This is a genomic window from Streptomyces sp. NPDC002386 (genome assembly GCF_053593175.1).
This window is the reverse complement of record NZ_JBSFBX010000011.1, coordinates 55,892-113,203: the sequence shown is the minus strand read 5'-3', so window position 1 is coordinate 113,203 and position 57,312 is coordinate 55,892. Positions and strand designations below refer to the sequence as shown.

Annotated in this window: 43 protein-coding genes and 1 pseudogene; 31 read left to right on the top strand and 13 right to left on the bottom strand. The window is 74.4% G+C overall.

Annotated elements, in window-relative coordinates; all coding sequences use genetic code 11:
- The first annotated feature begins 337 nt into the window (after positions 1-337).
- From ACWCPN_RS22590 to ACWCPN_RS22570, 5 genes are all read left to right on the top strand, one after another.
- Positions 338-2,059 (top strand): fatty acyl-AMP ligase, encoded by a 1,722-nt coding sequence (locus ACWCPN_RS22590; RefSeq protein ID WP_451208939.1) that lies wholly within the window; start codon positions 338-340, stop codon positions 2,057-2,059.
- 170 nt (positions 2,060-2,229) lie between these two features.
- A complete protein-coding gene (locus tag ACWCPN_RS22585; protein WP_451208936.1) occupies positions 2,230-15,990 on the top strand; it encodes an SDR family NAD(P)-dependent oxidoreductase in 13,761 nt (4,586 codons plus the stop codon).
- Between the two features lie 33 nt (positions 15,991-16,023).
- Positions 16,024-18,528 carry a thioester reductase domain-containing protein gene (locus ACWCPN_RS22580; protein WP_451208933.1) on the top strand — a complete coding sequence of 835 codons (2,505 nt, stop codon included), beginning with the start codon at positions 16,024-16,026 and terminating at the stop codon, positions 18,526-18,528.
- On the top strand, positions 18,525-19,664 hold the full coding sequence (locus tag ACWCPN_RS22575; RefSeq protein WP_392293585.1) for an alpha/beta hydrolase: 1,140 nt from the start codon (positions 18,525-18,527) through the stop codon (positions 19,662-19,664). The genes ACWCPN_RS22580 and ACWCPN_RS22575 overlap by 4 nt, the downstream gene beginning before the upstream one ends.
- Before the next feature lie 97 nt (positions 19,665-19,761).
- Positions 19,762-20,610, top strand: coding sequence for an alpha/beta fold hydrolase (locus ACWCPN_RS22570; RefSeq protein ID WP_451208929.1), 849 nt, complete (start codon positions 19,762-19,764; stop codon positions 20,608-20,610).
- A gap of 37 nt (positions 20,611-20,647) precedes the next feature.
- On the opposite strand, the gene ACWCPN_RS22565 is transcribed toward ACWCPN_RS22570, so the two are convergent.
- Both ACWCPN_RS22565 and ACWCPN_RS22560 read right to left on the bottom strand, forming a co-directional pair.
- Positions 20,648-21,169 carry a DUF4232 domain-containing protein gene (locus ACWCPN_RS22565; protein WP_451208926.1) on the bottom strand — a complete coding sequence of 174 codons (522 nt, stop codon included), beginning with the start codon at positions 21,167-21,169 and terminating at the stop codon, positions 20,648-20,650.
- Between the two features lie 131 nt (positions 21,170-21,300).
- Positions 21,301-22,950 carry an alpha/beta hydrolase gene (locus tag ACWCPN_RS22560; RefSeq protein ID WP_451208923.1) on the bottom strand — a complete coding sequence of 550 codons (1,650 nt, stop codon included), beginning with the start codon at positions 22,948-22,950 and terminating at the stop codon, positions 21,301-21,303.
- A 283-nt stretch (positions 22,951-23,233) separates the two neighbouring features.
- On the opposite strand from ACWCPN_RS22560, the gene ACWCPN_RS22555 reads away from it, so the two are divergent.
- Positions 23,234-23,917 carry a chaplin gene (locus tag ACWCPN_RS22555; RefSeq protein ID WP_451208919.1) on the top strand — a complete coding sequence of 228 codons (684 nt, stop codon included), beginning with the start codon at positions 23,234-23,236 and terminating at the stop codon, positions 23,915-23,917.
- A gap of 212 nt (positions 23,918-24,129) precedes the next feature.
- Positions 24,130-24,984 (top strand): GNAT family N-acetyltransferase, encoded by an 855-nt coding sequence (locus ACWCPN_RS22550; RefSeq protein ID WP_451208916.1) that lies wholly within the window; start codon positions 24,130-24,132, stop codon positions 24,982-24,984.
- Positions 24,985-25,190: 206 nt separating this feature from the next.
- Here ACWCPN_RS22550 and ACWCPN_RS22545 read toward each other — a convergent pair whose 3' ends face one another.
- A complete protein-coding gene (locus tag ACWCPN_RS22545; RefSeq protein ID WP_451208914.1) occupies positions 25,191-25,673 on the bottom strand; it encodes a nucleoside deaminase in 483 nt (160 codons plus the stop codon).
- Between the two features lie 117 nt (positions 25,674-25,790).
- On the opposite strand from ACWCPN_RS22545, the gene ACWCPN_RS22540 reads away from it, so the two are divergent.
- The gene (locus ACWCPN_RS22540; protein ID WP_451208911.1) at positions 25,791-26,573 is read left to right on the top strand and encodes a GNAT family N-acetyltransferase; all 783 of its coding nucleotides are present in this window, start codon (positions 25,791-25,793) and stop codon (positions 26,571-26,573) included.
- A gap of 7 nt (positions 26,574-26,580) precedes the next feature.
- Here ACWCPN_RS22540 and ACWCPN_RS22535 read toward each other — a convergent pair whose 3' ends face one another.
- Positions 26,581-26,844: a GlsB/YeaQ/YmgE family stress response membrane protein gene (locus tag ACWCPN_RS22535; RefSeq protein ID WP_451208908.1), complete on the bottom strand. Its 264-nt coding sequence runs from the start codon at positions 26,842-26,844 to the stop codon at positions 26,581-26,583.
- A 213-nt stretch (positions 26,845-27,057) separates the two neighbouring features.
- Between ACWCPN_RS22535 and ACWCPN_RS22530 the strand changes: the two genes are divergently transcribed.
- The 9 genes and pseudogenes from ACWCPN_RS22530 to ACWCPN_RS22490 all read left to right on the top strand — a co-directional run bounded on the left by ACWCPN_RS22530 (position 27,058) and on the right by ACWCPN_RS22490 (position 32,460).
- Positions 27,058-28,506: a hydrolase gene (locus ACWCPN_RS22530; RefSeq protein WP_451208905.1), complete on the top strand. Its 1,449-nt coding sequence runs from the start codon at positions 27,058-27,060 to the stop codon at positions 28,504-28,506.
- A 111-nt stretch (positions 28,507-28,617) separates the two neighbouring features.
- Positions 28,618-28,938, top strand: coding sequence for a gas vesicle protein GvpO (locus ACWCPN_RS22525; protein WP_451208902.1), 321 nt, complete (start codon positions 28,618-28,620; stop codon positions 28,936-28,938).
- 36 nt (positions 28,939-28,974) lie between these two features.
- Positions 28,975-29,529, top strand: coding sequence for a gas vesicle protein GvpJ (gvpJ, locus tag ACWCPN_RS22520; protein WP_451208899.1), 555 nt, complete (start codon positions 28,975-28,977; stop codon positions 29,527-29,529).
- A gap of 2 nt (positions 29,530-29,531) precedes the next feature.
- Positions 29,532-30,278, top strand: coding sequence for a GvpL/GvpF family gas vesicle protein (locus tag ACWCPN_RS22515; RefSeq protein ID WP_451208896.1), 747 nt, complete (start codon positions 29,532-29,534; stop codon positions 30,276-30,278).
- Positions 30,279-30,282: 4 nt separating this feature from the next.
- Positions 30,283-30,525: pseudogene (locus ACWCPN_RS22510) on the top strand (gas vesicle protein GvpG); the annotation flags it as partial.
- 159 nt (positions 30,526-30,684) lie between these two features.
- Positions 30,685-31,041 (top strand): gas vesicle protein, encoded by a 357-nt coding sequence (locus tag ACWCPN_RS22505; protein WP_392293575.1) that lies wholly within the window; start codon positions 30,685-30,687, stop codon positions 31,039-31,041.
- Positions 31,038-31,925, top strand: a complete 888-nt coding sequence (locus ACWCPN_RS22500; RefSeq protein WP_451208892.1) for a GvpL/GvpF family gas vesicle protein — start codon at positions 31,038-31,040, stop codon at positions 31,923-31,925. The genes ACWCPN_RS22505 and ACWCPN_RS22500 overlap by 4 nt, the downstream gene beginning before the upstream one ends.
- The gene (locus ACWCPN_RS22495) at positions 31,922-32,170 is read left to right on the top strand and encodes a gas vesicle protein (protein WP_451208889.1); all 249 of its coding nucleotides are present in this window, start codon (positions 31,922-31,924) and stop codon (positions 32,168-32,170) included. The genes ACWCPN_RS22500 and ACWCPN_RS22495 overlap by 4 nt, the downstream gene beginning before the upstream one ends.
- Positions 32,167-32,460: a gas vesicle protein K gene (locus ACWCPN_RS22490; protein ID WP_199209417.1), complete on the top strand. Its 294-nt coding sequence runs from the start codon at positions 32,167-32,169 to the stop codon at positions 32,458-32,460. The genes ACWCPN_RS22495 and ACWCPN_RS22490 overlap by 4 nt, the downstream gene beginning before the upstream one ends.
- Before the next feature lie 30 nt (positions 32,461-32,490).
- Here the strand turns inward: ACWCPN_RS22490 and ACWCPN_RS22485 are convergent, their stop codons facing one another.
- Positions 32,491-35,217, bottom strand: coding sequence for a glycoside hydrolase family 2 protein (locus ACWCPN_RS22485; protein ID WP_451208886.1), 2,727 nt, complete (start codon positions 35,215-35,217; stop codon positions 32,491-32,493).
- A 251-nt stretch (positions 35,218-35,468) separates the two neighbouring features.
- Here ACWCPN_RS22485 and ACWCPN_RS22480 point away from each other — a divergent pair, with 251 nt between their 5' ends.
- Positions 35,469-36,914, top strand: coding sequence for an APC family permease (locus ACWCPN_RS22480; RefSeq protein ID WP_451208883.1), 1,446 nt, complete (start codon positions 35,469-35,471; stop codon positions 36,912-36,914).
- A gap of 166 nt (positions 36,915-37,080) precedes the next feature.
- Here ACWCPN_RS22480 and ACWCPN_RS22475 read toward each other — a convergent pair whose 3' ends face one another.
- The 3 genes from ACWCPN_RS22475 to ACWCPN_RS22465 form a co-directional block, all read right to left on the bottom strand.
- Positions 37,081-37,518 carry an SPW repeat protein gene (locus ACWCPN_RS22475; RefSeq protein ID WP_451208881.1) on the bottom strand — a complete coding sequence of 146 codons (438 nt, stop codon included), beginning with the start codon at positions 37,516-37,518 and terminating at the stop codon, positions 37,081-37,083.
- Between the two features lie 136 nt (positions 37,519-37,654).
- Positions 37,655-39,031 carry a cryptochrome/photolyase family protein gene (locus ACWCPN_RS22470; RefSeq protein WP_451208878.1) on the bottom strand — a complete coding sequence of 459 codons (1,377 nt, stop codon included), beginning with the start codon at positions 39,029-39,031 and terminating at the stop codon, positions 37,655-37,657.
- A gap of 84 nt (positions 39,032-39,115) precedes the next feature.
- Positions 39,116-40,648, bottom strand: coding sequence for an SDR family oxidoreductase (locus ACWCPN_RS22465; RefSeq protein ID WP_451208876.1), 1,533 nt, complete (start codon positions 40,646-40,648; stop codon positions 39,116-39,118).
- A 172-nt stretch (positions 40,649-40,820) separates the two neighbouring features.
- On the opposite strand from ACWCPN_RS22465, the gene ACWCPN_RS22460 reads away from it, so the two are divergent.
- From ACWCPN_RS22460 to ACWCPN_RS22435, 6 genes are all read left to right on the top strand, one after another.
- Positions 40,821-40,988, top strand: a complete 168-nt coding sequence (locus ACWCPN_RS22460; protein WP_199209412.1) for a hypothetical protein — start codon at positions 40,821-40,823, stop codon at positions 40,986-40,988.
- A 148-nt stretch (positions 40,989-41,136) separates the two neighbouring features.
- Positions 41,137-42,042, top strand: a complete 906-nt coding sequence (locus ACWCPN_RS22455) for an aldo/keto reductase (RefSeq protein ID WP_451208873.1) — start codon at positions 41,137-41,139, stop codon at positions 42,040-42,042.
- A 154-nt stretch (positions 42,043-42,196) separates the two neighbouring features.
- The gene (locus ACWCPN_RS22450) at positions 42,197-42,568 is read left to right on the top strand and encodes a BlaI/MecI/CopY family transcriptional regulator (protein ID WP_451208870.1); all 372 of its coding nucleotides are present in this window, start codon (positions 42,197-42,199) and stop codon (positions 42,566-42,568) included.
- Complete coding sequence (locus tag ACWCPN_RS22445) at positions 42,565-43,494, top strand: M48 family metalloprotease (protein ID WP_451208867.1); 930 nt, start codon at positions 42,565-42,567, stop codon at positions 43,492-43,494. The genes ACWCPN_RS22450 and ACWCPN_RS22445 overlap by 4 nt, the downstream gene beginning before the upstream one ends.
- A 198-nt stretch (positions 43,495-43,692) precedes the next feature.
- Complete coding sequence (locus tag ACWCPN_RS22440; protein ID WP_451208865.1) at positions 43,693-44,100, top strand: VOC family protein; 408 nt, start codon at positions 43,693-43,695, stop codon at positions 44,098-44,100.
- Between the two features lie 48 nt (positions 44,101-44,148).
- Positions 44,149-45,219: an adenosine deaminase gene (locus ACWCPN_RS22435; protein WP_451208862.1), complete on the top strand. Its 1,071-nt coding sequence runs from the start codon at positions 44,149-44,151 to the stop codon at positions 45,217-45,219.
- Here ACWCPN_RS22435 and ACWCPN_RS22430 read toward each other — a convergent pair.
- Together ACWCPN_RS22430 and ACWCPN_RS22425 are read right to left on the bottom strand one after the other, a co-directional pair.
- Positions 45,201-45,716 carry a mycothiol transferase gene (locus tag ACWCPN_RS22430; RefSeq protein ID WP_451208859.1) on the bottom strand — a complete coding sequence of 172 codons (516 nt, stop codon included), beginning with the start codon at positions 45,714-45,716 and terminating at the stop codon, positions 45,201-45,203. The two genes, ACWCPN_RS22435 and ACWCPN_RS22430, sit on opposite strands and share 19 nt — an antisense overlap.
- A gap of 100 nt (positions 45,717-45,816) precedes the next feature.
- Entirely contained in the window at positions 45,817-46,707 is an 891-nt protein-coding gene (locus ACWCPN_RS22425; RefSeq protein ID WP_451208856.1) for a LysR substrate-binding domain-containing protein, read from the bottom strand.
- Between the two features lie 111 nt (positions 46,708-46,818).
- On the opposite strand from ACWCPN_RS22425, the gene mgrA reads away from it, so the two are divergent.
- The gene (gene mgrA, locus ACWCPN_RS22420) at positions 46,819-47,811 is read left to right on the top strand and encodes an L-glyceraldehyde 3-phosphate reductase (RefSeq protein ID WP_451208854.1); all 993 of its coding nucleotides are present in this window, start codon (positions 46,819-46,821) and stop codon (positions 47,809-47,811) included.
- Positions 47,812-47,949: 138 nt separating this feature from the next.
- Here the strand turns inward: mgrA and ACWCPN_RS22415 are convergent, their stop codons facing one another.
- The gene (locus tag ACWCPN_RS22415) at positions 47,950-48,324 is read right to left on the bottom strand and encodes a nuclear transport factor 2 family protein (protein WP_392293564.1); all 375 of its coding nucleotides are present in this window, start codon (positions 48,322-48,324) and stop codon (positions 47,950-47,952) included.
- Between the two features lie 311 nt (positions 48,325-48,635).
- On the opposite strand from ACWCPN_RS22415, the gene ACWCPN_RS22410 reads away from it, so the two are divergent.
- The 4 genes from ACWCPN_RS22410 to ACWCPN_RS22395 all read left to right on the top strand — a co-directional run bounded on the left by ACWCPN_RS22410 (position 48,636) and on the right by ACWCPN_RS22395 (position 52,987).
- Positions 48,636-49,046 carry a hypothetical protein gene (locus tag ACWCPN_RS22410; protein ID WP_451208850.1) on the top strand — a complete coding sequence of 137 codons (411 nt, stop codon included), beginning with the start codon at positions 48,636-48,638 and terminating at the stop codon, positions 49,044-49,046.
- A gap of 76 nt (positions 49,047-49,122) precedes the next feature.
- Complete coding sequence (locus ACWCPN_RS22405; RefSeq protein ID WP_451208847.1) at positions 49,123-51,480, top strand: FHA domain-containing protein; 2,358 nt, start codon at positions 49,123-49,125, stop codon at positions 51,478-51,480.
- Complete coding sequence (locus ACWCPN_RS22400; protein WP_451208841.1) at positions 51,477-52,028, top strand: hypothetical protein; 552 nt, start codon at positions 51,477-51,479, stop codon at positions 52,026-52,028. Before ACWCPN_RS22405 ends, ACWCPN_RS22400 begins: the two co-directional genes overlap by 4 nt.
- Positions 52,028-52,987, top strand: a complete 960-nt coding sequence (locus ACWCPN_RS22395) for a serine/threonine-protein kinase (protein WP_451208838.1) — start codon at positions 52,028-52,030, stop codon at positions 52,985-52,987. Before ACWCPN_RS22400 ends, ACWCPN_RS22395 begins: the two co-directional genes overlap by 1 nt.
- Positions 52,988-53,011: 24 nt before the next feature.
- Here ACWCPN_RS22395 and ACWCPN_RS22390 read toward each other — a convergent pair whose 3' ends face one another.
- The gene (locus tag ACWCPN_RS22390; protein WP_451209344.1) at positions 53,012-54,289 is read right to left on the bottom strand and encodes a streptophobe family protein; all 1,278 of its coding nucleotides are present in this window, start codon (positions 54,287-54,289) and stop codon (positions 53,012-53,014) included.
- A 121-nt stretch (positions 54,290-54,410) separates the two neighbouring features.
- Here ACWCPN_RS22390 and ACWCPN_RS22385 point away from each other — a divergent pair, with 121 nt between their 5' ends.
- Together ACWCPN_RS22385 and ACWCPN_RS22380 are read left to right on the top strand one after the other, a co-directional pair.
- Complete coding sequence (locus tag ACWCPN_RS22385) at positions 54,411-55,715, top strand: DUF6777 domain-containing protein (RefSeq protein WP_451208835.1); 1,305 nt, start codon at positions 54,411-54,413, stop codon at positions 55,713-55,715.
- 124 nt (positions 55,716-55,839) lie between these two features.
- Positions 55,840-56,292 (top strand): ATP-binding protein, encoded by a 453-nt coding sequence (locus ACWCPN_RS22380; RefSeq protein WP_451208832.1) that lies wholly within the window; start codon positions 55,840-55,842, stop codon positions 56,290-56,292.
- A 105-nt stretch (positions 56,293-56,397) separates the two neighbouring features.
- On the opposite strand, the gene ACWCPN_RS22375 is transcribed toward ACWCPN_RS22380, so the two are convergent.
- Positions 56,398-57,285, bottom strand: coding sequence for a SigB/SigF/SigG family RNA polymerase sigma factor (locus ACWCPN_RS22375; RefSeq protein WP_199209399.1), 888 nt, complete (start codon positions 57,283-57,285; stop codon positions 56,398-56,400).
- Positions 57,286-57,312: the final 27 nt, after the last annotated feature.

The window sequence follows — 57,312 nt, the reverse complement described above, 5'->3', positions numbered from 1 at the left end:
GTCCCTGCGCGCCGCCGTCGGCGCGGTGGGAGAGACGTCCGGCGGCGTCCGTTCACGCCGTCGTCATCGACGCGGTTCGGACCGGTGTGCTTGGATACGAAGCGTTAACGCACGGTCAGTAATTCCGACCAAACAGACTTGCTATGGTGCTACTTGTCGGTAGCAACCGCTGCGGGGGGACCGCGAGGAGCCGTCGGACCACGGCACACTCGCGCGGAGGGTCGAGCTCGACGACCCGGCAACGAGGCCGGATCGCGGCGGGCTTTCGGGTGTGCGCGTGACGCCGCACCGAACTCCTCACTCCTCGCCTTCTCTTCAGACAGGTGAGACTCGTCCCATGGCACGATCCCTGGTCGAATTACTGACCACGCACGCCTCGAACCACCCCGAGCGCACCGCGTACCGTCACCTCGTCACCGGTGACTGCGACGGAGAGATCCAGGAACTCACCTACCACCGGCTGGCGGTGCGCTCCCGTGCCGTCGCCGCCTGGCTCCAGGACCGCGGGCTGGCCGGCTCGCGGGCCGTGCTGCTGTACCCGCCCGGTCTCGAGTTCATCTGCGCGTACCTGGGCTGCCTCGCCGCCGGCGTGATCGCCGTGCCGGGCGTGCCCCCGCAGGGCCGTGCGCAGAACCACCGCGCGCTGACCCGGATGAAGCGCCTGATGGCCGACGCGGACGCCAAGGCGGTGCTGGGCGACCGCGGCGTCCTCGCCGCGCTCGACGGCATGGCGGAGCAGCTGCCCGAACTCGACCGGATCGCCCGCGTCGCCACCGAGGACATCCCCGACGACGCGGCGGCCGGCTGGCGCGAACCCGAACTCACCCCGGACTCGGTGGCGTTCCTCCAGTACACGTCCGGTTCCACCTCCGCACCCCGCGGCGTCGCCGTCACCCACGGCAACCTGCTGGACAACGAGGCCGTCATCACCGAGCGCATGGGGCACACGCCCGAGGCGATGGCCGCCCACGACCACGAGATGTTCGTCAGCTGGCTTCCCGTGTACCACGACATGGGCCTCATCGGCCCGGTCCTCAACACGGTCTACCTCGGCGCCACCGCCACCCTGTTCTCGCCGCTGCACTTCCTGCAGCGGCCGGCCCGCTGGCTCGCCGCCGTCAGCCGCTACCGCCCGCACACCAGCGGCGGCCCCAACTTCGCCTACGAACTGGCCCTGAGGCACGCGGACCCGGAGCTCCTCGACAGCCTCGACCTCGGCTCGTGGAAGGTCGCCTTCAACGGCGCCGAACCGGTGCGCGCGGCCACCCTGCGCCGGTTCGCCGACACCTTCGGCGCGGCCGGCTTCCGCCGCGAGGCCCTGTACCCCTGCTACGGCCTGGCCGAGGCCACCCTGATGGTCACCGGCGGCACCGTGGGCGTCCCGCCGACCCTGCTCGCCGCGGCCGACGGGACGCCGAACGCGGGCGAGGCCGACGCGGCCGCCGTCGCCTGCGGCCGGCCCGGCCCCGGAGTCACCGTGGCGGTCGTCCACCCGGAGAGCGGGGAGGAGCTGCCCGAGGGCGAGGTCGGCGAGATCTGGGTCGGCGGCGCCAGTGTCGCCAAGGGCTACTGGCGCAACGCGCTGGCCACCCGCCAGACCTTCCGCGCCGAACTCGCCGGTCACGAAGGCCGGTTCCTGCGCACCGGCGACCTCGGCCTCCTGCGCGACGGCGAGCTGTTCGTCACCGGCCGGCTGAAGGACCTCATCGTCATCGACGGCCGCAACCACTACCCCCAGGATCTGGAGCTGACCGCCGAACTGACCCATCCGGCGCTGCGCCCCGGCTGCACCGCCGCGTTCTCCGTGGACGCCGGTGCGGACGGCGAACGGCCCGTGATCGTCGCCGAGATCGCACCGGACAGCGCCGGCGAGTCGGAGAAGATCACCGACGTGATCCGGGCCGCCGTCGGCGAGGCCCACGGCCTGTCGCTGCGCGACGTCGTGCTGGTCCGGCCCGGCACCATCCCCAAGACGTCCAGCGGGAAGATCCAGCGCCGTGCCACCCGGGGCGCCTACCTCGAGGGCACGCTCGCCGTGGTGACCGAGCCCGCCGTCTGACACCGCCCGCCGCCGGCGCGCCCGAACCGGCGCCGGCGGCCCGGCACGCCCCCGGCCGCCACCGCGCGGCCCCGGTCAGTGGCGCACACCCCCCTGCTTCGCCGTACCGCGCACCCGATGCCCGGTACGGAGCACCGCCTGAACCCGAGTTCACGAGGACAGCTGCCCAGATGCCTGCGAACGAGTCCCCGAAGCGGACCCCCGAGCCGTCCCTCACGACCTCCGAGGGCGTCCGGGCCTGGCTGGTGTCGGCCGTCGCCGAGGCCGCCGGGACCGACCCGGTCCACCTCGACCCGAACCGTCCACTCGCCGAACTCGGCCTCGGTTCGCGGCATCTGGTCACCCTGGCCGCCGAACTCGGCGTCCTGACCGGACGCTCCCTGGAGCCGTCCCTCGTCTTCAACCACCCCACGATCGACGCCGTCGCGGAGGCCGTCTTCGCACCGTCCCCGGCGCGGCCGTCCGCACCGGGGGCCGCCCCCGACGGCACCGGCCGGAATCACACCGGCGCCGGCGCCGGCGACGACGTGGCGATCATCTCCATGGCCTGCCGCTTCCCCGGCGGCGCCGACCACCCCGAGGCCCTGTGGCGGCTGCTGGACGCCGGACGGGACGCCATCGGCGAGGTCCCGGCGGGCCGTTGGGACACCAGCGGGCTCCACGACCCCGACCCGGAGGCCACCGGCAAGGCGTACACCCTGCGCGGCGGCTTCCTCGACGGCGGCATCGACCGCTTCGACGCGGCCTTCTTCGGCATCTCACCGCGCGAGGCCGCCGCCATGGACCCCCAGCAGCGGCTGCTCCTGCAGACCTCGTGGGAGACGTTCGAACGCGCCGGCATCCTCCCGGAGTCCCTGAACGGCAGCTCCACCGGTGTCTATGTCGGCCTGTACGACAGCGGCTACCTCGCCGCCGCCTCGCTGGACCAGCTCGACGGTCACGTCGGCACCGGCTCGGCGGCCAGCGTCGCCTCCGGGCGCATCGCCTACACCCTCGGCCTGCAGGGACCCGCGGTGACCGTGGACACCGCCTGCTCGTCCTCGCTGGTCGCCCTGCACCTGGCGGCGCGCGCCCTGGCCAGTGGGGAGTGCGACCTCGCCCTGGCCGGCGGCGCCACCCTGCTCGTCACCCCGCGCGGACACGTCGAGTTCAGCCGGCTGCGCGGGCTGTCCCCGTCCGGACGGTGCAGCCCCTTCTCCGCCGGCGCGGACGGGGTGGTGTGGGCCGAGGGCTGCGGTCTCGTCCTGCTCAAGCGGCTCACCGACGCACACCGCGACGGCGACCGGATCCTGGCCGTCGTGAAGGGTTCGGCGATCAACCAGGACGGCCGCAGTCAGGGCCTGTCCGCGCCCAACGGCCCGGCGCAGGAACGGGTGCTGCGGGCCGCCCTGCACGCGGCCGGGCTCGGCCCGCACGACCTGGACCAGGTGGAGGCCCACGGCACCGGCACCCGGCTCGGCGACCCCATCGAACTCCGGGCGCTGGCCGACGTGTTCGGCCCGGACCGCCCGGCCGGCCGGCCGCTCGTCGTCGGATCCCTGAAGTCCAACATCGGCCACACCCAGGCGGCCGCCGGCATCGGCGGCGTCATCAAGACCGTCCTCGCCCTGGCCAACGAGCACATACCGGCCTCCCTGCACGCCGAGCACCCCACCGACCACATCGACTGGTCCGGCACCGGACTGCGGGTGCCGGCCGAGGGGGTTCCCTGGCCGCGCCGCGCGGACCGGGTCCGCCGGGCGGGGGTCAGCGCCTTCGGGATCAGCGGCACCAACGCCCACGTGATCCTCGAGGAGGCGCCGCACACCCCCGCCGCCACCGCCACGCCGGCCGGCACCGCCCCGGCCGCCGCCGCCCCGGCCGCCGCCGCCCCCGCCGAGCGGCCCGGCCCCGTCCTCCTCCCCCTCTCCGCCCGCACTCTGCCCTCCCTCCGGGGACAGGCCGCCCGGCTGCTGGAAGCCGTCGAGGACCGCCCCGAGCTGCCCCTGGCGTCGGTCGCCGCGACCCTCGCCCACCACCGCACCCACTTCGAGCACCGCGCCGTGCTCCACGCGTCCGACCGCGCCGGACTCCTCGACGGCCTGCGCGCCCTCGCCGACGGCCGGACCGATCCCGACCGCGTCACCGGACCCGTACCGGCCGTCCCCGGCGGGAAGCTGGCCTTCGTCTTCCCCGGTCAGGGCAGCCAGTGGGCCGGGATGGCCCGCGACCTGCTGGACCGGGACCCCGTCTTCGCCGACGAACTCGACCGCTGCGACGCCGCCCTGCGTCCCTTCACCGACTGGTCGGTGGCGGCCGTGCTGCGGGGCGACGCGGGCGCCCCGTCACCCGACCGCGTGGACGTCGTCCAGCCCGCCCTGTTCGCGGTGATGGTGTCGCTGGCCGCCGTGTGGCGTGCCCGGGGCGTGCTCCCGGACGCCGTGATCGGGCACAGCCAGGGCGAGGTCGCCGCCGCCTGCGTCGCCGGCGCCCTCAGCCTCAACGACGCTGCCGCCGTGGTCGCCCTGCGCGGCCAGGCCCTGACCGGCCTCGCCGGCACCGGCTCGATGGCCGTCGTCGCGCTGCCCCACACCGAGGTGGAACCCCTGCTCGGCGACGGCGTCTCGGTCGCCGCCGTCAACAGCGCCCGGGCGACCGTGGTCGCGGGTGCCGTCGAACCGCTGGAGGCCCTGCTCACCGGTCTCGAGGCGCGCCAGGTGTTCGTCCGCCGGCTCGACGTCGACTACGCCTCGCACAGCGACCGGGTCGAGCCCGTCCGGGCGCGGATCCTCGACGAACTCGACGGCGTCGTCACCTGTCCCACGGACGTCGCCTGGTACTCCACGGTCACTGCCGAACCGGTCACCGGGGAACTCGAGGCCGACTACTGGTACACCAACCTGCGCGAGACGGTCCGCTTCGCACCCGCCGTCGAGCGCATGCTCGCCGACGGCTACCGCCACTTCGTCGAACTCAGCCCCCACCCCGCCCTGCTCACCGCGCTGCGCACCCTCGGCGAGGACACCGGCCACGACCTGTCGGCCGTCGGCTCACTGCGCCGCGACGAGGACGGTCCCGGCTGCCTGGACCGGGCCGCCGCGGAACTCCACGCCCACGGACGCCGGATCGACTGGCGCCGCCTGGTCCCCGCCGGGACCCCCGTCGAGCTGCCCACCTACGCCTGGGACCCGGCGCGCCACTGGACCGAGCCCGAGCCCGCCGGGGGTGGCCCGGCCCTCTTCGACCGGTCCGCGCACCCGCTGCTCGGCGTGCAGCTCCAGTCCGCCGACGAGACCCGCTGGACCTTCCGCAACGAGTGGTCCCCGGCCACCGCCGACTGGCTGCCCGACCACACCGTCTTCGGCCGCACCGTGGTCTCCGGCACCACCCTGCTGGAGCTGTGCCGGGCCGCGCTCGCCGTGGCCGGCCCGGACGACGCCGCCGACGTCACCGGCCTGCTGCTGGTGGCCCCGCTCGTCCTGCCCGCGTCCGGCACGGTCGAGGTCTCCGTCGAGGTCGTCACCGCCGGTCCCGTGCCCGAGGTCACCGTGCACAGCCGCCCGCGCGGCCAGGCCGGCTGGACCCTCAACGCCACCGCCTCCGCGGCCCCCGCCGCCCCGGACACGGCGGAACAGCCGCCCGCCTGGCCCGAGTCCCCCGAGGAGGCCTGGACCGACGGGACCTACGACCGGCTGGCCGGGGTCGGCCTCGGCTACGGGCCCGCCTTCCAGGGCGTCCGGTCCGTGGTCGGCACCGGCGACGGGGAACTCCTCGCCCGTCTCTCGCTGCCCGCCGACGCCCGCGACACCGCCGACCCGTACCCCGTGCACCCCGCCCTGCTGGACGCCGCCCTCCAGGTGACGGCCGCGCTCGGCCCGGCCGGCCAAGGGGCCCTGCTGCCCGTCGCCGTGGGCCGCTGCGTCCTCCCGGCCGCCACCGGGGGCGAGCTGACCGCGCGGGTGCGGCGCACCGGCGGCACCGGCACCGACCTCACCCTGGACGTCACCCTGTGGGACGCCGACGGCCTCCCCGCCGGCCGCCTGGAGGCCGTACGCCTGCGCGCCGCCGACCCCGCCGACCTCGACGCGGGCTCGGAGAACGCCCGGCACCTGTACGAGGTGGCGTGGACGGCCGCGGGCGGGGAGCCCGACGACGCGCCGGACCTCACCTGGGCCGTGGCCGGCGACCCCGCCGACCCGCGGGCCGCGGCCGCCCGGCACGCCCTGCCCGGCGCCGGGGACCGCGCCGACGTCGCCGTACGCCTCTGGCCGTCCCCGGCACCGGACGCCGATCCGGTGGCCGTCGCGCACGAGACGGCCACCGGCGCCCTCGAAGAACTGCGGCGGCTCGTCGCGCTCCCCGAGGACCAGGCACCCGCGCGGACCGTGTGGGTGACCGGCGGCGCGGTCGCCGCCGCAGACGGCGACCGGGTGCCCGCGTACGCCCAGTCGGTGCTGTGGGGCCTGGTGCGCAGCGCGCGCTCCGAACACCCGGACCTGGGACTGACCCTGCTCGACCTGGACGAGGCCGTCTCCGACCCCGTCCCCGCGCTCAGGGCCGCCGCCGGCCTCACCGCCGAGCCCGAACTGGCATGGCGTGGCGACGAGTTGCTCGTGCCCCGGCTGGTACGGACCCGCCCGGGGAAGGCCGGACGAGAGCCGGAGGCGGGCCCTGACCGGGCGGCGGCGGTACCCACCGACGGAACCGTCCTGATCACCGGCGGCCTGGGGGCCGTCGGCGGACACATCGCCCGGCTCCTCGCCGAACGCGGTGTGCCGAGGCTGCTGCTGACGGCACGCGGCGGCGCCGGGGACCCGCGTGCCGAGGAGGCCGTCGCCTCCCTGGCCGCGCTCGGCGCGCGGGCCGAGGTCGTCGCCTGCGACGTCACCGACCCGGCCGCGATCGCCGGCGTACTCACCGCGGTGGGCGAGGAGTTCCCGCTGCGCGGAGTCGTCCACTGCGCCGCGGTCCTCGACGACGGCGTGATCGGCGAACTGACCCCCGAACGGCTGGAGCGGGTGCTGCGCCCCAAGGCCGACGGCGCCGCCCATCTGCACCGGCTCACCGCCGGCACCCCGCTGGACCTGTTCCTGCTGGTGTCCTCGGCCGCCGGTGTCGTGGGCAGCCCCGGCCAGGGCAACTACGCGGCCGCCAACGTCCTCCTCGACCAACTGGCCCACCACCGGCGGGCCTCGGGCCTGCCCGGACTCTCCCTGTCCTTCGGCGCCTGGGCGGGCGAGGGGCTCGCCGCCGCCCACGCCGACCTCGACCGCATGGCCCGGCTCGGACACCGGGCCCTCACCCCCGAGCAGGGCCGCGACCTGGTGGCGCTGGCCCTGCGCGGTCACGCCCCGCACCTGGTCGGCTGGGTCCTGGACCTGCCCCGCCTGCGCACGACGGACGCCGCGGACACCGCCCTGTGGCGCACGCTGCTGCCCGCGCCCCGCACGGGCGGCGCGGCGGGCGGCGCCCTGGCCGGCCGGCTGGCCCGGCTGCCCGAACCCGAGCGCGGCGAACGCGTCCTGGCCCTGGTCCGCGAGGAGGCGGCCCGCGCGCTCGGTCTGCGCTCCGCCGCGTCCGTACCGGCCGGCCGGCCGCTGCGCGACCTCGGCATGGACTCCGTCACCGCCGTCGAACTGCGCAACCGCCTCGCGGCCCGGCTGGGCGTCCGGCTGCCCGCCACCCTGCTCTTCGACCACCCCACCGCCGGCCGGCTGGCCGAGCACCTGCTGGCCCACGCGCTCGGGGACCCGTCACCGGCGACGGCCCCGCCCCGGGCGCGCCGGAGCGGCCCGGCCACCGGCGAACCGATCGCCGTCGTCGCCATGGCCTGCCGCCTCCCCGGCTCGGTCGGCGACCCGGAGGACCTGTGGCGGCTGGTCGCGGAGGGCCGGGACGCGGTCGGCCCGTTCCCGGCGGGGCGCTGGGACGTCGACGCGCTGTACGACCCCGACCCGGACGCCCCCGGCAAGTCCTACGCCCGTGAGGGCGGCTTCCTCGACGACATCGAGTCCTTCGACGCGGGCTTCTTCGGCATCACCCCGAAGGAGGCCGCCGCCATGGACCCCCAGCAGCGGCTGCTGCTGGAGACGGCCTGGGAGGCGCTCGAACGGGCCGGCATCGTGCCCGCCCGGCTCGCGGGCAGCACCACCGGCGTGTACGTCGGCATGTTCGGCAGCGACTACCTCGCCGGCTCCCGCCTCGACCAGCTCGACGGGTACGTCGGCACCGGCTCGGCGCTCAGCGTCGCCTCCGGCCGTCTGGCGTACGCGCTCGGCCTGCACGGCCCCGCGCTGACCGTGGACACGGCCTGCTCCTCCTCACTGGTCGCCACCCATCTCGCCGCCCAGGCACTGCGCGCGGGCGAGTGCGACCTGGCGCTGGCCGGCGGGGTGACCCTGATGGTGACTCCGCAGACGTTCGTGGAGTTCAGCCGGCTGCGCGGGCTCTCCCCGACCGGACGCTGCCGCGCCTTCTCCGACGACGCCGACGGCGCCGTCTGGGCCGAGGGCGCGGGCATGCTCGTCCTCAAGCGGCTCGGCGACGCGCGACGGGACGGCGACGAGGTGCTGGCCGTGCTGCGGGGCACGGCGGTGGGCCAGGACGGCCGCAGCCAGGGTCTGTCCGCGCCCAACGGACCGGCCCAGGTACAGGTCGTCCGCCGCGCGCTGGAACAGTCCGGACTCGACCCCGCGGACATCGACTACGTCGAGGCCCACGGCACCGGGACCACCCTCGGCGACCCGATCGAGGCGAACGCCCTCGCCGAGGTCTTCGCCGGTTCCCGGCCGGAGGGCCGTCCGCTGTACCTGGGATCGCTGAAGTCCAACATCGGCCATGTGCAGGCCGCTTCGGGCGTCGCCGGACTCATCAAGGTCGTGCAGGCGATGCGGTACGGGACCCTGCCGCCCACCCTGCACGCCGGCACGCCGAGCCGGCACGTCGAGTGGGAGGGCAGCGGACTGCGGCTGCTCCAGGAACCGGTGGCCTGGCCGGTGACGGGGGAGCGGCCGCGGCGGGCCGGTGTCAGCGCCTTCGGGATCAGCGGCACCAACGCCCATGTCGTCGTGGAGGAGCCCCCCGCCCGCACCGCCGACGAGACCGAGGTCCCGGACGGCGGCGGGCTGTTCGTGCTCTCCGGGCGCAGCGAGGCCGGACTGCGCGGACAGGCCGCCCGGCTCGCCCGGCACATCACGGCGGACACCGCCCTGCCGGACGTCGCCCACACCCTGGCCCGGCACCGCAGCCACTTCGAGTGGCGGGCGGCGGTCGTCGCGGACGGCCGGGAGGAACTGCTGTCCTCGCTCCGGGCACTGGGCAGCGGCCGCAGGCCGGTACCCGCGCCCCGCGAGGAGCAGTCCGGGAAGGTCGCCTTCGTGTTCGCCGGGCACGGCGGCCAGTGGACCGGCATGGGACTGGGGCTGACGGACCGGTCCGAGGCCTTCCGGGCGGAGCTGAGCCGGATCGACGCCGCCGTCGAACGGCACGCCGGCTGGTCGGTGCTCAACGTGCTGCGCGCGCCGGAGGAGTTCTCCCCGCTCGACCGCACCGAATACCTCCAGCCGGTCCTGTTCGCCGTGAACGCGGCCCTCGCCGCCGCCTGGCGCGAACTCGGCGTCACCCCGGACGCCGTGGTGGGTCACAGCCTCGGCGAGATCGCCGCCGCCTACACCGCGGGCGCCCTCACCCTGGACGAGGCCGTCACCGCCGTCACCGGCCGGGCCCGGGCGGTGGTCCCGCTGGTCGGGCACGGCGGCATGATCGCGGTCGAGCTGCCGCCCGCCGACGTCGAGGAGCTGCTGCGGCCCCACGCCGGGAAGCTGTTCGTCGCGGCGGTCAACGGCCCCGTCGCCACCGCCGTCTCCGGCGAGTCGGAGGCGCTCACCGCGCTCCGCGCGGAACTGGCCGGACGCGGTGTCCCCACCCGGGTGCTGTCGACACCGTTCGCCTCCCACACGCCGCTCATGGAGCCCCTGCGCGCGGACCTCCTGGACCGCCTCTCCGGCATCCGCGGCACCCGCACACCGACCCCCCTCTACTCGTCCGTGCTCGCCGGGCCGGTCCCCGGCGACGAGCTGGACGCCGCCTACTGGTACGCCAACCTGAGCCGGCCGGTCCGCTTCGCGGACACGATCAGGCGGATGCTGGACGACGGCTACCGCTACTTCGTCGAACCCAGCCCGCACCCCTCGCTCCTTCCGGCGATCGAGGCGGTCGCCGGCGACGCGGGCGTCGACGCGGCCGGCGTCGGCTCGCTGCGCCGCGGCCGCGACGGGCACGACGTACTCCTCGGCAGGCTGGGGGAGTTGTACACGGCCGGGCACACGCCCGACTGGACCGCGCTGTACCCGCGCGGCCGCCGCACCGCCCTTCCGACCTACGCCTTCGCCCGGGAACGGCACTGGCTGGCCCCGGTCCGGTCCGGCGCCGCCGGAGGCTCGCCGCTCCTCGGCACCCACGTCCAGGCCGGCGACGAGCCCGGCCGCGACCTCTTCCAGACCGAGATCGACCTCGAGGACGGCCGCTTCGCCTACCTGAGCGACCATCGCGTCACCGGCGAGGTGTGGCTGCCGGGCGCGGCCCTCCTCGACATGGTGCTGGAGGCGGCGGCCCTCCTGGCCCCGGACGCCGACGGGGTGCGGCTCACCGACGTCCGGTTCGTCCAGCCGCTGCGGCTGGAGACCGGCCGGCCCGTACGGCTGCAGCTGGCCCTGCGCCCGGCCGAGGACGGCCACCGGGAGTTCACCGTCGCCTCCGCCCCGGCCGGCCGCCGGCAGTGGGAGCGGCACGTCACCGGCCGTGTCGCGGAGCAGGCAGGGCACGTCGGGCAGGCCGCGGACCCCGGGCCGGCCGACGGGCCCGGGCTCGACGCGCTGCGCGAGCGGTGCACCGAACGGGTCGACGTCAGCGCCGTCTACGCGGGCCTCGCCGCCCTCGGCATCGACTACGGGCCCGCCTTCCGGGGCCTGGAGGAGGGACACCGGGACGGCGGCACGACAGCCCTCGCCCGGCTGGCCGCCCGGCCCGCCGCCGGGCACCTGCTGCACCCCGCCACCCTGGACGCCGCCTTCCACAGCGCGGCCCTGCCCGCCGCCGCGCCCGCCGGCCGGGCCTTCGTCCCCGCCGGCGCCGGCCGCGTGCGCCACAGCGGCGCGCGCACCACGCCCGCCTGGGTGAGCTGCGACCTGCGCTCGGTGGACGGCGACACGGCCACACTGGATCTGCGCCTCTGGGACGAGGACGGCCGACTCGTTCTCGAGATCGACGAGTTCCGGCTCGCCGCGCTGTCACCGCTGGACGGCGCCCTCTTCGAGACGCGCTGGGAGCCCCGCCCCGAGGCGCAGGAACCGCCCGGTGAGGGGGGCTGGCTGATCCTCGCCGACGAGAGCGGCACGGCGGACGAACTCACCTCCCGGCTGGACGGCCTGGTGCCGTACGTCGTCGCCCGCCGGGGCACCGAGTACGCCGTCGAGGCCCCCGGCCGCCACGTCCTCGACCCGGCCGACCCCGCGCAGCTCGCCCGGCTCCTGGACGAGGCCTTCGCGGACGCGCCGCCCGAGCGGATCGTCCAGCTCTCCGCGCTCGACGCCCCGCCGGTGGCGGACGGCGGCAGCGCGCGGGAGGCGGCCCGGCTGTGCTGCCTGACCACCCTCCACCTGGTCCGGGCCCTCACCGCACGGGACCGTCCGCGGGGCGGGACACCGCGCCTGTTCGTCGTCGTGCGCGGCAGCCAGGCCGCCGGGGACAGCACCGCCGTGACCCGCCCGCAGCAGGCGCTCGCCTGGGGCTTCGCCCTCGCCGTGGCCCAGGAGCAGCCGGAACTCGCCACCACGGTGATCGACCTGCCCGCCGAAGGCGGCACCGACCTGCTGTGGACGCAGCTCCGGCACGCGGACGACGAACGGCTCGTCGCACTGCGCGACACCGGGCGGCTCGTCCCGCGGCTCGCCCGCACCCGCCCAGACGACGGAGGCCACCCCGAGCAGCCGGACGGCGTGCACCTGATCACCGGTGGCCTCGGCGGTCTCGGCCGGGTCGTCGCCGAACGGCTGGTCCGCCGCGGCGCCCGGCAAATCGCCCTGCTCGGCCGCGGCGCCCCGGACGCGGCCGCCCGCGCCTGGATCGACGCCCTCGAACAGCGCGGAGTGGGCGTGCACCTGGTCCGCGCCGACGTCGCCGACCGCGACGGGCTCACCGCCGCCCTGGACGCCGTACGCAGCAAGGCCGGGCCCGTCACCAGCGTGGTGCACGCGGCCGGCGTCCTGGACGACGCCACCCTGGCCAACCTCACCGAGGAACGCGTCCTGCGGGTCCTCGCGCCCAAGGTGCTCGGCACCGCCCTGCTCACCGAACTCGTCCCCGAGGCGGACAACCTGGTGCTCTTCGCCTCCGCGGCGGGTCTGCTCGGCTCGGCGGGCCAGAGCCCGTACTCGGCGGCCAACGCCTTCCTCGACGCCTGGGCGCACCACCTCTCCCGCAGCGGCCGGCGGGCGCTCAGCCTGGACTGGGGCGCCTGGACCGGTGTCGGCATGGTCGCCGGATCCGACGCCCGGGCCGCCGAGACCGGCCGCTCGGGCCTGGTCGCCTTCTCCCCGCAGGACGGCGGCGAGCTGTTCGACCGGGTGCTGGCCACCGGCCGCCGCCAACTCGCCCCGATGGCGATCGACATGGAGCTGCTCGCCCTCGATCCGGACGCGGCGCGCACCCGGCCCCTGCTCGCCGGTCTGGTGACCGTCCCGGCCACCGGCGCGGACGACGACCTCGTACGGCGGGTGCTCGCGGCCGCCACCGAGGCGGAGCGCGCCGAGTGGCTCGAGACCTACGTACGGGCCAGGGTCGGCGAGGTCTCCGGCGGCGCCGTGGACGTGTTCGCCACCACCGCCCTGAAGGAACTCGGCCTGGACTCCCTCATGCTCGTCCGGCTGCGCAACGTCTTCGCCCGCGAACTGGGCGTCGAACTCCCGGCCGCCGACGTGTTCTCCGCCGCCGACATCCGCGGCCTCGCCCGCGCCCTCGGCGAAGGGCTCCCCGAGCGCACCGCACCGGCCAAGGCCGGACCGGACGCACCGGCCCGTGAGGTCCCGGAGACCGAACTGCGGCCCGCCACACGGGACGTCGTACGCCTGCTGCGCAGCGCCCAGCCGGACATGCCGCACGCGGCCCACGGCGTCGGCCTCGCCGTACGGCTCACCACCCCGGTCACCCGGGAGGACCTCACCGGCATCCTCGGCCGGCTCGTCGCCCGGCACGCCGCCCTGCGCACAGCCGTGGTGACCGGTGCCGACGGCCGGCGGCGGCTGCGCGTGGACCGGGAGCTGCCCGCGCCGCCGCTGCGCTGGACCGACGGCACGGACGTCGACCCCGCCGAGCGGCTGCGGCTCCTGCTGGAACCGCCGTTCGACCTGGCGGCCCCGCCGCTGTGGCGGTTCGAGCTGGCCGACGGCGGCCCCCGGGGCCAGGTCCTGGTGTTCGGCGCCCATCACGCGGTCAGCGACCTGCAGTCCCTGCTGCTGGTGGCCGCGGAGATCGACGCCGAGCTGTCGGGCACCCCGCTGGACGGCACCGTCACCAACCGGGACCTGGACCTGCTGGCCGCGGCCCAGCAGGGCGGCGGCGAGGGCCCCGGCGACGAGTGGCGCGCGGCCTTCCGGGGCAGCGAACGGCTCGACCTGACCCTCGCACGGCCCCGCCCGGACACCCGCTCCTACCGGTCCGGCAGCGTCACCGTGCCCGTCCCCGACGGGCTCATGCGGCGCGTCGCGGACGCCGCGAGCGGCCTGGGCGTCACCCCCGCCGCCTACTGCCTCGGCACGCTCACCGTGCTGCTGGCCCGCAAGCGCGAACGGGAGCGGTTCGTGCTCGCGGTACCGGTGGACACCCGTATCCACGCCGACGCCTTCGGCGCGGTCGGCTTCTTCGGCGTCCCCGTGCCGTTCCCCGCGCAGGCGGAGGCGGACGAGCGGATCGCGGACGTACTGCTGCGCACCGACGGCCGGCTGCGGCAGATCCTGTCGAAGGGCGCCATGTTCTCCGACGTGCTCGCCACCCTCGCGCGGCAGGGCCTGCACCGGGCCAACGCACCGCTCGTCGAGGTCTACTTCAACTACGTGCGCTTCTCAGGTGAGCTGAAGCACCTGGAGGTGCTGCCCGCCGGCGTCGGGCACACCGACCTGGACCTGATGATCACCATGACCCCGGACGCGGGCACCGTCCGCCTCGACCACAACCTCGACATCCTGGACGCGGACACCGCCGCCCGGCTCGGGGAGGAGTTCCTGACGCTGCTCGCCGGGATCACCGAGGACGCGACCGGCCCGGTGCGCGAACGGCGGCCCGAGCCGGCCGCCGGGGTGCCGCGCCCGGCCCCGGCCGCCGGGGGACCGCGCCTCGCCCTGGCCGCCACCTTCGCCCTCGGCCACCTGCCCCTGATGTGCGAGGCGGCCCTGGAGGACGAGCGGGCGAGTACCGCCGAAGCGCCCTACCACCACGTGCTGGCCGCGCTCCAGGACCCGTCGGGCGTCCTCGCCGACCCCGCCACCGCGGTCGGTGTCGTCCTGCTGCGCGCCGCCGACCTGGAACGCTTCGGACCGGTCGACGACACCCTGCTCGCCGAACTGCGCGACGCCTACCCGGCCGCCCTGAAGTCCCTCGCCGAGCGCACCCGCAGGCCCCTCGTCGTCGGCATCCTGCCCGGCGCCGGGACCACCGGACGGCTCCTCGACTGGGAGCGCGGCATCGCCGCCGACCTGGCCGGAGTGCCGGGGATCGCGGTGCTCGGCCCCGACGAGTGGACCCGCCACCACGCCGTCGGGCAGCGCTTCGACGAGCGCACCGAGCGGCTCGCCCACCTGCCCTTCACCCCCGACTTCCAGGCCGCCGTGGCGCTGCGCCTGGCCGAGGTGGTGCGGGCCGTGCGGCGGCCCGCGCCCAAGGTGATCGCCGTCGACGGCGACGAGACCCTGTGGGGAGGCGTGGCGGGCGAGATCGGTCCCGACGCGGTGGACCTCACGGGCCCGCGCGCCCTGCTGGCCCGCAGACTGCTGGGGTGGCGGGCGGCGGGCGCGCTGCTGGCCCTGGTCAGCAACAACGACGAGGCCACCGTCCGAGCGGTCCTCGACCGGCCCGACAGCCCGCTGAGGGCCGAGCACTTCAGTGTGATCTCCGCCGCCTGGGGACCCAAGCCCGCCCGGCTAGACGAGGCCGCCCGGAGCCTCGGCCTCGGCCTGGACAGCTTCCTGTTCCTGGACGACAACCCGGCCGAGATCGCCAAGATGCGCGCGGCACTGCCGCAGGTGCTGTCGGTGACCTGCCCGCCGGCCGGTGAACTCGCGCCGTTCCTCGACCGGTTGTGGCCGCTCGTCCCGGCCGCCGCCACGGCCGAGGACGCCCTCAGGGCCCGGTTCTACGAGGCGGAACGCGCCAGGGACGCCGTCCGCGCGGGCGCCGGCTTCGAGGACTTCCTGGCCGGGCTCGGGCTAGAGGTCGACATCCGTGAACTCACCGAGGCGGACGTCGAACGCGGCGAACAACTCGTCCGGCGCACCAACCAGTTCACCCTGCGCGCCCGCTCCGCCGACGGCGGGGACCTCACCCGGTGGCGCGAACGGGGCGAGGTGTGGACGGCGGCGGCCCGCGACCGGTTCGGCGACTACGGCCAGATCGCGCTGCTCGCGATCGCCGCGGACGGCGACCGGCTCGACGTCCTCGCCTGGCCGATGAGCTGCCGCGCCCTGGGCCGGGGGGTCGAGGAGCGGCTGCTCGCCTGGCTCGCCGACCGGGCCGGGGAACTGGGCTGCACCAAGGTCCGGCTCACCGCGGAGCGCACCCCGCGCAACGCGCCCGCCCGCCGGCTGCTCGCCGCACTCGGCGGCGGCGACCCGGACGACGCGACGGTGGACGTCGTCGTCACGCCCGAGCACCTGCGGGCGTTCCGCTCCTGGGACCAGAGTTGAGCGACAAGACCAAGCACAACGCGAAGGGCTCTCATGCGTGACGTGAACGAGGCGATCGCCGAGTCGATCGAGCGGGGCGGCGGCGGACTCGGCGTGTCCGAACTGCTGGCCAGGGTGCGGGCGGCGGGCGGCGGGGCCGAGCCGGCGCCGGCACCGGCGCCGGATCTGGACGGCCTCACCGCCACCGTCGCCGCCGCGGCCGGGCGTCATCTGCCCGCCGGCCGGCTGGACCCCGACGCCGACTTCTTCGACGCCGGCGGCACCAGCGTGGACGCGGTGGAACTCATCGCCGAACTCGAGGGCGAACTGGGCATCGAGGTGGATCTCGACGAGGTCTTCGCCGACGCCCGCCCGAGCAGCCTGGCCCGCCGCTGGCTGCCGCTCCTGGGCGCCGCACCGGCGGCGCACCCCGCAACCGCCGGAGCGGCGCCGGAGACGGCTCCGCCGGGTGCGGGGTCCGCCGCCGAGGCGTCCCGCACGGCACCGCCGGGGCCGGCCCCGGCCGCCGCCGGGGCCGCCCGCACCGCATTGGCCACCGGCGAGACACCCGGCGCCACGGGAGCCCCCTCCGCTCCGGCCCACGCGGCCGCCCCGCCCGCCGTTCCCGTACCGACGACGGCGCCCGGCACCCTCCCCGTTCCGGCCCCCCGGACCCCGCCCGCCGTGCCCGGCACCCCGCACCGCACCGACGGCGACCGCCACTCCCGCGCCCGTCCGGAGGACCTCCAGCTCATACTCGCCGACCTCGCCCTCGCCGACCGGCTGCCGTTCACCGACGTGCCCGAGCCGGTGCCGCCCCGCCGGATCCTGCTGACCGGCGCCACCGGCTTCCTCGGCAGCCACATGCTGCTCGACCTGCTGCGGCACAGCGACGCCCATGTGTACTGCCTGGTCCGCGCGGACGACGAGGAGGCCGCCACCGCACGGCTCGGCGACCAACTGCGCGGCTACCGCCTGCCCTGGTCGTCCGAGGTCCGCCGCCGGATCACCGTGCTGCCCGGCGACATCCGCCGCCCGCGGCTCGGCCTCACCGACGAGCGGTGGCACACCCTCGCCCACGAACTCGACAGCGTCGTCGGCGTCGCGGCCGCCGTGGACTTCCTGCGCGGCTACCCGTCGCTGCGCGGCAGCAACGTCCTCGGCGCCCTCACCCTCGCCGAGCTCGCCGCGACCGGCCGGCCCAAACCGCTGCACCACATCTCCTCGATCGCGGTGTTCAACGAGGTGGGCATCACCTCGATGGGCGAGGACGACCCGCTCGCCCACATCGACCGGCTCGTCTCCGGCTACGACCAGTCCAAGTGGGCCGCCGAGGTCGCCCTGCGCCGGGCCCGCGACCACGGCCTCGTCGTCACCGCGCTCCGCCCCGGCGGCATCGGCGGCCACACGAAGACCGGCGCCTACAACCCGCAGGACCTCAGCAGCGGCCTGATCTCCGCCTTCGGCCGCTTCCGCACCGTGCCGGCGTTCCGCCACCTCAACGCCGCCCCGGTGGACTGGGTCAGCCGGGTCGCCGTCGCCGCGATCTGCGAACCCGACGCGTGGGGCTTCGACTACAACCTCACCGGCGTGCCCAACACCCTCGACGACGTCGTACGGGACATGGCCTTCGGCGGCATGCACGTACGCGTCCAGGACTGGGACGAGTGGCGCGCCGGCGCCCTCGCCCGCCTGGAGGCCGAGCCCATAGCCGAACTCGGCTTCCTGTCCCGGGTGCTGCGGAGCCCCACCGCCCTCAAGCTGTGCGAGGCCACCCTGCAGGGCCCGGCCGCCGAGGCCGCGCGCACCGACGCCCTGGTCGCCGCGCTCGGCCTCGCCCCCGCCGCCCGTTACGACGCCCAGGCCCAGCTGAAGACCTTCGAGAAGCTCGCCGGCGACGGCCTCGCCCGGCTGCCGCACAAGGACGACCAGCCCTACCTCTGGTTCTCCGAGACCACCGAGGGCACCGTCGGGCCGGTCGGCGCCGCCGCCTCGGCCCCCTGCTCGATGGCGCTCACCCTGTCCATCGCGAGCATGTACCAACTGGTGAGGGAGCGCCGGGTGGACGTCACCGGACAGGTGACCTGCCCGGCCCTGCACCCCGAACCGCTCACCGTGGTACGTGGGGACCTGTGGGTGCGCCCCGAGGAGGGCATTCCGCAGCAGCACGGCATGCGGCACCAACTGCTGCGCTACCGGCTCAAGTTGCGGGACGCCGACGGCGGACGGTGGTGGCTCGAGGGCCGCAAGTACGCGCGCGCCCGCCGGGACCTGTGGCGGCAGACCCGGGCGCTCACCGTGGAGATCGGCCGCGAGGGCGAGGCGGCGAGCCTGCTCGGCGAGGTCGTCGTGCCCGCCGACTCCTACGTCCGCGACCAGATCGACGGCATCCGTGTCGACCCGCGCCTGACCGGCCAGGAGAAGCGCGCCGCCAAGCTCACCTGGCTCGCCTGGTTCGGGCTGGAGATGGGCCGCGGCCTGGTCGCCCCGTTCGCCCGGGCCGCCGCCGACCTGCTCGACCTGCGCCGGACCCCGACCCTCACGGAGCACAACCGATGATCTTCAGGACCACCCCCGCCAAGGCGGCCCGTCCGGCGCTGCGCAAGGTCCGCACCGGCGTGGCACCGCGCCCCCTGCGCCACCGCCTGGACCCGGCCCACGTCGAGGAGGTCCCGTTCCGCACCCGCGACGGCGTCCGCCTGGGCCTGACCCGGATCGGCCCGGGCGACCCCGGCCGCCCCGCCGTGCTCCTGCTGCACGGGCACACCGCCTCCGCCGACATGTTCCTGCTGCCCGAGACCCGCAACCTCGTCGACGTCCTGCTCGACGAGGGGTACGAGCCCTGGCTGCTCGACTGGCGGGGCAGCGGCAGGCTCCCGTACAACGAGACGGGGGGCCGGTACACGTACGACGACGTGGCCCTGTACGACATCCCCGAAGCCGTCGCCCGCGTCCGTGAACGCGTCGGCGACCGGCCGCTGTTCGTGGTCGCGCACTGCATCGGCTCGCTCACCCTGTCGATGAGCATGGCGGCCGGTCTGGTCCCGGGCCTGGCCGGGGTGGTGTCCCAGGGTGTCTTCCTCACGCCGAAGCTGGCCGGGCGGACCTCGTTGCGGATGTCCGTGGCGGGGGAGCTGCTGAAGACCCGGATCGACCACATCCCGGTCGACATCCGCAAGGTGGGCCTGTGGTCGAAGTACACCCCGCTGTTCGCGCTCGCCTCCCGCAAGGCGGCCTGTCCGGACCCGACCTGCCAGATCCTGCACAACTCGGCCTGGGGGACCGGCGCCTCCCTCTTCGTCCACGAGAACCTCGACCCGGCCACCCACGACCGGCTCGCCGAACTGCTCGGCCCCGCCCCGCTGTGGATCCTGCCCCATCTGCGCCGGATCGAGCTGGCCCGCACCGTCGTCCGCTGGCACGACACCGACCACCGCTACCGGGCCCTGCCGCCCAACGCGCTGGACGCCGCCGGCCGCATCGACACCCCGGTCCTGCTGCTCTCGGGCAGCGAGAACGGGCTGTGGCTGGACTCGCAGAAGCTCTGCCACGAGGTGCTGTCCCGCCGGCAGCCGCAGCTCGACGTGTCGTACACCGAGATCCCCGGCTACGGTCACCTCGACCCGTTCCTGGGCCGCGGCGCGGCGCTGGACGTCTTCGGGTACATCCTGGAGTTCCTCGGCGCGCACCGCTGAGAATCATCTCCGGAGGCCGGTGACGGCGGGCGGCACCGCCGGTTACCGTACCCGTCAGTAACCGGACTCGCCCCGCACCGCACCCCAGGAGGCCCCCATGCCGCAGCTCGACGTCGCCGGTGCCGTACTGACGTACGACGACGAGGGCCCCCGCGACGGCGCGGCGGTGCCCCTGGTCTTCGTGCACGGCTGGACGGCGAACCGGCACCGCTGGGACCACCAGATGGCGCACTTCTCGGCGGGCCGGCGGGTGATCCGGCTGGACCTGCGCGGCCACGGGGAGAGCACCGGGGCCGGGGTGCGGACGGTCGCGGAGCTGGCGGCGGACGTCCTGACGCTCCTCGACCACCTCGGGGTCGAGCGGTTCGTGCTGATCGGCCACTCCATGGGCGGGATGATCTCCCAGACCATCGCCCTGTCCCACCCCGAGCGGGTGGAGCGGATGGTGCTGGTCAACTCCATCGGCCGGATGACCTACAGCCGCGGCCGGGGACTGCTCATGGCGGCGTCCACGCTGGCGCCGTACAAGCTGTTCATCGCGGCCAACATCCAGCGGGCCTTCGCCCCCGGCCATCCGCGCGAGGAGGTCCGCGAGTACATCCGCGCCTCCGGGGAGACGCCGCGCGAGGTCGTCATGACGCTGTACGGCGCCATGCGCGCCTTCGACGTCCTCGACCGGGCCGGCGAGATCAGGACCCCCACCCTGATGGTGCACGGCTACCACGACATCCAGCTTCCCGTCCGGCAGATGCTGCGGCTGGCCAAGGCCTACCCGGACGCGGTCGTCCGCATCATCGACGCGGGCCACGAACTGCCCGTGGAGAAGCCGGCCGAACTGACCGCGGCCCTCGACCGGTTCCTGACCGGGCCCGAGCAGCCCGGGGACGCCCCGGAGCCCGAGGGGACGGCGCAGCCGCCGAAGCCCGAGGCGGCCAGGCGGGCGTGACGCCGGCCCCGGAGCGTCCGCGTGCCCGGAGCGGGCCTCAGCCGACGCCGAGAGCCCGGTCCGCGGCCGCCGCCGTCGGCTGCCACCACGTCGTCACCGGCTCCCACACCAGCACCTCGCTGCCGGTGCCGAGCCGGGCCGCGGTGAAGGTGCGGCCCCACTGCGAGGCCGACGCGGCGACCGTGACCGAGCCCGTGCGGCGGGCCTCGGGATCGGCGAGATCGGCGATCGTGCGCACGGCCGCGTACGCCGTCCGGCCCGCCTTGAGCGCGTACGTGCCGCTGCCGCCCGAGGGCACCGGCAGCGCGGCCCCGTCCAGGTCGCCGAACGTGATCGTGGGCACCCGGTCGACCACACAGGTGCGGCCCCCGCGATTGGTCACGGAGACATGCAGCACGGAGGGGTCGGCGGACGCGGCCTTCGCCCGAACGGTCAGGGCCCGTTCCGCGCAGCGGGCGGGCCCGGCCTGCCGGGTGGCCGCCTGGCTCTGCGGCGCGGCGCCCAGCAGCGCCACGGCGGCGCAGACGACGGGTACGGCGACGGCGGCTCGGATGCGCATGGCGGGTTCCCCCTGTCATGGTCGGGTGCGGGTACGGCGGGCCGGGGCACGCCTCGTGGGATGTGACGGTCCCGGCGGCCGGGAGGTTGCGCCGCGATCGCCCCTGTCACCCGTTCGCTCCATGCCCGTCCTCAGTGGACGGTCCCGAACGTGGGGCTCCAGCCCTTGCGGTCCGCCGGGCAGGAACTGCGGTCGTCCGGCAGGGAGCCGTACAGCAGGAAGTCGTCGACCTTGCGGTGCACGCACTTGGACGACCCGTAGCCGGTGTGCCCGTCGCCCTTGTTGTCCAGCACGACGGCCGACGCGCCGAGCCGCCGGGCGGTCTCCTCGGTCCAGCGGTACGGCGTCGCCGGGTCACCGCGCGTCCCGACCAGCAGCATCCTGGGTGTGTCGACGTCCTTGACCCGGTCCCGGATGAAGTCCGTGCCCTTGGGGCGGCCGTAGCACATGAGGAGCTGGGTCAGCTTGAACCGGCCGAAGACCGGTGAGGCCTGGTCGTAGGCGGCCCGCAGGTCCTCCAGGTCCCTGGTGAGCTGCGCGTCGGAGGGCCGGTCGGGGTCGTCCGCGCAGTTGATCGCCACCAGGGCGGCCGGCAGGTTGTCGGCCGGGACGTCGCCGGCGTCCACGAGCCCGCCGCCCCTCCCGGCCACCGCGGTCCCCTGGACCGGCGCGGGCCGCCGGAGGGGCGGGGTGAAGCCGCCGCCCGGCCAGAAGGCACCGGCGGAGAAGCTGAGCACGCCCCGGGTGTCGCCGTCGTCGACCAGCGACGCGAGCGCCCGCTCCAGGGTGGGCCACAGTTCCTCGCTGTAGAGGGCGGACCCGATGGCGCCCGCCAGGTCCTGCCCGGAGAAGGCGCCGCCGAAGTCCGTGGGCACCGGGTCCGCGTCGAGCGAGCGCACCAGACGGACGACCTGGCTACCGGCCAGGCGCCGGTCCCGTCCGAACGGGCAGGCGATGTCCGTCGTACACCAGTCCAGGAAATCGTCCAGAGCCGTCTGCAGTCCTTCCGCTCCCGCGACGCCCTGTTCGGACAGGGGTTCGGTCAGGGTGTCGACACCGTCCAGGGTCATCCGGCCGACCCTGTGCGGGAACTGCGCCGCGTACACCGCGCCGAGCCGGGTTCCGTAGGAGAAGCCCAGGTAGTTGAGCTTCTTGTCGCCCAGGGCCTGGCGTATGACGTCCAGGTCGCGGGCGGCGTCCACGGTGCCTATGTGCCGCAGAACCGGGCCGGAGTTCCGGGCGCACTGGTCGGCGGCCTGCCGCAACCGCTTCAGCAGGGGCAGGGGCCGGGTGATGTCCAGGTTCTGGCCCGTCGCCACCGAGGTCTGGTCGCCGCCCTCGCCGCAGCTCACGGGGGAGGACCGGCCGACGCCGCGCGGATCGAAGGTGACCACGTCGTAGCCGTTGGTCAGGCCCATGAACGGTTTGCCGCCCACCGCCAGTTCACGCACTCCGGAGCCGCCGGGGCCGCCGAAGTTCAGCAGCACCGAGCCCCGCGACCGGCCCGTGGCCGTGTAGCGGGCCAGTGCCAGGTCGAGCGTGCCGGCGCCGGGGTGCGCGTAGTCGAGCGGGACGGTGACCTTCCCGCACTGGAGGTCCCGGGGCATGTCCGCGCCCTCGCAGGCCGCCCACGCCACCTTCTGCCCGTAGAAGCGGGCGAGGCCGGGCCGCGGCTCGTCGGCCGCCGCCGCGGGCAGTCCGGACCCGAGCAGCGTCAGGGTCAGCGCGCCCGCGCCCGCGCACTTCCGCACGGCGGGCCGGGTGGACAGCTTGGCCAGCATCGTTCGCCTCCCGGGAGCGCACCCGACGGGGACCGGGCGGCGCCCTCGCTCACCATAAGCGGGGTCCGGAAGAGCCGCCTCCGGGCGAGCGGGACGACTGTCGATGATCTATTCTTCGCACTTTCTGTGACGATCGGCGACTATTCGAAACTTTACGTGCGACTCGAAAGATCATGTCGCCCAATGGGGTGAAAGACTGATACGCCATAACCCCGATGGTTCGTCTGCGTTCTATCCGGTGTGGGCGAGTGCCCGCGACGATGTCTAGAAAGCAGGGAAATCCATGAGACGGGCTACCCGAAACGGTGTGTTCGCTGTCGTTGCCGCCTCAGGCGCGATGGCCGTGGCTATGCCGGTGTCCGCTGCGTTCGCGGCCGACGGGGCCTCCGCCGACGGTGCGGCGACCGGCTCGCCCGGGGTGATCTCCGGCAACACCATCCAGGTCCCGGTGCACATCCCGCTGAACGTCTGCGGCAACACCGTGAACGTCGTGGGACTGCTCAACCCCTCGGCGGGCAACGCCTGCGAGAACGGCGGCCACGCGGACAAGAAGGGAGGCTCGGACAGGGCCGGTTCCTCCTCGTCCCACGGCGGTGCGTCCGCGCACGGCGGCAGCAAGGACTCGCCCGGGGTGATCTCGGGCAACGCCATCCAGCTCCCCGTGCACGTGCCGGTCAACGTCACCGGCAACTCGGTGAACGTGGTGGGCGTGGGCAACCCCGCGGTGGGCAACCACTCCAGCAACCAGTCGGACACGCCGGAGACCACCACGCCGGAGCCGGTCACCACGACCCCGGTCAAGGCCCGGCCGGCCCCGCACACCCCGCAGGCCGCCCCGGAGCCCTCCGTGGCCACCCTGGCCCACACCGGCGCGGACATGACGGCGCCCGCGGTCGCCGGCAGCGCGGCTCTGCTGCTCACCGGAACGGTCCTGTACCGCCGCTTCCGGCCGAGCCGCATGCGCTGACCCCAGCGGTAGCAAGGCCCCACCGGACGCCGGCCCGGTGGGGCTCACCGCTGTCCCCGTCCCAACGGCGACTGGCCGAAAGCCGGTTGGAAGGACGGGCGCCGCCGGTCCCGGCATGGCGCGGGCCCGGGGTGATCGGGAAGGATGCCCGGTGCGCGGCGGAGCCCCGCGCCGTACGGCAGCCCGAACCTCACGGACAGTGGAGCGCACCGATGACCTCACCGGCCCCGCAGGACCTCGTCGTCACCCAGGCCACGCTCGCCGACTGGCCGGTGATCAGCGGGTGGGCGGCGGCCGAGGGCTGGAACCCCGGGCTGTCCGACGGGCCCGCCTTCTTCGCCCAGGACCCCGACGGCTTCTTCCTCGGCCGGATCGACGGGGAGCCCGTCTCGGCCATCTCCGTCGTCACCTACGGCTCCGGCTACGCCTTCCTCGGCTGCTACCTCGTCCGCCCGGACCTGCGCGGCCACGGCCACGGCCTGACCACCTGGAAGACCGCCCTGGCCCACGCGGGGAACCGCACGGTAGGACTCGACGGCGTCGTCGCCCAGCAGGACAACTACCGCCAGTCCGGCTTCGAACTCGCCCACCGCACCGTCCGGTTCACCGGCGTCGCGCCCGGCGCCGGGTCGCCCTCGGGCGTCCGCCCCGCGAGCGCCGCCGACCTGCCCGCGATCAACGCGTACGACGCCCTGTGCACGCCCGCCGACCGCCCCCGCTTCCTCACCGAGTGGCTCACCGGCCCCGGTCACCGTGCCTTCGTCCGCCACGACGGCGACCGGCTCACCGGCTACGGAGTGATCCGCCCCGGCCACGACACCCTGCGCATCGGCCCCCTCTTCGCCGACACCGCCGCCGACGCCCGGGCCCTGTTCGCCGCTCTCACCACCGACGCGGCCGGCCGCGAGGTCGCCGTCGACGTCCCCGAACCGAACACGGCCGCGATCGCCCTCGTCGAGGAGGCCGGCTTCGGCCCCTCGTTCGAGACGGCCCGCATGTACACCGGCCCGGTCCGCACCCACGCCCAGGAACGCGTGTTCGGCGTGACCACACTCGAACTCGGCTGACCTGGGCGCCGCACCGGTCGGTACGCCCGGTGCGGGTGCGGCCCCGACGAACCCGTCTCACGTGACCCGGGCCGGCGCGACGCCCCGGCCGACCCGGCGCCTACGGGCGGGACGTCGCCGGTGCGGCTTCCGCCCGGCATGACGCCGGGCTCACGCGTCACTCGGCCTCGGCGAGCCCTGCTTCGGCGGCACCCGTCCCGCGCCGCTCAGCCCCGCCCCGCGTGGAAGCGGCGGTGGAGTTCGTGCACCTCCTCGGCCAGTGCGGGTACCGGACCCTCGACCGTCACCTCCGGGGCGACCTCGTGCACCGGCAGTGGCCGCACCGGCGGCGCGGGTGCGTCCAGTTCGGTCAGCCAGGCGCCGAGCTGCTCGGACGAGGCGACGTACACGATGCGGCCGAGCCCCACCCAGGCGTGCGCGGCCGCGCACATGGGGCAGTGCTCGCCCGAGGTGTAGACCGTCGCGGCCGCCCGTTCAGCGGGGTCCAGGTGGGCGGCCGCCCAGCGGGCCAGTTCGAACTCCGGATGTCGTGTGCGGTCCCCGGAGGCCACCTTGTTGTGGTCCTCGGCGAGCACCGTGCCGTCCGCCGCGACCAGCACCGAACCGAACGGCTCGTCACCGGCCTCCAGCGCCACGCGCGCCAGTTCCACGCACCGGCGCAGATGGCGCAGCTCGCTGTCCTTCACCATGGCCTCCGGCCCTCCTCGTCCGACAGCCCCCGGCGTCGCAGGCTACGGCCCGCGCCGGCTCCCGGCGACGGGAAAACCCCGTTGCCCCGGAGGGAAGGCCGGTGCTGGAGTGGGCGCATGAATCCGGATCATGCCGCACTGCTCGCCCTGTACGACCGTGACATGCGCGAGGGCGCCCGTCCCGACGGGCCCGAGGCCCGGATCGAGCGGGCCGGTGCCGTGGTGCGCCGGACCGCCGACCCGCACGGCTGGAACGGGGTTCTCTGGTCGGACCTGGACGAGGCGACGGCGGACCGTGCGATCGCTGAGCAGATCGCCCACTTCACCGGCCTGGGCCTGGACTTCGAGTGGAAGCTGTACGCCCACGACCGGCCGGCGGACCTCGGCGCCCGCCTCACCGCGGCCGGCTTCCGGGCCGAGCCCGAGGAGACACTGATGGTCGGCGAGGCCCGCCGACTGGCCCTGGACCCCGGGACACCCGACGGGACCAGGGTCGTCCGGGCCACCGACGCGGCCGGCGTCGAACTCGTCGTGCGGGTGCACGAGTCCGCCTTCGGCACCGACGGCACCCGCTTGCGCCACCAACTGCTGGCCCGGCTGGCCGCCGACCCCGGCACGGTCGTCGCCGTCGTCGCGCTCGCCGGGGACGAGCCGGTCGCCTCGGCCCGCATGGAACTCGTGCCCGGCGCCCGCTTCGCGGGCCTGTGGGGCGGCGGCACCGTCGAGGCCTGGCGGGGCCGGGGCGTCTACCGCGCTCTGGTCGCCCACCGGGCCCGCGTCGCCGCCGCCCGGGGCTGCCGCTACGTCCAGGTCGACGCCTCACCGATGAGCCGCCCGATCCTGGAACGTCTCGGCTTCCACGTACTCAGCACCACGACGCCCTACCTGTACGGAGGCTGACCTCCGCTCAGCGGTGAGCCCTGGACCGGTCCAGGGCGGCCACGCCCACGGCCGCCAGGGCGATCTGGATCAGCCACTCGATCCAGTCGGGCCCCTTGGTGTCCGCGACCCCGATACCGGCGGCGATCGCCGAACCCACCAGCGCGGCCACGATGCCGACGACGATGGTCCACAGGATGCCGATGTGCTGGCGCCCGGGCACGACGAGCCGGCCCAGCACGCCGATGATGATGCCGATGACGATGGCACTGATGATGCCCGATATCTCCATGTCGACTCCTCCGGTCCGGCCCCCGCCGATGTGCCGTCTGCCCGCTGCCGCCGGATGCACGCCGCCGCTGTCATTGCCGGGACTTTCTGTTCACCGGACCGTTATGCCATGTACCTTTCAATCAATCGACGCGTGTAGAACCCTCATGCGTGCTCTACGCGCGCAGACAAGGCGCCCCCACCGCCTCTCCCCACTCCCATGGAGGTTCGCCGGATGTCCGGATCGAGGAGATCCCCCCGCTCGCTCACCACCGCGCTCGCCGGAATCGGACTGCTCGTCACCGCCGCGGCCCTGCAGTTCGGCGCCGCTGCCGCCCCCGCCCACGCGGCCACCACGCACCGGATCCTGTTCGACAACTCCCACGCCGAGACGGCGGGCAACGCGGACTGGATCATCTCCACCAGCCAGCCCGACCCGCTCGGCCAGGACTCCACCCCGTCCGCCGAGACCGACTGGACCGGCGCACTGTCCTCCTGGGGCGTCTCCCTGCAGAAGGCCGGCGGCTACAGCCTCAAGACCCTGCCGTCGGGCTCCGCTCTGAACTACGGCGGTTCGTCGGCCACCGACCTGTCGAACTTCGACACCCTGGTGCTGCCCGAGCCCAACACGCTGTTCACCACCGCCGAGAAGACGGCGATCATGAACTTCGTGAAGAACGGCGGCGGTCTGTTCATGATCTCCGACCACACCGGCGCCGACCGCAACAACGACGGTCAGGACGCCGTCGAGATCCTCAACGACCTGATGACCAACAACAGTGTCGACTCCACCGACCCGTTCGGCTTCTCCATCGACTCGCTGAGCATCGGATCCGACCACCCCTCGGCGATCAGCGACAGCACGGACCCGGTCCTGCACGGCTCGTTCGGCACGGTCAGCAAGAGCCTGATCGCCAGTGGCACGACGGCCACCCTCAAGCCCGCCGACAACCCGAGCGTCAAGGGCCTGCTCTACCGCACCGGATATTCCGGGAACACCGGCGCCTTCTTCCTCACCAGCACCTTCGGCAGTGGCCGGGTCGCCTTCTGGGGTGACAGCTCGCCCATCGACGACGGCACCGGCCAGTCCGGCAACACGCTGTACGACGGCTGGAACGACACCGGTGCCACCGACGCGGCCCTCGCCCTCAACGCCACGGCCTTCCTGGCCGGTTCCGGCACCACGGGAGGCGGTGGCGGCACCGGCACCTGCACCGCCGCCCAGCTGCTCGGCAACAACGGCTTCGAGTCCGGCGCCACCGCCTGGACCGCCTCCAGCGGTGTCATCACCAACGACTCCGGCGAGGCCGCCCGCACCGGCTCCTACAAGGCCTGGCTGAGCGGCTACGGCTCCGCCCACACGGACACGCTCGCGCAGACGGTGACCATTCCGGCCGGATGCACGAACGCCGTCCTGAGCTTCTACCTCCACGTCGACACCGACGAGACCACCACCTCCACGGCCTACGACACCCTGAAGGCGCAGGTCCTCAACAGCGGTGGCACGGTGCTCTCCACCCTCGCCACGTACTCGAACCTGAACGCCGCGAGCGGCTACACCCAGCGCAGCCTCAGCCTCTCGGGCTACGCGGGCCAGACGGTCACGGTCAAGTTCACCGGCACCGAGGGCTCCACCCTGCAGACGTCGTTCGTCATCGACGACACCGCGCTCAACGTGAGCTGACGCCTTCGGCGACCCGATGGGCCCGGCACCTCGTGCCGGGCCCATCGTGCTGCCCACCGGTTGGCCCAGCTCCACAAGCGCCCGGCGACCGGCGCGGTCAGAGTGGGCAGCATGACAGAACCTGGCGGGCGACGGCGTGGCGGCACGGCTTCGACCGCGGCGCGCAGGCGCGGAGCCCGCGGTGCCCAGGACGCCGCGCGGATCGCAGCCGAGGAGCTGACCGAGCTGATCCGCCACCGGCTGGAGGGCGTCTCCGCGGTGTACCGCGGAGAGGAAGGCGGCTGGATCGTCAACGTCGACGTACTGGAGCTGGCCCGCATCCCGGACACGACCAGTCTGCTCGCCACCTACGAGGTCGAGCTGGACCCGGAGGGCGAGCTGCTGCAGTACCGCCGGATCGCGCGCTACCGGCGCGGTGCCCAGGACCAGTGACCAGCCCGTCGGGACCGCTTCCGGAAGGACCGCCGCATGATCACCTACGACGACGAAATAGTCTGCGCGCCCCGCGCCGGCACCCTGTACGACGTCCTCGAACTCATCCTCGACCGCGGCATGGTGATCGACGTCTTCGTGCGCGTCTCCCTGGTCGGGATCGAGATCCTCAAGGTGGACGCCCGCATCGTCGTCGCCAGTGTCGACACCTATCTGCGGTTCGCCGAGGCGTGCAACCGCCTCGACCTGGAGCACGACGTGCGCAGCAAGACCGTGCCCGAGCTGTTCGGCGGAGGGGCCGCCAGGACCGTGGCCAAGGCGGGCGCCAAGCGCACCGCCCGCTCGCTGACCTCGAAGGTGCGGGACTTCCTCGCCCCGGAGGAGTCCGAGGAATCCGAGGAACCGGAGGAGCCGGAGGAGCCGGAGGAGTGGGAGGAGGCGCCCCGCAGGGCCCGCGTCGCCCGCGAGCCGGAACGCAAGCGGCCGGTGCGCCGGCCGCCGGAGGAGGGCCGCGGTGGCACGGGCCGCCGCCGCGCCGAGGACGACGAGCGGCCCCGTCCGCGCTCCCGCCGCCCCGCCAGAGAGGACTGAACGTGACGGACACCGCCACCATCCGGAGCACGCTCTACGTGTACGGCATCGCGCACGCCGGTGTGCGGGTGCCGCGGTCGCCGGGCGTGGGCGGGGCACCGGTACGGCTGCTCACCGAGTCAGGCCTGTGCGCCGCGGTCTCCGACCCGCCCGAACAGGTCCGGGCACGTCGCCGCGACCTGACGGCCCACCAGTCGGTGCTCGCCGAACTCACCGCGCAGGGCCCCGTCCTGCCCATGCGGTTCGCGATCGTCAGCCCCGACCCCGCCACCCTGCGGGCACAGCTGCGGGCCGACCGGGGGCGTCTGTCGGCACAGCTCGACGCGGTGCGGGACTGTGTGGAGATGAACGTCAAGGGCTCGGTCGTGTCCGGGTTCTTCGCCGACCTCGTGCGCCGCGACGAGAAGCTGCGCGACCTGGCCCGCCGGACCCGCCGCAGACCCGACTACGAGGCCAACGTACGGCTGGGCGAGGCCCTCGCCCGCGGCGTCCGGCGCGAGGCCCGCCGCGCGGCGCACGAGGTCCTGGCCCGGCTGGCGCCGCTCGCCGTGCGAGCGGTCCAGGGACCGCTCGACGACGAACTGGTGCTGAGCGCCTCGTTCCTGCTGCGCACCGCCGACGAGGAGCGGTTCCGCAAGGCGGTGGCCGAACAGGCGCGTGGCTTCGGGGACCGGCTGGCGCTGAGCGTGACCGGCCCCCTGCCGTGCTACAGCTTCGTCGAGACGCGTCCCGCACCGGCCGGGCGGTGAGGCCGTGGGCATCGTGAGCGGACTCCTGCTGCTGCCCCTGGCTCCGGTGCGCGGCACGGTGTGGGTCGCCGACCACCTGCTCCATGAGGCCCGGCGCCAGACCCACGATCCGCGGGCGGTGCAGGCCCGGCTGGCCCAGCTCAACCGGGATCTCGACGACGGTGTCGTCGACGAGGCCGCCTTCGAGAAGGAGGAGGAGCGGCTGCTCGGTCTCCTGGAGGATCCGGCGCGCCCCATGGGCCGAACGCCGGGGCCCGCCGGATCCCCGCCGGGCGGCACGGGCGGGCGACGGCGCGCCGCCGGCCGGCCGCCGGCCGACCCGCGCCGACGAGGCTCCGCGGCAGCGCACCGATCCGACCGTCCCTGACCCGAGTCGCCCGGCACCGCCGGCATCCCTGGAGCCCCCGTGACCGACGTCTCCGCCTGGCACACCGATCCGGCGCCGCAGGACTACGCGCCGGCCACCACCAACCTCGCGGACCTGCTCGAACGAATCCTCGACAAAGGCATCGTGATCGCGGGCGACATCAAGATCGACCTGCTCGACATCGAGCTCCTCACCATCCGTCTGCGGCTGTTCATCGCCTCGGTCGACACCGCCCGGCGGGCGGGCATCGACTGGTGGGAGACCGATCCGGCCCTGTCCTCGCGTGCCGCGCACGACGCGCTCGCGGAGGAGAACGAGCGTCTGCGCGCGCGGCTGGACGCCCTCGAGGGCGCCGGGACCGAGGCGCCGGGCGCCTCCCGTGAGGAGATCAGGTGAACCGGCCCCCGGCACGAGCCGCCGTCCCCGCCGGCCGGCAGAGCACGCGGGACACCCTCACCTACGTGTTCGCCGTGACCCGCACCCCGCCGCCTTCCGAGGCGCTGACCGCGACGGCGGGCCACGACGAGGGCGGCCCGCTGCGCCTGGTGGCCGCCGGACCCCTCTGGCTCGTGGCCCAGGACGTACCGGCGGCCGCCTTCGACGCCTCCGCGCTCGGGGAGCGGCTGAACCGGCCGGAGGAGCTGGAGCGCTGCGCCCGCGCCCATCACCGGGGCGTGGGCGCGGCCGCCCGGTCCGGCCCCGTGGTGCCCCTGCCGATGGCGACCCTGTACCTCGGTGACCTCAACGCGGCACGGGCCGTGTCCGGACGGGAGGCGGAGCTGTGCGCCCTGCTGGACCGGCTGGGCGGCCGCACGGAGTGGGCGGTCAAGGTGCACGCCGCCGAGGTGGCAGCTCCCGGCGCCTCGGGCGCCGGAGCCGCCGGGCCGACACCGGCCGGCGGCCGGGACTACCTCAGCCGGGTCAGCGCCCGGCGGCGCACCCGGACGGAGGCGCATGAGCGGGCCGTGGCCGGGGCCCACGAGGTCGACCGGGAGCTGCGGCGGTACGCCGTCGCCGCCACCCGGCACCGGCCGCAGAGCGAGCAGCTGACCGGCCGGAACACCCCGCAGCTGCTGAACGCCGCCTATCTCGTCGACGACGCGGAACGCGCGGGCTTCGCCGGGGCGCTGGCACGGCTCACCGCAGTCGGGACCCGTCCGGGGATCGACATCACCGCGTCGGGGCCCTGGATCCCGTACTCCTTCGCGCGGCTCGACCAGGAGTGGGACGTCACCGCGGACCCGCGAGGGGCCGCCGCCGAGCACGAGGGCCGCGCATGACCGTACCGGCGAACCGCGAATCCGCCCCGGCGGCCGTGCCCTGGGAGGAGTCCGAACCGTTCGCGCCGATCGGGGTGCCCCTCGTGGACCTGCTGGACCGCGTGCTGGCCACCGGAGTCGTGATCAGCGGCGACCTGGTCCTGGCGGTCGCGGACGTGCCACTGGTCCGGATCTCCCTGCACGCCCTCCTCGCCTCGGTCAGCGACCGGGTGCCGGCGCCCTGGCCGGACAGCGGGCCGCTGTGACCGCGCCGCGCGCCCACTCCCTGGACCTGGACCCCGAGGCGGTCGCGGGCGACCTGGCCGCGCTGGTCCTGACCGTGGTGGAGCTGCTGCGCCAGTTGATGGAGCGTCAGGCCGTGCGCCGCTTCGACGAGGGCACGCTGAGCGCCGAGCAGGAGGAGCGCCTCGGCACCGCGCTGATGCTGCTGGACCGGCGGATGGACGAGCTGTGCGCGCAGCACGGTCTGAGCCGGTCCGACCTCAACCTCGACCTGGGTCCGCTCGGTCCCCTGCTGGCCGATCCCGGTCCCTGACCCCCGTGCCGCGGCCGTCTTCGGACCGGGTCAGCCGGCCGGCAGCGTCCGCTCCGGGGTGTTCCAGCCGGACACCCGCACTCGCGGGGCCGATCCGTGCAGATCGGCGGTCCGGTAGGTGGCGGTCAGCGTCACCGACTCGCCCGGCCAGAGACCGGCCTCGTTGTCCGACCAGCGCACCGGCAGCACCGGCCGGCCCCGGTCGTCGACCAGATGCACGTCCGTGAACAGGGACGGCGTCCTGCCGCCGCCGGTGTGCCGCAGGGTGACCGTGGTCGTGGACGTGCCCCCGGACGATCTCGTCGCCGCCGTCGCCTCCACCGGCACCCGGGCCATCGAGGCGAGCCCCTTGAGGTCGGCGTAGCGGCTGGTCGGTGTGTAGTACCAGTCGGTGTGCGCCCAGTCGAGCGTGTCCTGCGCCGTGGAGAGCCAGTAGACGTTGCGGCTCACCTCCCGGCCGTCCTCGTCGGTCAGCGTCAGCCGGAGCAGATACGTGGAGGGCAGGCCGCTCACCGACGCGGGCAGGGTGAGGGCGGTGCGGTGCGCGCCGTCGCCGTCCACGGACACGTCGCCGACCGACCGGTCGTACCGCTGCGTGCCGTCGGGATCGAACAGGGTGGCCCGGGCGGTGAGCCGGGCGGCCGGGCCGTGCCGGCCGTTCACGACGACGACCGAGCGGTCGTCGTAGGAGTACTGGATGTGCAGCGGCTCGTTCGCCTTCTTCGCGCCGAAGTAGGCGCCGCCCTGGTCCAGATAACGGTCCGTCAGCTGCCAGTGCAGGGACGTCCAGCCGCTGTTGAACATCCAGTAGACCACCCCGGTGGCCGGCTTGTCCGCGTCCGTGGCGTTGCGCGCGTAGGCCTCGTACTGGGCGCGGACGTTCTCGTACTGGGCGAGCTGCGCCTTGCGGACGTAGTCGGTCAGGTCCTTCGGGGCGCCGTAGCGGCCGGTGAGCGCGGCGTCGTAGATCTTCAGCGTGCCGAAGACGGACGAAGGGGAGCGGTGGTACTGCCGGGCGCCCGGATCCTTCCACAGGGTGTCGAGTTCGGCCGGGGTCATCATCCGGCGCAGGGTGTCGAGGGTCGGGATGTCGGGGCCCGCGCTGGTCTCGGAGTTGAAGCCGGTGGCCCCGCCCTCGCGCTTGGCGTACCAGTAGCCCGGCGGCACCCAGTCGTACGGCCCGGTCATCTTCATCCCCGACCGGCCTAGCTGTGGTGAGGAGTTCTCGGAGGCGGCCGGGATCACCGGGGCGGGCCAGTCGGCGGCCTTCAGGGCGTCCAGGTAGTTCCGCTCGATCGTCGCGTCGGGGGCCGCGTCGCTGCCGATCAGGAACGAGATCACGCTCGGGTGGCCGCGCAGCCGGGCGGCCTCGGCGGCCATGGACGCCTTGGCGACCCGGTGGTCCGCCTCGGTCCACTTCTCGCCGGAGCCGTCCTCGTTGACGTTCCCCTCCCACTTGTCGCAGCACTCCCAGCCGGGCAGCGTGAGCAGGCCGTGGCGGTCGGCGAGGTCGAAGAACTCGTCCGGTTCGATGTGGCCCTCCAGCCGGAGGGTGTTGAGCCCGAGGTCGAGCGCGTACTCGAGCCGGTCCGCCGCGTAGGAGCGGTCCCAGCGCAGGAACTCGTCCGGTGACCAGCCGCCGCCCTTGATCAGCAGCTTGCGGCCGTTGATCCGGTACTGGCGGGCACCGTCGGCGTCGAGGGGGGCCTGGACGTCACGGATGCCGAACGTCTCGTGGGCGGTGTCCGAGGCCGTGCCGGCCACCGAGGCGGTGAGGTCCAGGTCGTACAGGGGCTGCCCGCCCATGCCGGCGGGCCACCAAACGCGCGGTGAGCCGAGGTGCAGACCGGGCACGTCGGCGGGGGAGAAGGTGACGGTCTTCGTCTCGTGCGGGGCGAGCGGCACGGCGCGGGTGAAGGCCGTTCCGGCGACCCGGCCGGTCACCTCGGCGGTGACCGCCTCGTCGGAGTCGTTGCGGGCCCGCGCCTTCACGGTCAGGTCGGCCGTGGCGAGGGACGGCACCGCCAGCCGGGTCACCACGTGCGCGTCGCGCAGCGCCACCGGGCCGCCCCGGCGCACCAGGACGTCACGGACGATGCCCATGTTCCGGTCGGGCGGCGGCTGGAGCCAGTCGAGCCAGCCCATGGTGAGGTCGGCGTCCGGGTTGTTGGGCCGGATCCGGAACGCGACCGTGTTGGTGCCGGACCGCACCAGCGAGGTGATGTCCAGTTCGTGCCGGGTGTAGGCGCCGGTCACGTCCGCGGCAGTGGCCACCGCGTGGCCGTTGACGTAGACGTCGGCCGCCGAGACCACCCCGCTGAAGTCCAGGTGGGTGCGCCGGCCGGTGTCCTCGACGGTGAAGTCGGACCGGTACCACCAGGGGACGTCGAAGTCCTTCCGCGGGATCTTCGTCAGGTTCGTGGAGTGGAAGGGATCGGCGTACACACCGTCGGCGAGCAGGGCGGCCAGGACCGTCGACCGGGGGCCCGCCGGATGCCAGCCCGCGGCCGGATAGCCGGGGGAGGAGACGGCGGCCGCCGGGTCGCCCACCTTCGCCGTCGACTGGACGGCGTACCCGGCGAGCGGGGTGGCGGAGCCGGCCGCGGCGGGCACCCGGGTCACCGCGGCGTGCCGCTCGGGGGGCGCCGCGCCGCGGTCGGCCGTCGCGGCCCGGGCGCTGGTGGACAGCGCGGCGAGCAGGCTCAGGAGCACGGCTGCCGTGACCGGCCGGCGTCCGGGGGCGGGGCGAGCGAACACGGCGGTCTCCAGCCTCGTGACGTCGGGAGCCCGGCGAAGTCAGGAAACTTTACTAACCTGGCTCGAGCTGTGGCGCGGCGCGGGCCGCGTCGACGACCGTAGGCCCCGCCCGCCCCGACGAGCGGCACGAACCGCTCGGCTGTCGCCCGTCCGGCGCCGTGGGGCCGTACAACTTCATCCGCCAGCCGGCCCGGCCGGGCGAACCGCCGCCGCGCACCCGGTCCGCGCGCCCCACGCGTCAGGAGTTCCCCATGTCCGGTAGCCCGCCACCCACGGGTGGCTTCGTCCGCAGGGTCGGCCCCTTCCAGGCCACGGCCATCAACATGAGCCAGATGTGCGGCATCGGCCCCTTCGTGACCATCCCGCTGATGGTGAGCGCGTTCGGCGGCCCCCAGGCGGTCGTCGGCTTCCTCGCGGGCGCCGTGCTGGCCCTGTGCGACGGGCTGGTCTGGGCCGAGCTGGGCGCCGCCATGCCCGGTTCGGGCGGCAGCTACGTCTACCTCCGTCAGGCCTTCCGGCACCGCACCGGCCGCCTGATGCCGTTCCTGTTCGTGTGGACGGCGATGCTCTTCATCCCGCTGATCATGTCCACCGGGGTGGTGGGCTTCGTCCAGTACCTCGGCTACCTCGCCCCCGGCCTCGGCCGGACCGCCGGCGACCTCGTCGGCCTCGGTGTCATCGCCCTGGTCGTGCTCCTGCTCTGGCGCGGCATCGAGCACATCGCCCGCATCACCGCCGTGATGTGGACCGTGATGATCGCCTCGGTACTCCTGGTGATCGCCGCCGCGGCCACCGACTTCAGCCCGCACCTGGCCTTCACCTACCCGGCGCACGCCCTCGACGTCACCTCGGACCACTTCTGGCCCGGCTTCGCCGCGGGCCTGACCATCGGCATCTACGACTACCTCGGCTACAACACCACCGCCTACATGGGCGCCGAGATCAAGGACCCCGGCCGGACCCTGCCGCGCTCCATCGTCTTCTCGATCCTCGGCATCATGGCGATCTACCTGCTGCTGCAGATCGGCACCCTCGGGGTCATCGACTGGCACCGCATGACCGACCCGGACGACATCGCCTCCACCTCCGTGGCCTCCGCCGTGCTGGAGCGGACCTGGGGCCGGGGGGCCGCCGACACCGTCACCGTGCTGATCCTGGTCACCGCCTTCGCCTCGGTCTTCACCGGCCTGCTCGGCGGCTCCCGGGTGCCCTTCGACGCCGCCCGCGACCGGGTGTTCTTCCGGCCCTACGAGCGGCTGCACGCCAGGCACCGGTTCCCCGCGCTGGGGCTCGTGACCATGGGCGTGATCACCGCGATCGGCTTCCTGATCGGCCGGCACACCGACCTCGCGACACTGATCCAGCTCCTCACCACGGTCATGGTGATCGTCCAGGCGCTGGCCCAGATCGTGGCCCTCGTCGTCCTGCGCGGACGCCGGCACACGCTGCGCCGCCCCTACCGGATGTGGCTCTACCCGCTGCCCGCCGTCCTCGCCTTCACCGGCTGGTGCGTGATCTACGGATACGCCGACGAGAACGCGCCGGGCCGCCACCCCGTCGAGTGGTCCCTGGCCTGGCTGGCCCTCGGCTGCGTCGCCTTCCTGGTCTGGGCACGGCTGGAGCGGGCGTGGCCCTTCGGGCCGAAGGAGACCGCGGACGAGCGGACGCAGGGGCGACCGGTTCTCGAAGCCGGCTGAACCCCGGCCGTCCGCGGCCGCGCGGAACACGTCGGGAGGCCGGTCCGCCCGGGCGGACCGGCCTCGGATTCTTCGTGTCTTTCACTGTCTTCGCCTGGTCCTCCTTCCTCGCGTCCGTTCTCAGGAGCCCTTCTCCCAACGGCCGGTCTCTCGGTGGCCGGCCTCTCTACGTGCGTGGGGCGCTCTTCTGCGCCGTGCCGGCGCACATCAGCCCGAGGATCAGGGCGAGCGCGCCGATGACGATGTTGTTCACGATCACGCCTGCGTCCGGGCCGCTGCCCACGATCCACGGAGCGATGATCATCCAGACACCCATGGCGCACATGGCCCAGCTCAGGCCGTACATCCGGGCCGGCGCGGTGGTGAAGCCCAGGGCCAGCAGCCCGATCGCGATGCCCATGATCAGGTTGTGGGTCGCGAGCGCCGGCTGGCTCGCCGTGTAGTGCAGGATCCACGGGGACGCCGCGCAGTACAGACCGAGCAGGAAGACCGGCCCGTCCACGAGCGCCACGTCGCGGCCGCCGAGCATACGGGCGTAGCGCGTGCGCATCTCGGATATGTCGGGGTGGGTCGCCATGTCACCCCTGTGCGAGACGTTCGCCATGTCCCGCCTCCTTCGTGACTCGCAGGCCGGCCGCGCCCGGCTGGGGCGTGCGGTAAGCGCCGCTTCTGTGCATTCTGCCCTTGTTTCTCCCCTATGTGTAGGCCCTGAACGCGCGGACCCGGGTGGCGGGCACGCCTCAGTCCTCGCGGCCGCGGGCCCGCTTGAACCGGGTCAGGCCCTCGGAGAGCTCGACGATCGGATCCGGGTAGTCCAGCGCGGCCCGGTCCGGCCCCGCCAGCTTCCACGGCTCGTGCACCAACGGGGCGTGCAGCGGCTTCAGTTCGGGCACCCAGCGGTGGACGTAGGCGCCCTCGGGGTCGTACCGCTTGCCCTGGGTGACCGGATTCAGGACGCGGTTGGGACGGGTGTCCGTGCCGGTACCGGCCATCCACTGCCAGTTGAGCTGGTTGTTGGCCACGTCCCCGTCGACCAGCAGATCGAGGAAGTGCCGGGCGCCCACCCGCCAGTCGACGTAGAGCGTCTTGGCCAGGAAGCTCGCGGCCAGCAGCCGGCCGCGGTTGTGCATCCAGCCCTCGTACCGGAGCTGGCGCATCGCGGCGTCGACGATCGGGTAGCCGGTACGCCCCTCCCGCCACGCCTCGATGTCCTCCCGGGCCGTCCGCTCGGTGCGCCAGCGGTCGTGCTTGGTGCGGTAGTCGGTGCTGGAGGCGGCCGGCCGGGCCGCCAGCACCTGCCGGTGGAAGTCGCGCCAGGCGAGCTGCCGCACGAACGCCTCGGCGCCCGGGCCGCCCGCCCTGCGGGCGCGGTGCACCAGTTCCACGGGGGAGAGCGTGCCGAAGTGCAGGTGCGGGGAGAGCCGGGAGGTGGCGTCGCCGGCCAGGTCGTCGTGCCGGTCCTCGTACCGCGCCACACCGCGGCGCAGCCAGGCGGTGACCAGCTTGCGGCCGAGCACCTCCCCGCCCCCGGCCAGCCCCTCGGACACGCCCGTCAGCCCGTCGCGCGAGCGAAGCTCCTCGGACCCGACGCCCTCCGGCACCCGGACCGCGCGCGGAGCGCCGAGCGCGTCGCGCAGCTCCGTCCGCGACCACTGCCGGAAGTAGGGCGTGAACACCGCGAAGTGGTCCGAGGAGGCGGGCGTCACCGCGCCCGGGGTCAGCGCCGTGGTCACCGTGTCGTGGACGTGCAGCCGGCGCCCGTCGGCCTCCAGGGCCCGGCGCAGCCGCTCCTCCCGGCGGTGCGCGTAGGCGCTGACGTCGGCCGCCATGTGCACCTCGTCGGCGTCGGCCTCGGTGACCACCTTGCACACCTCTTCGACCAGGTCGCCGGAGCGGAGCACCAGCCGGCCGCCCCGCTCGCGCAGACCCGCGTCCAGATCGCGCAGGCAGTCGGCGAGGAACGCCAGCCGGTTCGGCGCCGCGTACCCGGCCTCGTCCACTCCCCGGTCGCGTACGAAGAGCGGCACCACGTGCCGGGTGCCGTCCAGCGCCGCCCGCAGTGGCGGATGGTCGTGCAGGCGCAAATCGGCGGTGAACAGGACGACCGAGACGTTCATGGTGCGGCTCCGGGGCGGCGGTCGGGAGAGCGGGCGCTGGACGGTGGTTGCTTCCGGTCCACGGCGCCCGGCGGATGCGTGGCGTCAGCGCGCGGCCGCTCGTTCCCTCCGCCGGGGCAGCGGGGTGGTGTTGGCCGCGGCGCGGGCGATGTTGCGGGCCATGCCACCGAACACCACGGCGTGGAACGGTGAGACGCCCCACCAGTAGGCCTGCCCGAGCAGCCCGTGCGGATGGAACAGCGCGCGCTGCCGGTACCGGCAGCGACCGGCGCCGTCGGGCTCCACGTACATCTCCAGCCAGGCCAGCCCCGGCAGCCGCATCTCCGCCCGCAGCCGCAGCAGACGCCCCGGCTCGATCTCCTCCACCCGCCAGAAGTCCAGTGAGTCCCCGACCCGCAGCCGCTGCGCGTCCCGGCGGCCGCGGCGCAGTCCGACCCCGCCCGCCATCCGGTCCAGCCAGCCGCGCAGCGCCCAGGCGAGCGGGAAGGAGTACCAGCCGTTCTCCCCGCCCACCCCCTCGACGACCCGCCACAGCGCCTCGGGCGGAGCGTCCACCGCGGTCTCCCGGACGTCCGTGTACAGGCTGCCGCCGGCCCAGTCGGGGTCCGTGGGCAGCGGGTCGCTCGGCGCCCCCGGTACCGCGGCGGACGTCCAGCGGGTGACCACCTGGGCGTCGCGGATCCGCTGCAGGGCCAGTCGTACGGCCTCGTCGAAGGGCAGCGGGCGCCCGGGCGGGTACGGCACGTACTTCTCGATGTCGCGCTCGTGGCAGACCACCTCGTGGCGCAGCGACTCCGCGAGCGGCCGGGCGATGGACGCCGGCACCGGTGTGACCAGGCCGACCCAGTGGCTGGACAGCGTCGGGGTGAGGACCGGCACGGGCAGGATGACCCGGCGCGGCAGCCCCGCCACCGCCGCGTAGCGGACCATCATCTCCCGGTACGTGAGCACCTCGGGCCCGCCGATGTCGAAGGTGCGGTTCACGTCCGGCGGCAGTCCCGCGCTGCCGACCAGGAGGCGCAGCACGTCCCGTACCGCTATGGGCTGGATGCGGGTGTGCACCCAGCTCGGGGTGACCATGACGGGCAGCCGCTCGGTGAGGTAGCGCAGCATCTCGAAGGAGGCCGAGCCGGAGCCGATGATCACGGCCGCGCGCAGCACGGCGGTGGGCACCCCGGAGTCCATCAGGATGCGGCCGACCTCGGAGCGGGACCGCAGGTGCGGGGAGAGCTCGTGCTCGGGCACGTCCTCCGGGGTGAGCCCGCCCAGGTAGACGATGCGCCGTACGCCGGCCGCCCGGGCCTGCTCGCCGAAGATCCGGGCCGCCTCGCGGTCGGTCTTCTCGAAGCCTTCGCCGGTGCCGAGGGCGTGGACCAGGTAGTAGGCCACGTCGACGTCCCGCATGGCCTCCGCGACGGAGTCCGCGTCGGTGACGTCCCCGCGCGCCATCTCGATGTCACCGGCCCAGGGATGGTCGCGCAGCTTGCCGGGGGAGCGGGCGAGGCAGCGGACCCGGTGGCCGGCCGCGAGGAGCTCCGGGACGAGGCGGCCGCCGATGTATCCGGTGCCGCCGGTCACCAGGCAGCGGGTACCGCCCTTCACGTCGTCGCCGTCCATCCGTATCCGCCCTTCGTGCCGTCGACCTGGGGCCTGCCGAGTTCCCCTGTCCGGTTCTTCGACGCACGCGTGCGTTACGGATGCGGGACATGACGGCGGCCGTCCCGGGCAGGCGGAGAGTACGGGCCGTGAACGGTCCGGGCCGGTCCCGACGCTGGAGGTGTGAGCCGCCATGAGCGCAAAGGTGCTGGAACGATTCCCTGCGGGAGCCCCGCGTGGATCGTGGCCCGCGGAGGAGTACGCGGCCGCGCGCCGCGCCCAGGGCGAGGCCGCCACCGTGGTGATGGATCTGAGGTCGGACGCCTTCCTGGTCGTGGTGCCGGGCCAGGAGGAGGACTGACGGCCCCGGCGGACAGCGCGGCCGTCACCGCGCGGTCAGCCCGGCCGAGTACGCGCCGCCGGGTCCCTCTCCTCACCTCGTGAGCGGGGGACCGCGCGCGTCCCTCGATCCCGGTGCCCGCCCGCGCGCCGCGTGCGAGACTCCGCCGATGACCATCGAAACGATCACCGCGGAAGCCTCCGGCACCTACCGCCTCGGCGACCTGCCCGTCCACCGCCTCGGCCTCGGCGCCATGCGGCTGACCGGCAGTGCCGCCTTCCACATCGGCACCCCGAGTGAGCGGGAACGCTCCCTCACCGTGCTGCGCGAGGCCGTCGAACTCGGTGTGAACCACATCGACACGGCGGCCTTCTACTTCTCGTCCCTGCGCTCCGCGAACGAACTGATCAACACCGCGCTGTCCCCCTGTCCCGACGGCCTGGTCGTCGTCACCAAGGTCGGCCCGCACCGCGACGAGCAGGGCGAGTGGAGCACCGCGGCCCGCCCCGACGAACTGCGCGGGCACGTGGAGGAGAACCTGCGCCAGCTCGGCCGGGACCACCTCGACGTCGTCAACTACCGCCGCCAGAGCCAGGACTCGATAGCCGAGCACTTCGGCGCCCTCGCCGAACTGCGGGAGGCCGGGCTGATCCGGCACCTCGGCGTCTCCGGCGTCGAACCGCGGCACCTCGCCGAGGCCCTGGAGATCGCGCCGGTGGTGTGCGTGCAGAACCGGTACGCGGTGGACCGGCCCGACCCCGTCGGTGACGAGGTGCTGCGCCTGTGCGGCGAGCACGGCATCGCCTTCGTCCCCTTCTACGCCGTCGCCGGCGCGGCCGGGGAGCACGGCGCGACCACCGCCCACGACGAGGCCGTCCTCTCCGTCGCCCGGACGCACGGCGTGAGCCCCGCCCAGATCCGCATCGCCTGGACCCTGCACCAGGGCCCGCACGTCCTCGCCATCCCCGGCACCGGCGATCCCGCCCATCTCGTCCAGAACGTCGCCGCCGGCGCGCTGCGCCTCACCGGTGAGGAGGTCGCCCGGCTCGACGCGGCCCGCTCCCAGGCCGGCTGACCGCAGGACCCGGCACGCGGGCGAGGCGGCCACGACCGGGGCGGTTTCCGACGGCGGCCGGGACACCCGCACCGGCGGGAACGGCGCCCGGCCGACTACACTGGCGTAGCCGGTCCGGTGGGCCGCGGACGAGGACGGGGTGAGGAACGATCCGATGACCGAGGCCAGGGACGCGCGCAGGCCCGCCGGTGAACTCGAAGCGAGCGTGATGGCCGCCCTCTGGGCAGCCGGCTCGCCCCAGACGCCCGGCCAGGTCCAGCTCGGCCTCGGCGGCGGTCTCGCCCGTACGACGGTCACGACGATCCTGACCCGGCTGCACGACAAGGGCATCGTCGACCGGCTGCGCCAGGGGCGCGGCTACGCCTACTTCCCGGTCCAGGACGCCCAGGGCCTGACCGCCCGCCGGATGCACACCGAACTCGACCGGGACGGCGACCGCGAGACCGTCCTCGCCCGCTTCGTCGCCCAGCTCAGCCCCGGCGACGAACGCATCCTGCGGGACCTGCTCGAACCCGGCGACCAATGACGGCCCTGCTCCTGCTGCCGCTGCTGCTGCCGTTCGCCCTGCCGGCCCTGGCCCGCCGGGCGCTCGACCGGCTCGCGCCGGCCGCCGCGCTGTGGGCGGTCACCTCGTGCGCGGTCGTGCTGGCCGGCTGCTCGCTGGGCGCGCTCGGCGTGTTCCTGCTGACGGGTCTGCTCAAGCTGCCGCTGTTCGCCGCGCTCGGGGAGCTCATCCACCCTCTGCGGACCGCCTCCGACCTCGTGGTCCTGCCCACCGCCGCGGTCTCCGTCGGAGCCCTCGCGGCGTGCGCCTGGACGCTGGTCCGTTCCGTCCTGCGCCAGGCCCGAGCCTTCCGGACCGCCCGCACCGAGGCCGGGCGCGGGCCCGCCGCGGGCGACCTGTGCGTGGTGGACTCCGTCCGCCCGGACGCCTACGCCCTGCCCGGCCGCCCGCACCGGATCGTCGTCACCACCGCCATGCTGCGCTGTCTCGACGGCCCCGAGCGCGAGGCGCTGTTCGCGCACGAGCGGGCGCACAACGACGGCGGCCATCACTACTTCCTCGCCGCCGCCGAACTCGCGGCGCACTGCCACCCCGCCCTCCGCCCGGTCCGCGAGAGCATCCGGCTGGCCGCCGAGCGTGCGGCCGACGAGGCCGCCGCCGCCCGGGTCGGGGACCGCCGGCTGACCGCCCGTGCCATCGCCCGCGCCGCTCTCGCGTCCCAGGCCGAGCACTCCGGGCGGCCCGCCTTCGCCGCCGCCGCGACCACCGGCCCCGTGCCGCAGCGGGTCCGCGCCCTGCTGGCCGGCGCCCGCGCTCCGCGCCGGGCCGGCCGCCCGGTCGCCGCCCTGCTCCTCGTCTGCGCCGCCGTCTCCTGTGCGGCCGCGGCTGAGGGTCTGGCCGACGTTCACCACCGGGTCGAGATCGCCCAGGGCGATCAGAGCCCGTAGCCGGACCGCCGAACCGCCGAACCGCCGGACCGCCGGACCGCCGAACCGCCGAACCGCCGAACCGCCGAACCGCCGAACCGCCGGACCGCCGGACCGCCGGACCGCGTCCACCCCCACCCGCCTCCGCGACGGCGACTGGCGCTCGCGGGGTTTTACGTATAACCTCACCCGCCAGTCCACCCCCACCGGAAGGCCCCGATGCGACGCGTTGCCCTGGTCACCCTCGTCGTGGACGACTACGACGAGGCCATCCGCTTCTACACCGACGCCCTCGGGTTCCGGCTGGCCGAGGACGAGCCCCGGCCGGACGGCTCCCGCTGGGTCGTCGTGGAGCCGGACGCCCGGGGCGGGGACGCGGCCGGGCACGGCACCGGCCTGCTGCTGGCCCGGGCCAGGAGCGCGGAGCAGCGCGCCCGGCTGGGGGACCAGACCGGCGGCCGGGTCGGGTTCTTCCTGCACACCGACGACTTCGCCCGTGACCACGCCCGGATGACCGCCGCCGGCGTGACCTTCCTGGAGGAGCCGCGGCACGAGCCGTACGGCACGGTCGCCGTCTTCCAGGACCTGTACGGCAATCGCTGGGACCTGCTCCAGCCCGCCGGCTGACCTCTCCTCCCGCCACCCCGAACCACCTGTCCAAGGGAAAGAAACGCCATGACCGCTACGCGCGTAGACATCGACGTCCTCCGCCGCCTGCCCAAGGCCGTCCTGCACGACCACCTCGACGGCGGCCTGCGCCCCGCCACCGTCGTGGACCTCGCCGCCGCGGTCGGCCACACCCTGCCCACCACCGACCCCGACGAGCTGGCCGCCTGGTACTTCGAGGCCGCCAACTCCGGCGACCTGGTCCGCTACATAGCCACCTTCGAGCACACCCTCGCCGTCATGCAGAACCGCGAGGGCCTGCTGCGGGTCGCCGAGGAGTACGTCCTCGACCTCGCCGCCGACGGTGTCGTCTACGCCGAGGTGCGCTACGCCCCCGAGCTGAACACCAGGGGCGGCCTGTCGATGAGCGAGGTCGTGGAGACGGTCCAGGAGGGTCTCGCGGCCGGCATGGCCAAGGCGGCCGCCGCCGGCACCCCGGTGCGCGTCGGCACCCTGCTCTGCGGCATGCGGATGTTCGACCGCGTCCGCGAGGCCGCCGACCTGGCCGTCGCCTACCGGGACGCCGGTGTCGTGGGCTTCGACATCGCCGGCGCCGAGGACGGGTTCCCGCCCGCCGACCACCTCGCCGCCTTCGAGCACCTGCGCCGCGAGAGCGTGCCGTTCACCATCCACGCGGGCGAGGCGCACGGCCTGCCCAGCATCCACCAGGCCCTCCAGGTGTGCGGCGCCCAGCGCCTCGGCCATGGTGTGCGCATCACCGAGGACATCGTGGACGGCAAGCTCGGCCGGCTGGCCGGCTGGGTGCGCGACCGCCGGATCCCGCTGGAGATGTGCCCCACCTCCAACCTCCAGACCGGCTGCGCCGCCTCCATCGCCGAGCACCCCATCACCGCGCTGAAGGACCTCGGCTTCCGGGTCACCCTCAACACCGACAACCGTCTGGTGTCGGGCACGACGATGACCCGGGAGATGTCCCTGCTGGTCGAGGAGGCCGGCTGGACGGTGGAGGACCTGCGCACGGTCACCGTGAACGCGGTCAAGAGCGCGTTCATCCCGTTCGACGAGCGCAGGGCGCTCATCGAGGACGTGGTCCTGCCGGGTTACGCGGCCGCGCTCTGAGCGAGCCCCCGCAGGTAGGCGGCCTGTCCGACGTGCTGGAGATCGTCGGACAGGACGCTGACCAGGCGGGCGCCGAGCGTGACCGGCGGGTCCCAGCGCTCGTCCACGATCCGCTCCAGGTCCTTGGCGGCCAGGCCGCGCAGGGCGCCCAGGGTCTGCTCGTGGACGGCGTCGTAGTACCCGGTGAGCACGTCGGCCGACTCGACCCGCACCTTCGCGACCTTCTCGGCGCCGTGCCCGTAACCGGTGTCGTGGCGGGGCAGGCCGAGGCCGAGGCGCTCCTCCCAGCCCTGGGAGAGCCAGACCTGTTCGAGGCCGAAGGCGTCGGCGACGTGGTCGTCCTGCACCCGGGTGAGGTGCCAGACGAGCCAGGCGGCGGAGTTGGCGCCGGGCGCCGGGCGGAAGTGCAGCTCTTCGGGTCCCAGGCCCTTGAGGGCGGCGTGGACTTCTTCCTGGATGCGGCCGTAGCCGTCGATGAGGATGTCCTTGGCATGCATGACGTCCACCATCGCGCATCGGGCCCGCTCGCGCGTCCGCTGCCGCCCGGCCGGCCGGGCCGGCGCCGGGCCCGCCACCCGGCCGGCCGGCCCGTTGCCGTCAGGCAGCCCCGTCGTCCGTCTCCAGCAGTGTGACCAGGGCGCGGGCCGCGGGGCTGGTCGCACGCTCCGGGGGCAGCAGGGCGACGGTCTCGTACTCCGCCTCGACCGTCCCCTTGACCGGCAGCGCCGTCAGCGAGGGGCGCTTGTGCCGGAAGTGCCTCGGTACGACGGCGATGCCGAGGTTCTCGTCGATCAGGTCCAGCAGGCTGTGCACGTCGTTGACCTCCAGCGCCACCGTGCGCCGGACACCGGCCGCCGAGAAGGCGGCGTCGGTGGTGCGGCGCGGACCCCAGTCGGGGTGGAAGTCCACGAACACCTCGCCGGCCAGGTCGTCCGGCGCGAGCACCGCCCCGGCCCCGGCGAGCCGGTGGCTCGGATGGCACAGCACCGTCATGGGCTCGCTGGTCAGCGACACCGAGCGGAGCTGATCGGTGTCCGCCTGGGTGCGGTAGGCGAAGGCCAGGTCCAGCCGCCCGGCGGCCACCTCCTCGGCCAGGGCCCCCGAACCCGCCTGCCGCAGCCGGATCTCCACGTCCGGGTGCCGGCGCCGGAAGGCCGCCAGCAGCCCCGCCACGTGCACCCCGGCGATGCACTGCTCGGTGCCCAGCGCCAGCGTGCCGCGCAGCACGCCCTGCACGGCGGCAACCGCCTCGTGCGCCGAGCGCACCTGTGCCAGGATCCGCTCGGCCTCCACCAGCAGCGCACGCCCCGCCTCGGTGAGCGTGACCCGGCGGGTCGTCCGGACGAACAACGGCGCCCGCAGCTCCCGCTCCAGCGCCCGGATCGACGCCGACAGGCCGGACTGGGACACCAGGAGGCGCTCGGCGGCCCGGGTGAAGTGCTGGTCCTCGGCGACCGCGACGAAGTGCTGGAGATGGCGCAGTTCCATGATTGAGAAGCCTATCCGCTGAATTCCATCGGATTCTTCTGTTGGACCGCTGCCCGGCGTTCGGTGAAGAGTGGAACTGGTAGATCTTGTGCCAACCCCTCTGGAGTCGCGTTGTACACCGCACACCCCGACCGCTACGCGGACATGCCCTACCGGCGCACCGGACGCAGCGGCCTGAAGCTTCCCGCGCTGTCGCTCGGCCTGTGGCACAACTTCGGGCCCGACCGGCCCGTGGAGACCCAGCGCGCCATCCTGCGCCGCGCCTTCGACCTCGGCGTCACCCACTTCGACCTGGCCAACAACTACGGCCCGCCGCCCGGTGCGGCGGAGTCCGCGCTCGGTGAGGCGCTGAAGGCCGACTTCACGCCCTACCGCGACGAACTGGTGATCTCCACCAAGGCCGGCTACCTGATGTGGCCCGGCCCGTACGGCGAATGGGGTTCGCGCAAGTACCTGCTGTCCTCGCTCGACCAGAGCCTGAAGCGCATGGGCCTGGACTACGTCGACATCTTCTACTCGCACCGCTTCGACCCGGACACTCCGCTGGAGGAGACGATGGGCGCCCTGCACACGGCGGTGCGGCAGGGCAAGGCGCTGTACGTCGGCGTCTCCAACTACTCCGCCGAGCAGACCCGCGAGGCCGCCCGGATCCTCGCCGACCTCGGCACCCCGCTCCTGGTCCACCAGCCGCGCTACTCGATGCTCGACCGGCGACCCGAGGACGAGGGCGTGCTGGACGTCCTGGACGAACTGCGGGCCGGCTCCGTCGTCTACTCCCCGCTGGAGCAGGGCCTGCTCACCGGACGCTACCTCGACGGCATCCCGGAGGGCTCCCGGGCCGCGAGCGACAGCCCGTTCCTGAACTCGGACGCCGTCACCGAGGACCTGGTCGGCCGGCTGCGCGCCCTCGACGGCATCGCGCAGTCCCGCGGGCAGACCCTGGCCCAGATGGCCCTGGCCTGGGTGCTTCGCGGCGGCCGGGTCACCTCCGCGCTGGTCGGCGCGAGCAGCCCGCGGCAGCTCGAGGACAGCGTCGGGGCGGTGCGCAATCTCGACTTCGACGACGAGGAACTGGCGCGTATCGACGCCGTCGTGAAGGGCTGAGAACAGCGGGAGCGGCGGCCGGACCACGCATGTCCGGCCGCCTTTCGCCGCGCCGCGGTCCGCGATTTCCGCGCGGCGCCGCGACGCATTACCCGAATTCCGAATCCGGAATTCCGTTTGTTGTCGCCGGTCCCGGCCTCAGGCCGCCGGCGGAACCCGGTCCAGGAAACCCAGCACCTGCCGGATGCGGCCCTCGCCGTCCAGGGTGACCACGTCGAACCCGGCCACCGGGGCCGAGCCGTCCTTCTCGTTCACCAGCTCCCAGCCGAAGCGGGCGGTGTCGTGGTGCCCGTCCACCGCGCCGTGGGGGCGGAACACGAAGCCGGGAAACTGCTCGTGGACCGCGGCGATCACGGCCGCGACGCCCTCGTGGCCGCGCACCTCGGCCATCGGATCGGTGTATCCGCCGTCCTCCGTCCAGGCCGCGGCGACCGCCTTGCGCAGCGCCTCCGGCTCCACGGCGTTCCAGGCCTCGAAGTAACGGGCGACGGCGCTCTCGTAGTTCACGGACATGGTGAATCAGCCTCCATCGAGGTCGTAACCGCTGGTCGGGAACCGGATACGGGATTCGCCGATCCGGTGTGACCACCATGCCCGAGCGCCATGTGGACGGTCGATTACCTCCCGGGTAATGACGAGCCCGCGCATACCCGGGGTATTTCGGCCAGAGAGTGCGGTGAATATGCCAGGAGACTGGCCGGAAAGTCATGGTGACAGTGTTTCGGGAGTGGCGATACTCGAATAGCAGGGGCACTTCACCGCACAGGAGCCGCACCGAGGGCGAGGGCCGGCCGGCACACCAGCGAGGCGACGGGGGAGTGATCGTGCACGACGAATTCCTGTGCCATGTCACCGCGTACGGCATGTGCGGCGGGCAGCGCATCGGCGTTCCTTTAGGCACCTATCGCGCGCCCACGCTGGCGCTGGCCCTGTGGTGGCTGCGCGACCGGGCGTCCTGGATCGCCGAGCGGCTGGATCCGAGCCCCCGGGATCCCGCCTTCCCGGCGGCCGCGCTGGTCCCGGTCGCGGACACGGTGGCCGACGTCCCCGCCCTGCTGCGCGCCTGGTGCGCCGACGACGCCCGGCAGGCGCTGATCGCGGACGAGCTGGCGGGCGGACGGCTGGTGCGGATCGCCGCCAGCGACGACACCACCGAGTACGAACTGCTCGCCGAGTCGGTGGACGCGCTGCGCATGCAGCGCACCCTCCCGGCGCTCGTCGTGCCCGTGGCCTGACACGTGCCACCGCGCCCGTCGCCCGGCTGCCGGGCCGCCCGGGCGCACGAATGGTCGAATCGGTACAATTCTGGGCATGGCGGAGCGGCCAATCGCCCCGGCGGCACCCGAACTCGTGCTCGAGACCGACGCGGGCTCCACGGTGATGAACCCGGGCCACGACTACCACGTCGGGCGCGATCCGCTGAGCGACATCGTGTTCGACGACGACCGGGTCTCGTGGCACCACGCGGTGCTCCGCTGCGACCACGACCGCTGGACGCTGCGGGACGCGCAGAGCACCAACGGCACCTACGCGGACGGCCGGCGCATCGACGAGTGGGACGTCCGCCCCGGCACCGTCATCCGCTTCGGCAACCCCTCGGACGGCCCACGCGCCGTCCCCGTGGGACCGCCCGAGCCCGCCGAGCCCGCCGCGCAGGGGCCGGCGGTCGTCTCGCACCCGGAGCTGACCGGCACCTACCGCGCCCCGAGCAGCGTCCGGCCGCTGCCCGTGCGCACCATCCGCATAGGCCGGGCCGAGGACAACGACCTGGTCGTCGACGACCTGACCGTCTCCCGCCACCACGCCGAACTGCGCGCCCACGCAGACGGCAGCTACGAGATCGCCGACCTCGGCAGCCACAACGGCACCTACCTCAACGGCGCCCCCGTCACCCAGGCCCCGGTCGGCCCCCGCGACCTCGTCGGCATCGGCCACATCACCTACTGCCTGGTCGACGACGAACTGCAGGAGTACGTCGACACCGGCGAGGTCTCGCTCGACGTGCAGGACCTCACGGTCACCGTCGACGGCGGCAAGGTCATCCTCGACCACGTCTCCTTCCCGGTGGAGGAGAAGTGCCTGCTCGCGGTCGTCGGCCCGAGCGGCTCCGGCAAGTCGACGCTGCTCGGCGCCCTCACCGGACAGCGCCCCGCCGATCACGGCACCGTCCTGTACGACGGCCGCGACCTCTACCACGACTACGCCGAACTGTGCCGGCGCATCGGCCTGGTCCCGCAGGACGACATCCTGCACCCCCAGCTCACCGTGCGCGCCGCCCTGTCCTACGCCGCCGAACTGCGCTTCCCCGGCGACACCGCGCGGACCGAACGACGGGCCCGGGTGGACGAGGTGATCCGGGAACTGGGCCTGGAGGCACGGGCCGACCAGCCCGTGCACAGCCTCTCCGGCGGCCAGCGCAAGCGGGTCAGCGTGGCCCTTGAGCTGCTGACCAAACCGTCACTGCTCTTCCTCGACGAGCCGACCTCCGGACTCGACCCGGGAATGGACCGGTCGGTGATGCACATGCTGCGCGGCCTCGCCGACGACGGCCGCACCGTCATCGTCGTCACGCACAGCGTGCTCAGCCTCGACGTCTGCGACCGCCTGCTGGTGCTCGCCCCCGGTGGCCGGATCGCCTACTACGGCCGGCCCGAGGACGCCCTCGCCTTCTTCGGCTTCGAGCAGTGGCCGGAGGCCTTCGAGGCATTCGACCGCGACCAGGACCGCGACTGGGCGGAGGAGTACCGCGACTCCCCGTTCCACCGGTACTACGTCACCGACGCCGGCACCCAGCCCCGCCTGCCGTCCGCCGCCCCTGCCGTACCCGTGCCGCCGCCGCCCCCGCGCGGCTGGAGCGGCCAGCTCCGCACGCTCGTGCGCCGCTACACCGCCGTCCTCGCCGCCGACCGCACCTTCCTCGTCGTCATGATCGCGCTGCCGTTCGTCATGGGCGCCATGGCCCGGGCCCTGGCGGGCAGCCGGCTCACCCGGGACACCGCGATGAACGCGCTGCTCATCCTGTGCGTCGGCGCGGTGCTCACCGGGGCCGCCAACGCGGTGCGCGAACTCGTCAAGGAGCGCGCGGTCTACCGGCGCGAACGCGCCGTCGGCCTGTCCAGATCGGCCTATCTGATGTCCAAGGTGGTGGTGCTCGGCACGGTCACGGTCGTCCAGGCCGTCGTGCTCACCCAGGTCGCCCTGCTCGGCGTCGACCTGAACGCCCCCGGCGGCCGGGGCGTCCTGCTGCCACCGCTCGCCGAGCTCACCCTCGCCGTCGCGCTGCTCGCCCTCACCGCGATGATGCTCGGTCTGCTGGTCTCCGCGCTGGTGCGCAAGGAGGAGGTGACGATGCCGCTGCTGGTGCTGCTCGCCATCGTCCAGGTCGTCTTCTGCGGCGCGCTGCTCCCGCTGCACGGCGTGCCCGGCCTGGAGCAGCTGTCCTGGCTGGTGCCCTCCCGCTGGGCGCTCGGCGCCATGGCCGGCACGATCGGGCTGGCCCGGATCGTGCCGGGCACCGTCACCGCCGACCCGCTGTTCCGGCACTCGTCCGGGATCTGGCTGCTGGATCTGGGCATGCTGCTGGTGCTCTCCGCCCTCTACGGCCTGCTGGTCGTCCCGCTGCTGCGCCGGCACGAACCCGCCGTCACGCGGAGACGGGCGGCCCGATGAGCCAACAGCGCGCCTCCGTGTTCCGGCCGACCCACGTCGTGCCGCCCGACGGCATGCCCGCCTGGGAGGCACCGGACCCGGCCCGCCCCGCGGTGTCCCTCGACCGGCTGCTGCCCGTCGAACTCGTCGAACGGCTCGGCGACTGGGCACACATCCGCTGCGCCAACGGCTGGACCGCCTGGGTCGACGGCCGCCACCTGGTCGCCGTGCCCCGGGATCCGCCCGCCGCCGGGGACGCGCCCGCCGCCACCGCCGACCCGCTCGCGCTGCTCGCCCGCGCCGAACGGGCCCTGGCCGGCTACCGGGCGGCCGTTCGCGAGCTCTCGGACGGCCGTCTGGACGGCCGGGCCTTCGAGGACCGCACCCGCGAGCTGCGCGTCGGGATCGTGGTCGACGGCGAGTCGATGTGGGTGTACGACCCCGACGAGGGCCGCTGGATGTACGGCGACGGACGCCGGCTGCACACCTACGCCACCGAGCGCCCGGCCTCCGCCGGCCCGGCCGATCACGCCCCCACCCGGTACGCGGCCCCCGGGGGTGAGACCTGATGGCCGGCCGGGCGGGCCTGTCCTCGGGGCGGCCCCCGGAACTCGTCGGGCGCCGGGTGGCGGGCTACCTGCTGGAGAGCGTCATCGGCCGCGGCGGCATGGCCGTCGTCTACCGCGCCCGGGACCTGCGCCTGGACCGCACCGTCGCGCTCAAGCTGCTCGCCCCGGAACTCGCCCGCAACGACACCTTCCGCAAGCGTTTCACCCACGAGTCACGGGTGGCCGCCGCCATCGACCACCCGCACATCGTGCCCGTCTTCGAAGCCGGTGAGACCGACGGCTTGCTCTACATCGCCATGCGCTACGTCCCCGGCAGCGACCTGCGCCGTCTGCTCGACGAGCGTGGACCGCTGCCCTTCACCGACGCCGTGCGCATCGCCGCCCAGGTGGCCTCCGCGCTGGACGCCGCCCACGAACACGGCCTGGTCCACCGGGACGTGAAACCCGGCAACGTCCTGATCGCCCGCGGCACCGACAGCGACCACCCCGAGCACGTCTACCTCACCGACTTCGGGCTCACCAAGAAGTCGCTGTCCCTGACCGGGTTCACCAGCGTCGGCCAGTTCGTCGGCACCCTCGACTACGTGGCCCCGGAGCAGATCTCCGGCCGGCCCGTCGACGGCCGCTGCGACGTCTACGGCCTGGCCTGCGTCGTCCAGGAGACCCTCACCGGACGCCCGCCCTTCCGGCGCGAGGACGACATGGCCCTGCTGTGGGCCCACCAGTACGCAGAGCCGACCCCGCCCCGCGCCGTCCGACCCGGACTTCCCCCGGGCGTCGACGAGGTCTTCGCCCGGGCCCTCGCCAAGAGCCCGGAAGCCCGCTACGACACCTGCCTCGACTTCGTCGCCGCGCTGCGCGCCACCCCCGCCGCCACGGCACCGGACCACCCGGCACCGGCCGGGCCCCCACCGCCGCCCGAGTGGGCCGGACCGGTCTTCCGCGGCGCCGGGGCCTAGGCCTGGGGCCGGTCGGGACGGGCCCTAGGGGACGTCGACCCGGCCGCGGCGGTGCACCGGCCGGGCGAGCACGGCGCCCAGGAAGCCGGTGACCAGCCCCCACAGCGCGCCCAGGCTCACCGCCTGCCACAGCCGGGGCCTGAGGAACAGCTCCCCGGACAGCCCGCCGCCCAGATCGCCGATGCCGAGCAGCGACAGGCCGTAGTGCGCCGAGATCCGGCAGAGCAGGCAGACCATCAGGACCGTCAGTGCCAGGGCGACGGCCAGCCGCACCGCGTGCTGCCAGGCCCGGACCCCGGCCGGGCTCCTCGCCGCCATCAGGAAGGCCGCCGCCGACGTCAGCACCACCTGGGCGACCAGCAGCCACCACATCGCGCCGTCCCGCTCGGTGAGCGTGCGCAGGTTCAGCGTCGCGACGTCCGGCGTGCGCAGGACGTGGTCCAGCACCTCGGGCATCGGCAGTCCGAACGGGCCGTCCACCCGGCCGTTCCAGGTGGCGCCCTGGCCGAGGGTGAGGGCGAGCCAGGCCAGGTTGGGCAGACCGAGCAGGATCACCGCGAAGGTCTCGGCGGGGTGCCCGCGCGTCGCCGCCGACACCAGCGCCACGACGAGGCCGACGGCGACGCAGCCGAGCAGCAGCAGGACCACGGCGTGCGCGGCCGGGCGCACCGGCTCGCGCAGCCGCAGCAGCCGCCCGGGCAGCGGCGCGCCGGGTGCCACCAGCAGGGTGAGCAGCAGCACCCCGGCCAGCCACAGCAGCCCGAACAGCACGGTCAGCGGCACGTCGGTGGTGAACCCGACCGTCGGCGCACCGCCGAACAGATCGGTGAGATCGCTGAGGGTGCCGTTGCCCATGTCCACGGCGAAGGTCTGACGGGCGGTGAGACCGAGGCCGATCAGCGCGAGCAGCCAGAGCAGCGCCAGCCGGGCGGCCCAGCCGGCCAGCTCCCGGACCGAGGCGACCGCCCGGTGCCGCAGCGGCCGCAGGAAGCCCGCGCCGATCACCAGGGCCCCGGCCAGGGTCACGGAGAGCGGCATCACGGTGAGACCGGCCCTGGTCCGCGCCAGCGGACCCGCGTCACCGGTGAGTTCGAGCGTGCCGCCGACCGCCGTCACCACGGTCGCGGCCACGACCCGGGCGAACGCGCCGTCGGGCAGCCCCGCGGCGCCGGCCGCCCACAGCCCGAGTGCCGCGAGGACGAACATCACGGCGAGCCCCGACAGCACCGTCACCAGGGCCCGTCCCCAGCCGTGGCGGGCGGCGGGCCGTGCGTCGACGGTCACAGGGGTCACCCTTGCCAGGCTAGGCAGGGCCGGGGCGCCCCGCCCGCCGGGTGAGCCGTCCGGCGTCGGCTTGCGAGGGCCGGGGGACCCGGGCACACAATCTGGATATGAGCCGCGACCGCGACGGGAAGAAGTGCTCGTGAGCGTCGAACCTCCGTCCTCCGGCCGTCCGACCGGGCCGCCCGCCGGCCCGCTGTCGGGCCCCTCCCAGCCGCCCACGGGACCACCCGTTCCCCCACCGCCGGGCGACGGCTCCGGCCCGTGGGGCGGGGGAGAAGGGCCGCACCGGCCGTGGTGGAAGTCCGTGCCGCGCGTGGCAGCGCTCACCGCGGCGGTGATCGCCGTGGCCGTGCTGGCGGTGGTCCTCACCCGGCCCGGCACCGGCCCCTCCGTCAAGGGCGGTGAGGTCTTCCTGCAGCCCGCGAGCCAGACCGGTCCCGACCCGTTCACGGAGTCGACCGTGCGCGAGGCGGGCGCGCCGACCTCCCCACCCGGGTCACCCTCCGCGTCCACCCCGACGGCGCCCTCCGCTCCCGCGGGCGTGGTCCGGGGGGTGGACGGAGGCGCCCCCGGGCTCTACAGCGGGGTCAGGAACCGGCCGAGCTGCGACGTCGAGAAGCAGATCACCGCGCTGCGGGCCGACCCGGCGAGGAACCGCGCCTACGCAGCCGCGGCAGGCGTCCGGCCGTCCGACGTCCCCGCGTTCCTGCGGTCGCTCACCCCGGTCACACTGCGCGCCGACACCCGCGTCACCAACCACGGCTACCGCGACGGCCGGGCCACCGGCTTCCAGGCGGTCCTCCAGGCCGGCACCGCCGTCCTGGTCGACGGACACGGCGTGCCCCGAGCCCGCTGCGCCTGCGGCAACCCCCTCACCCCACCGGTCGCGCAGCCCGGCACCGTTCGGCTGACCGGTGACCGCTGGGCCTCCTACCGGCCGTCGGAGGTCGTCGTGGTGACACCCGCCCGGGCGGCGGTCCAGGCCTTCGTGATCTACGACCCCCGGGGCCGTGACTGGTTCCGCCGCGAGGCCGGCGACGACACCGGCCGCCAGGACGAGCACACCGAGGCCCCCGAGGACACCCGTCCCTGGGTCCCGCCCGCCGGCTGCGTGTCACCCGGGACGACCGGCGCCTCGGGGCGGCCCTGCCCGCCGACACCGAGCCTCGGCCGTTCGCCGCAGTCGCCTTCCTCCTCCACGGCGACTCCGTCCGGCCAGGGTTCCCGGCCGCCGTCGTCGCAGGCCCCCTCGCAGGCGCCGTCGTCCGAGTCGCCCCCGAGCGAGGCACCGTCCTCGGGTCCCTCGTCCGAGGCGCCGCCGACCGGGACGCCGTCCTCCGGGGCCCCGTCGAATCCCCCCTCGTCCGCGCCCTCCGCGCCCGGCTCCGAACCGGCCCGGACCGCGCCCTCCGAACCACCCGCCGGGACCCGGCCGGCCGCGTGACCGGCGGGCATGACAGGCTGTGCGCGGTGGGCGAACGCACCGGGGGGACTGCGGGGCCCGGCTCCGGGTACGAGGACAGGTGCAACAGCGACCGGCCGGACCGGGCCTTCCGAGAGAGACGCGCATGACCGAGCACCTGGGCGGGGCAGTGATACCGACTGGTTTCGACGTACCCGTGGAGCCGCTGAGACGCGCGGCGCACTACACCGGCGAACCCGGATGCATCGCCGAGGCCCGCGCCTTCGCCGCCCAGTTCCTGGAGCAGCTCAGGCACGAGTGGTGCGCGGGCATCGACGGCCGCACCGACGGTGAGCTGCTTCTCGTCGTGAGCGAGCTGGTCACCAATGCCGACCGGCACAGCAGCGGCCCGTACATCCTCGAGCTGGAGGGCACGGACGCGTCGGTCGCCGTCGCGGTCTGCGACAGCAGCGCGACCCTGCCCCGCCGCTACCCGAAGAACCCCGAGCGCGTCGGCCGGCACGGTCTGGAGATCGTGCACGCGGTCGCGTCCCAGGTCACGGTCGAGCGCGTCCCGGTCGGCAAGCGCGTGTGCGCACGGGTCGACCTGAAGCGGTGAACCCTCCGGCGCTCCCGGCACGGATTGCCCCGGAACGGACGTGAGCCCGGGCGCAGAACGCCCGGGCTCAGGTCTTGGTGGATGGTCAGGGGCTCAGGTGGATGGTCAGGCGCAGCCGAGTTCGCCCAGCATCCCCTGACGCAGTCGGGTGATGATCCGCTTGATCAGCCGGGACACGTGCATCTGGGAGCATCCCAGCCGCTCCCCGATCTCCGCCTGGGTCGCCTCCTCGACGAACCTCATGTGGATGATCTGCCGGTCGCGGTCGCTGAGCTCGTTCATGAGCGGGGCCAGCGCGTGGAAGTCCTCGACGAGCCGCAGGCCCTCCTCCTCCACGCCGATGAAGTCGGCGAGCACGGCCTCGCCGTCCTCGGGGCCGTCCCCGGTGAGCGCGGCGTCCAGCGAGGCGGAGTTGTACCCGTTGGAGGCGAGCTGGGCCTCGACCACCTGGGTCTCGGTGATGTTCATCAGAGTGGCCAGCTCGGCGACGGTCGGGTCCCGGTCCAGCCGGCTCGACAGCTCCTCGCGGGCCCGCGCCAGCTCGACGCGCATCTCCTGCAGCCGCCGCGGGACGTGCACCGCCCACGTGGTGTCGCGGAAGAACCGCTTGATCTCGCCCACGATGTACGGCAGTGCGAAGGAGGTGAACTCGACCTCGCGCGCGAGCTCGAACCGGTCGATGGCCTTGATCAGGCCGATCATGCCGGTCTGGACGATGTCCTCCATGTCGTCACCGCGGTTGCGGAAGCGGCCCGCCGCGAACCGCACCAGCGACATGTTCATCTCGATGAGGGTGTTGCGCGCGTACTGGTACTCGTGCGTGCCCTCCTCCAGCTCGGTGAGCCGGCGGAAGAACTGGCGGGACAGCTCCCGGGCGTCACGTGGCGCGATGGAGGCCGGGTCCGCGATGCCCGGCAGTGAAGTCTCCGCCGCCCTCTGCTGCTCGGTCCTCTCGACGACCTCTGCCTCCGACCGGATCCCGGCGGTTTTCATTTCCTCTCCCCACGTCAGTCACGGTTC

What these genes read in the sequence shown, in the direction of transcription:
- ACWCPN_RS22585 (WP_451208936.1), top strand. Translation starts at nt 2,230, where the DNA reads ATGCCTGCGAACGAGTCCCCGAAGCGGACCCCCGAGCCGTCCCTCACG.
- ACWCPN_RS22535 (WP_451208908.1), bottom strand. Translation starts at nt 26,844, where the DNA reads ATGGAGATATCGGGCATCATCAGTGCCATCGTCATCGGCATCATCATC.
- ACWCPN_RS22525 (WP_451208902.1), top strand. Translation starts at nt 28,618, where the DNA reads ATGACAGAACCTGGCGGGCGACGGCGTGGCGGCACGGCTTCGACCGCG.
- ACWCPN_RS22380 (WP_451208832.1), top strand. Translation starts at nt 55,840, where the DNA reads ATGACCGAGCACCTGGGCGGGGCAGTGATACCGACTGGTTTCGACGTA.
- ACWCPN_RS22430 (WP_451208859.1), bottom strand. Translation starts at nt 45,716, where the DNA reads ATGCATGCCAAGGACATCCTCATCGACGGCTACGGCCGCATCCAGGAA.
- ACWCPN_RS22405 (WP_451208847.1), top strand. Translation starts at nt 49,123, where the DNA reads ATGGCGGAGCGGCCAATCGCCCCGGCGGCACCCGAACTCGTGCTCGAG.
- ACWCPN_RS22450 (WP_451208870.1), top strand. Translation starts at nt 42,197, where the DNA reads ATGACCGAGGCCAGGGACGCGCGCAGGCCCGCCGGTGAACTCGAAGCG.
- ACWCPN_RS22555 (WP_451208919.1), top strand. Translation starts at nt 23,234, where the DNA reads ATGAGACGGGCTACCCGAAACGGTGTGTTCGCTGTCGTTGCCGCCTCA.
- ACWCPN_RS22570 (WP_451208929.1), top strand. Translation starts at nt 19,762, where the DNA reads ATGCCGCAGCTCGACGTCGCCGGTGCCGTACTGACGTACGACGACGAG.
- ACWCPN_RS22540 (WP_451208911.1), top strand. Translation starts at nt 25,791, where the DNA reads ATGAATCCGGATCATGCCGCACTGCTCGCCCTGTACGACCGTGACATG.
- ACWCPN_RS22495 (WP_451208889.1), top strand. Translation starts at nt 31,922, where the DNA reads ATGACCGTACCGGCGAACCGCGAATCCGCCCCGGCGGCCGTGCCCTGG.
- ACWCPN_RS22425 (WP_451208856.1), bottom strand. Translation starts at nt 46,707, where the DNA reads ATGGAACTGCGCCATCTCCAGCACTTCGTCGCGGTCGCCGAGGACCAG.
- ACWCPN_RS22575 (WP_392293585.1), top strand. Translation starts at nt 18,525, where the DNA reads ATGATCTTCAGGACCACCCCCGCCAAGGCGGCCCGTCCGGCGCTGCGC.
- ACWCPN_RS22445 (WP_451208867.1), top strand. Translation starts at nt 42,565, where the DNA reads ATGACGGCCCTGCTCCTGCTGCCGCTGCTGCTGCCGTTCGCCCTGCCG.
- ACWCPN_RS22455 (WP_451208873.1), top strand. Translation starts at nt 41,137, where the DNA reads ATGACCATCGAAACGATCACCGCGGAAGCCTCCGGCACCTACCGCCTC.
- ACWCPN_RS22545 (WP_451208914.1), bottom strand. Translation starts at nt 25,673, where the DNA reads ATGGTGAAGGACAGCGAGCTGCGCCATCTGCGCCGGTGCGTGGAACTG.
- ACWCPN_RS22565 (WP_451208926.1), bottom strand. Translation starts at nt 21,169, where the DNA reads ATGCGCATCCGAGCCGCCGTCGCCGTACCCGTCGTCTGCGCCGCCGTG.
- ACWCPN_RS22590 (WP_451208939.1), top strand. Translation starts at nt 338, where the DNA reads ATGGCACGATCCCTGGTCGAATTACTGACCACGCACGCCTCGAACCAC.
- ACWCPN_RS22435 (WP_451208862.1), top strand. Translation starts at nt 44,149, where the DNA reads ATGACCGCTACGCGCGTAGACATCGACGTCCTCCGCCGCCTGCCCAAG.
- ACWCPN_RS22560 (WP_451208923.1), bottom strand. Translation starts at nt 22,950, where the DNA reads ATGCTGGCCAAGCTGTCCACCCGGCCCGCCGTGCGGAAGTGCGCGGGC.
- ACWCPN_RS22550 (WP_451208916.1), top strand. Translation starts at nt 24,130, where the DNA reads ATGACCTCACCGGCCCCGCAGGACCTCGTCGTCACCCAGGCCACGCTC.
- ACWCPN_RS22375 (WP_199209399.1), bottom strand. Translation starts at nt 57,285, where the DNA reads ATGAAAACCGCCGGGATCCGGTCGGAGGCAGAGGTCGTCGAGAGGACC.
- ACWCPN_RS22400 (WP_451208841.1), top strand. Translation starts at nt 51,477, where the DNA reads ATGAGCCAACAGCGCGCCTCCGTGTTCCGGCCGACCCACGTCGTGCCG.
- ACWCPN_RS22470 (WP_451208878.1), bottom strand. Translation starts at nt 39,031, where the DNA reads ATGAACGTCTCGGTCGTCCTGTTCACCGCCGATTTGCGCCTGCACGAC.
- ACWCPN_RS22530 (WP_451208905.1), top strand. Translation starts at nt 27,058, where the DNA reads ATGTCCGGATCGAGGAGATCCCCCCGCTCGCTCACCACCGCGCTCGCC.
- ACWCPN_RS22415 (WP_392293564.1), bottom strand. Translation starts at nt 48,324, where the DNA reads ATGTCCGTGAACTACGAGAGCGCCGTCGCCCGTTACTTCGAGGCCTGG.
- gvpJ (WP_451208899.1), top strand. Translation starts at nt 28,975, where the DNA reads ATGATCACCTACGACGACGAAATAGTCTGCGCGCCCCGCGCCGGCACC.
- ACWCPN_RS22580 (WP_451208933.1), top strand. Translation starts at nt 16,024, where the DNA reads ATGCGTGACGTGAACGAGGCGATCGCCGAGTCGATCGAGCGGGGCGGC.
- ACWCPN_RS22465 (WP_451208876.1), bottom strand. Translation starts at nt 40,648, where the DNA reads ATGGACGGCGACGACGTGAAGGGCGGTACCCGCTGCCTGGTGACCGGC.
- ACWCPN_RS22395 (WP_451208838.1), top strand. Translation starts at nt 52,028, where the DNA reads ATGGCCGGCCGGGCGGGCCTGTCCTCGGGGCGGCCCCCGGAACTCGTC.
- ACWCPN_RS22475 (WP_451208881.1), bottom strand. Translation starts at nt 37,518, where the DNA reads ATGGCGAACGTCTCGCACAGGGGTGACATGGCGACCCACCCCGACATA.
- ACWCPN_RS22480 (WP_451208883.1), top strand. Translation starts at nt 35,469, where the DNA reads ATGTCCGGTAGCCCGCCACCCACGGGTGGCTTCGTCCGCAGGGTCGGC.
- ACWCPN_RS22440 (WP_451208865.1), top strand. Translation starts at nt 43,693, where the DNA reads ATGCGACGCGTTGCCCTGGTCACCCTCGTCGTGGACGACTACGACGAG.
- ACWCPN_RS22460 (WP_199209412.1), top strand. Translation starts at nt 40,821, where the DNA reads ATGAGCGCAAAGGTGCTGGAACGATTCCCTGCGGGAGCCCCGCGTGGA.